Source organism: Nocardia carnea, from assembly GCF_029868325.1.
Lineage (GTDB): Bacteria > Actinomycetota > Actinomycetes > Mycobacteriales > Mycobacteriaceae > Nocardia > Nocardia carnea_C.
The window spans coordinates 1-40,573 of the sequence record NZ_JARWNW010000051.1; the positions used below are offsets into that span (position 1 = coordinate 1).

Genomic DNA, 40,573 nt, shown 5'->3' on the forward strand with positions numbered 1-40,573 from the left:
GCCGGGATCGGGTGGCCGTCGGTCCCGGTACGGACAAGATGATCAGCCGGGATCGGGTGGCCGTCGGTCCCGGTACGGACAAGATGATCAGCCGGGATCGGGTGGCCGTCGGTCCCGGTACGGACAAGATGATCAGCCGGGGTCGGGTGGCCGTCGGTTCCGGTGCGAACAGGCGTCACCCGGAGATCGGGCCGCGGACCCGTGGGGATGCCCCGGATCCGGGCGCAGGCGCGACACCGCTCACCGGCCGGCTCCCGGAACCGCGCGACATCGGCACCTGCGGTCCCGGGCGGGCAGGCGGTGCGTCCGCTGCCGCCTGCTCTCTACGGTGACTGCTGACCAACCGGCGTCCAGTCCTGGGCACCGGACTCGGCGGGTAGTCGGACCCCCACAGCCTCCTGCGGTGCTATCCGTCGGCACTGGTACTTCCGCAACGAAACAACGGCCCGGTCGAATCGACCGGGCCGTTGCTGTCGTCCAAGGCGGCACCTACTCCGCGAAGACCGCTTTGCGTTTGCCGAGCATGGCGGCGGCGCCTTCGAAGAAATCGGGCGATTGCAGCAGTTCCACCTGTCCGGCCTTCTCGTCGGCCAGTGCGGTGTCCAACGCGGCCAGTGTGGCGCGATTGAGGGCCTTCTTGGTGAGTTCCAGCGCCCGGCGCGGGCCGTGGCCGATCTTCTCGGCGGCGGCCTCGACGGCGGCGTCGAGTTCCTCGGTGGTGGCCAGGACATCGGTGAACAGTCCCTCGGCCCGGGCGGCGGGAGCGGGGAGGCGTTCGCCGAGCAGTGCCAGGCGCGCCGCCAGTGGACGGCCTGCGGCCGCGGCGACCAGGGCCGCGGCGCCGCCGTCGGGCATCAGGCCGATATTGATGAAGGCCAGCAGCAGGTAGGAGTCGGCTTCGGCGTAGACCAGGTCGGCGGCCAGTGCGATACCGACACCGACACCGGCGGCCGCGCCGCGGATCCGGGAGATCACGGGGACCGGCATATCCACAATGGCGCGGACGAGGCGGTTCGCCGCATCCATCACCATTTCCGGGGTGACTCCGCGGGCACCTTCTTCGGCGCTGGCGGCCAGATCGGCGCCGGTGCAGAAATCGCTACCCTCGCCGGTGAGCACCACGACCCGGACGGATGTGTCCTGGGCCGCGGCGAGGAAGGTATCGCCGAGGGCGACCAGGCTGTCGTAGTCGAGGGCGTTCTTGCGTTTGGGTTTGGTGAGCGTCACCCGCAGCACCCGGCCGTCGTGCACCGCGGAGAAACCCGCCGGCTGTGTGGTGGGGGAATCTGTGTTGACCATCTGTGCTCCATCGGGTGCTGTCCGGTGCCGACCGGCTGGCGAATACCGGTTAACATTGCGAATTGTGGTTAACTTAGGTTGACTTGTCGGGCGCTGTCAACACCGGCGGCGCCGCCGAGGCGAACGGAGAATGCATGGTCGCGGAGAGCAGCCGGGTGGACCCGGTGCGCATTCGTCCGGCCGACCGTGGCAACGGCCAGGGCGGGCGGCGGCGCCCCAAGGACCGCAAGGTGCAGATCATGCGCGCGGCAGCCCGCGCGTTCAGCGAGCGCGGCTATTACCCGGTCGGCGTGGACGAGATCGCGGCCGAGGTGGGGATCTCCGGTCCGGCGCTGTACCGCCATTTCGCCAATAAATACGCGCTGCTGGTGGCCGCGGCCGAAGAAGGTGCCCGGCAACTTCTGGACGCCGCGCGTGGGGCGGGCGAACCCGGCGCGACCCCGGAACAGCATCTGGACGCCCTGATCCGCGCGGTGGCCGAACACACCATCGAGATCCGCCGCGAGGCCGGCCTGTACCGCTGGGAAGGCCGCTACCTGGAGCAGCCCGACCGCGCCCGGATCCGTACCCTCTACAACGAGATCAACCGGACCTTCGCCGGGCCGATCGAGAAGTTGCGACCGGATGCGCCACCGGAGGACGTCGCATTGCTGGCGGCCGCGGTGCTCAGTGTGATCGGCAGTATCTCGGCGCATCGCACCGCCCTGTCCAGCGCCAAACTGCTGCCGCTGCTGTGTGATATGGCGTGGGCGATCGTGCGTACCGAACTCCCACCCGCACCCGGTCCCGGTGAAGCGGATCCGCAGCCGCGCGGTCTACCGGTGACCTCCAAACGGGAACAGTTGCTCACCGAGGCGATCCGGATCTTCGGCCGCCGCGGCTATCACGAGGCCAGTATCGAGGAGATCGGCGCCGCCGTCGGTATCAATGCCTCCAGTGTCTACCGGTACTTCAGCAGTAAATCCGATCTGCTGGCCGCGGCGTTCCACCGCACCGGCGACCGGCTGGCGTTCGCGATCACCGAAGCGCTGGCGGAGGCCAGTGGTCGCGCGGACGCGGTGAACAAGATCGCCGACCGGTATGTGCGGCTCAGTTTCGCCATGCCGGAGATCATGCCGGTGTACTACGCGGAATTTCCGAACCTGCCGCAGGCCGAACAGCACAAACTGCGCGCGATCCAGCGGCAGAACGTGCACGAATGGGCGAACCTGCTCGACGACGACCCGACCGAGGCGCGCTTCCGGGTGCATTCCGCGATCGGTCAGGTGATCGATGTGGGCCGGTTGATCCGCTTCGATTCCCGCCCGCAGCAGATGGCCAGGTTGCACGCTCTGATGATGGCTACGCTGCTCGGTTCGCAATCACGCTGAACCGTACCGGCGTCCGGCCCCGGAGGGCGGGCGCTCATCCGTGCCGGAACCGGAAAACGGCGCGTGCGAAGCGCAGTCGCCGGGCGTTCCGGTAGAAGCTGGACAGTCCCAGCGCTTCTCCGTAGCGGTTCCGGGCGATGGACAGGGTCCGGCTGAATTCGCGCAGGCCCAGATCGCCGTGGCTGTGGCCCTGCCCGTACTCGCCCACACCGCCGAACGGTAGCGCCGGGATACTCGCGTAGGTGGTGGCGGTATTGACCGTGACCACGCCCGCCCGCAATCGTTCGGCATAGATTTCGACCCCGGCGATATCGCGGGTGAACACCGAGACCGCGATACCGCGACCGGCATCGTTGATCCGGCTCACGGCATCGTCGAGATCGCGCACCTTGTTCACGATGAGGACCGGGCCGATGCCCTCCTCGGTGATGGCGATGCTCTCCTCCGGGACATCGGCCAGGACGATGGGTTCGACGTAGGGCTCCCGAATCGAATCCAGGCCGCCGACGACCGCTCGGCCGCCCCGGGCGAGGGCGTCGCGGACCTGTTTACGCACCACCTCGGTCTGCGATTCCAGAATCATCGGGCCGTAGGACGACCGGCGGTCGGCGCCGGGACGCAGCGCCCGCGCCCGGTCCACGACCAGATCGAGGAACTGGTCGTATATCGACGCCGCGACATAGGCGCGCTGGACCCCGGTCGCGTTCTGGCCCGCATTGGCCATGGCGCCGAACACCGCCGCCTCGGCGGCATCCTCGATTTTCGCGTCGACGTGCACGATCATGGCGCCTTTGCCGGAGTTCTCCACCACGACCGGGGTCATGGTCTGTGCGCACAGTGAGATCACCTCCCGGCCCGGCGCCTCGGGACCTGCGTAGGCGATCTTGTCGACACCGGCGCGGCACAGCGCGGCAGCGGTGGAATCGTCGCCGGTGACCGCCGTCAGCACCGGTTTGTCCGGCGCGACCTCCCGCCAGGTCGAAGCCAGCCACAAACCGGTACCGCTGGTGAGTTCATGGGGTTTGAAAACCACAGCGTTACCGGCGGCCATGGCATACGCGATGGACCCCATCGGCGTGAAAACCGGGTTCTGCCAGGGGCCCAGCACGCCCACCACGCCCAGCGGCAGATAGCCGACCGACGCGTGCTGGTTGCGGGTGAGCCAATTCGACGCCAGTGTGCGCCGGCCCAGTACCCGGCCCGCGTTGCGCGCGGCCCAGTCGAGGTTCTCCACCGCGAGCATCACCTCGATCGCGGCATCGGCCTCGGGTTTACCGGTTTCCTCGCGCAGAATCTCCACCAATTGTGCTGCGCGGCGAGCGATAACGCGTTTCCACTCCAGAAGCAGTCGTTTGCGTGGGCCGAAACCCGCTGTCGACCACCAGCTCTCGGCCGCGCGGGCGTCGGATACGGCACGTTGGAGTTCGCCCGGCCCGGCGATGTTGTAGTTGCCGACGATCTCTCCGGTGCGGGGATCGTAGGAGGTGAGCACGCTCGGTCGGCCGGATCCTCCCGAACGCGCCGCCACCTCGGGCTGCGCGGTATCGGCCATGCACGTCAGATTATGGTGGTGGCGGCCACGCCGACAAGGCACGTGCACTGCCCGTGCGCTGTCAATGCACCGCCGACCAGGCGTGATAGTCAGCCCAAACGCTGCTGTGACCAAACGCACAGTTGGTCCGGATGTGGTTTCGGGGTACCGGCGGCGACCGGGCTGCCGAAACGGCGATCGGTAACATCGCGACCGGCGCCGGGGATCATCCAGCGGGATACCGATGCGCCGGTCCGCCCCACCGCCCCATCCGGCCGATAGTGGAGAGTTGATGCCGAGTTCGAATGATGCCGGGACAGCCGCCCGCAACGTTGTCTCTCCGGCCGCGCCGGATGGTGCGTCCGCCGAGCCGGCCGAGAGCGCCGTGGCCCGGCCGGACAATCCGCCCACGGAGGCAAACGGGACGGCCCCCCGGATGCCCGGCCCCGGCGCGACCGCTGGTGCGGCGACGGTCGAAGTCGACGGAATCACCAAATCGTTCGGTGAGGTCCACGCGCTGCGGGGGGTGAGCTTCACCGCCGAGCGGGGCACCGTACTCGGCATCCTCGGCCCCAACGGTGCCGGTAAGACCACCACCGTCAAAATCCTCTCGACCCTGCTGCGGCCGGACGCCGGACAAGCGATCGTAGCCGGTCACGATGTCCGGCGGGATCCGGCGGCGGTGCGCCGTTCGATCATGATGACCGGCCAGTACGCGGCCCTGGACCTGAACCTGTCGGGCCGGGAGAACCTCGAACTGTTCGGCCGGTTGATGGGCCTGAGCAAATCGGCGGCGCGCAAACGCGCGGATACCCTGCTCGCCGAATTCGATCTCGTCGCCGCCGGCCGCCGCCCGGTGCACCAGTATTCCGGTGGGATGCGACGCCGGGTGGATATCGCCTGCGGGCTGGTGGTCCGGCCGGAAGTGGTATTCCTCGACGAACCGACCACCGGTCTCGACCCGCGCAGCCGGCAGGGCGTCTGGGAGCTGGTGAACGCGCTGAAGGAACAGGGCATCACCGTTCTGCTGACCACCCAGTACCTGGAAGAAGCCGATGTGCTGTCGGACAACATCATCGTGATCGACAAAGGCACGGTGATCGCCGAAGGCACTGCCGACGAGCTCAAGGAGAAGACGGGCGGCAGCTACTGCGAAATCGTGCCGCTGGATCCCGCCGAGGTACGTCGCGCCGCCGCCGCCCTGGGGGATCTCGTCCCGTCCGCGGTCGCCGCCGATCTCGACGGTTCCGAACGGCTGTCCATTCCTGCGCCGGAGGGCGCCGCAACACTCGCCGAAGCATTGCGCCGACTGGATGCCGCCGAGATCAGGCTCGCCGATATCGGGCTGCGGCGCCCCTCCCTCGACGATGTCTTCCTGTCCATCACCGGCCACACCGGCACCGAGCGGCCGGGTGAGCCCATATGAGCGCGCCCGCCCTCGACCGCACCGGGCTCTTCGCCGCCGAACTACCGCGCACGCACGTCTCGTACTTCGCGCAGTGGCGGGCACTCACCGGCCGGATCGTCTGGACCATGATCAGCAAAGGTGAGTTGATCGGCGCGATCCTCACGCCGCTCGTCTTCACCGTCGGCTTCTATCTACCGCTGCGCCTGGTGATGCAGTTCCAGGGCATCGACTACGCGCAGTTCGTCATGCCCATCGTCGTCCTGCAGACCATGGCGTTCACCATGATGTCGAACGCGCAATTGGCGGCCTTCGAGGCGCGCACCGGATTCACCACCCGGTTGCAGACCATGCCGATCGGCCTGCTGGTGCCGTTGACCTCGCGGATCGCGGCCGGACTCGTCCGATCCGTCGTTTCGCTGACCGCCGCGCTGATCTACGGGCACATCATCGGATTCGAATTCACCGCCGGGTGGGGCCAAACCATCGGATTCTGTGCCTTCGCGCTCGCTGTCGGCACCATGCTGGCCGTCGGCGCCGACGGTCTGGGCAGCCTGACCAAGAGCCCGCAGGCGCTGAGCCAGGCGCTGACCCTGCCGACCTTGATCTTCGGCATGATGTCCTGCGGTTTCGTCCCGGAAACCCAGTTCCCCGAATGGGTCCAGCCGTTCGTCCGTAATCAACCCATCACCCAGTTCGCCTATGCCCTGCGCGATATGGCGGGCGACGGCGTGAGCTGGGAGGTGCTGCGGGTCGGGTTGATCTGGCTGATCGCCGGGGCGGTGCTGTTCGTCCCGTTCGCGGTCTGGGCGAGTGTGAGGCGAGCATGAGCATTGTCGATACCCCCGCGGGCCGCGAACGTTTCGCGCCGACGGCCGCCGCGATCGACCTGCCGAAGGTCGCCACCCGCGCCGAGAACTCGCCGGCGGCGTGGGCCGTCCACAGCTGGCTCGAATGCAAACGGCTGCTGACCGCCTGGCTGCGCGATCCGTCGACCACCATTCAGACCATCGTGTACCCGGCGCTGACCCTGCTGATGTTCTGGATCGTCCTCGACGAATCCATTTCGAGTTTCTCCGGGAAACCCGCCGTCTACGGCACCGTCCCGATGATCACCCTGATCGCGGCGATGATCGGGGCCGTGGTGAGTGCCCTCGGCTTCAAGAACGAGAAGGCCACCGGGCTCCTCGGCCGGTTCTGGACCATGCCGATCCATCGTGCGGCCGGGCTCACCGGCCGGTTGCTGGCCGAGGCGATCCGGGTGCTGGTCACCACGCTGATCGTGATCGCGGTGGGTTTCTGTATCGGTTTCCGGTTCGAACAAGGGCCGTTGGCCGCGCTCGGGCTCATCGGGATCCCGATCCTGTTCGGTATCGGATTCGCGGTGTTCATCACCGCGATCGCCACCGTCACCGAAGGACCTCTGCTGGTGCAGCTGGTCGGGCTGCTCACCAACCTGCTGCTGTTCTTCAACTCCGGTTTCGTGCTGATCGAGGCCTACCCGACCTGGCTGCAGTCCACCGTGGAGAACCAGCCGATGAGTTGCGCCATCGAAGCGATGAAGGGGCTGTCCTACGGCGGCCCGGTCGCCGAACCGCTCATCGACACCCTGCTGTGGGTGGGCGGGGTCATCCTGATCTTCGGCTACCCGGCGGTCCGTGGTTACCGGAAGGCTTCGGAAACCAGCGGCTGAGTACTTCGCCGCCGCGGCGAGTACTGCGGGCCGCCATCGGAGCGGACAAAGCATCGGACCAGCCCGTGGGCACACTTCTGGCAGCCGCGTCGGCGACCGCTTCCGGCGTCGGCAGGGTGGTTCGGGGCTGCTGCTGTGCGCACGGTTGACGTTGATTCCGGCAGGTCGGCCGGATGGCTCCGCGGACCGCCGACTCTGCCGGGACTACCGCCGCGGCCGGCGCCGGCGTTACTCCCAGTAGTTGGTCGGTCCCGCTGGGGTTACTCCGGCTGTCGGCGGTTCTGCTCGGGATTACTTGCGGCTGTCGGCCGGCACCGCGGGGGCGAAGGGGTAGTCGACCCACCGGTTGCGGTTGGTCCAGCCGACGAGGTCGTAGCGCCAGCGGAACGGCCAGGTGTGGGCGACGGTATTGAACAGCACCGCCCCCAGGACGGCGTAGTCGTCGTGCGCCGACAGCAGGGCCCGCTGGCCGCGCGGGGAAGCGGAGAAGAAGGAATCGAACATGGCGACGGACTGCTCGGTGGTCAACCTGCCCAGCCCCCACAGTCCGCGCATCCGCATCCAATAGGTGAGGCGCGCCTGCCACGGCCACAACGCGGCGATCGGATCCTCGCCGCGCCCGATCGCGGCGACCGCGGTATCGGCCAGCGCGAACGAATCGGCCACGCTGTAGCCGGTGCACGGATGCATCATCCCGCCGCGGGAACCGAAGGGCACCACCCGCCCGACACCCTTGGCCGGCGGCGGCGTGTCCAGCGGATAGTGCGCGGCCTCGCTCGGCTCCTCCCCGGTCAGTTCGATACCGTGCGCGGCCAGCCGGTTGAGGGTGCGTTTACGCAGTTCGTGCTGCGGCATCCCGCCCCGCAACCCGAGGCTGGTCTCCTCGAAGATCACAGTGCCGTCGCCGAGCGGCACCGAGTACAGGAACGACGGCGGCTCGTCGGGTCCGGCGCCGTTCTCCGGCCGCCAGTCCAGCAGCAGCCCTTCGCCCTCGCGGACCATCGGCTCGGCGGTTTCGGCGGCGACGAAGATCCCGTGCGCGCTGGCCGTACGGCGGTCACCGGGCCCCGGCATACCGCGGGAGTCGACCACCACCGCCGCGCGGAGCACCGTGCCGTCGGCGAGTTCCACCTCGTGCGCATCCACCCGGGTCGCGCGCTGTGCGAACACCCGGGCGTCGTCCAGCGACAGCGCGTCCCGCAGCAGCGGTTTCGACAGCACGCAGTAGGGGCGTTCGATCCGGAGCTCGGAAGTGGTCCAGACGACCGGTGCCGGGATCCGGCTCGCGATCACGCTGTGCGGCAACCACTCCGGTAGTTCGTCGATCCAGCAGGAGAACGTCGGCGGCCACAGCCGGTCGGGGCGCGGATCCACGGCCGCCACCCGCAGCCCGGCGACGGTGGCGCGGTGGGCGAGAGCCCGGCCGGACGGGCCCAGCCCGACGACGCAGAGATCGAATTTGTCGGTACTGGCTGACATGTAACGCATTCAACGGCGTCCGGCGGGGGAGAGCAACTGCCTTGTCAGTTCTTGGGGGTCACCCACGTGGTGATGTCGGCGTGCACGACCTCGCGGCCGGTTTTGTCGTAGATGGATACGGGGACGGTCAGGTCGCGACCTTCGGTGATGTCGGCGAAGTCGGGGATCTCGGTGAGCTCGGCCACCGCGCGGAGGCCGGTGGTCGCTTTGGTCAGGTACTGGACCTGCATCGCCTTGGGGATCCAGCGGTGGGTGGTGGGGACCGTCGCCTCGCTCAGCATGCCCATGGCGATCTCCGCCAGGTTGCAGGCGGCGATGGCGTGGAAGGTGCCGAGGTGGTTGTGGACGCCGAACCATTTCGGGGCCTTGACCTCGCACCGGCCGGGTTCCAGCCGGATCACCCGGGGCAGGACCGTGGCGAAATACGGCACGCGGGCCACCATCGACAGGGAGAACAGGCCGTGGCCGACGGCATTGTCCGGCAGTTTGCGCCAGCCGCGGTAGGTACCGGTGAGGTTCGACATGCCGCTATCTTACTCATCGGTAAGATTGCGGTTCGGCGGTATGGCTGTCGCAGTGCCGGACCTCGGCCGACCCCGATTTGAAACGCCTCGGGGGCCTCATGCATACTGTTCGGGTTGCCTTGCCCCGGGTCGCCGTCGTTTCCATGAAATGGCACGGCTGGGCGGGGTGAGTAAAACCAGCGAGTACCTCACCGTATGCGGTGCGGGTACGTCCGGGACGAAGTTCCGCAGGCCACGATCGAAGTTTTCTTCCGGGGCCGAGGAATGAGCGGGAAGGCGACACGCCCGACCGCGTGGACCGGAGAACCATGACAGATGAACAGCGGCACGGACTGGGTTTTCCCTGGTCGTGGTCTCCGCCGTGTTGGTCTGGTGCCCAATCGGGGCCCTGCGTGATAACGCAGGCTGCCTCCTCCGGGCCCTGACCGATCGGGCACGGGACGTCATCGTGTGTTCGGGCTGTGCAAATGAAGGTGGTACGGACGCCCTAGCCGGTATCCGGATCACGGACGAAAGCGGAGAAAAGGACACTTAGCGTGGCGGGACAGAAGATCCGCATCAGGCTCAAGGCCTATGACCACGAGGCGATCGATGCGTCTGCGCGCAAGATCGTCGAAACGGTGACCCGCACCGGGGCCCGGGTCGTCGGGCCGGTGCCGTTGCCGACCGAGAAGAACGTGTACTGCGTCATCCGTTCGCCGCACAAGTACAAGGACTCGCGCGAGCACTTCGAGATGCGTACGCACAAGCGGCTGATCGACATCCTCGACCCGACGCCGAAGACGGTCGATGCCCTCATGCGCATCGACCTGCCGGCCAGCGTCGACGTCAATATCCAGTGACGGGGACTCTCGATATGACTGACAACAAGAGCAGGCCCGCGGCCGGCATCCTGGGCACCAAACTGGGCATGACCCAGGTGTTCGACGACAAGAACCGGGTCGTCCCGGTCACCGTCGTCAAGGCCGGACCGAACGTGGTCACCCAGATCCGCACCGTCGAGCGCGACGGCTACAGCGCCGTGCAGGTCGCCTTCGGCGCCATCGACCCCCGCAAGGTGAACAAGCCGGAATCCGGCCAGTTCGCCAAGGCCGGTGTCACGCCGCGCCGGCACGTCGCGGAGATCCGCGTCGCGGACGCGTCCACCTTCGAGGTCGGCCAGGAGATCTCGGCCGACGCGTTCGAAGAGGGCACCTACGTCGACGTCACCGGCACCAGCAAGGGCAAGGGCTTCGCCGGCACCATGAAGCGTCACGGCTTCCGCGGCCAGGGCGCCTCCCACGGTGCACAGGCCGTGCACCGCCGCCCGGGTTCCATCGGTGGCTGCGCCACCCCCGGCCGCGTGTTCAAGGGCATGCGCATGTCGGGTCGTATGGGTAACGACCGCGTCACCACGCAGAACCTGTCGGTTCACAAGGTGGACGCCGAGAACGGCCTGCTGCTGATCAAGGGAGCGATCCCGGGTCGCAAGGGCGGCGTCGTGATCGTCAAGAGCGCCGTGAAGGGTGGTGCGCACGCATGACCAGCCTCGAGAAGAAGGCCAACCTGACGCTGCCGGTCAAGGAACTCGGTGGCAAAACCAACGGCACCGTCGATCTCCCCGCCGAGATCTTCGATGTGACCGCGAATATCGCGCTGATGCACCAGGTGGTCGTGGCCCAGCAGGCCGCCGCCCGCCAGGGCACGCATTCCACCAAGACCCGCGGCGAGGTCCGCGGTGGTGGTAAGAAGCCGTACCGCCAGAAGGGCACCGGCCGCGCCCGCCAGGGTTCGACCCGCGCCCCGCAGTTCGCCGGCGGTGGCACCGTGCACGGCCCCAAGCCGCGCGACTACAGCCAGCGCACCCCCAAGAAGATGATCCAGGCCGCCCTGCGTGGTGCGCTGTCGGATCGGGCGCGCAGCGAGCGGATCCACGTGATCAGCGAGCTCGTCGCAGGCCAGGACCCCTCCACCAAGACCGCGAAGACCTTCCTGTCCGAGCTTTCGGACCGTAAGAAGTTCCTCCTGGTCGTCGGCCGCGAGGACGTCACCGCCTGGAAGAGTGCCCGCAACCTGGAATACGTGCACACCATCGCACCGGACCAGCTGAACACCTACGACGTGCTGGACAGCGACGAAGTCGTGTTCTCCGTCGAGGCGCTCAACGCCTTCGTGCACGGCCCGGCTGAGGCTGCACAGGAGGAGAGCAAGTGAGCACCATCGCCGATCCGCGCGACATCCTGCTGGCGCCGGTCATCTCGGAGAAGTCCTACGGCCTGATCGAGGAAGGCACCTACACCTTCCTGGTCCACCCGGACTCCAACAAGACCCAGATCAAGATCGCGGTCGAGAAGGTCTTCGGGGTGAAGGTCACCAGCGTCAACACCGCCAACCGTCAGGGCAAGCGCAAGCGGACCCGCTTCGGTTACGGCAAGCGCAAGGACACCAAGCGCGCGCTCGTGACCATCTCGGCCGACAGCAAGCCCATCGAGATCTTCGGAGGCCCGGTCGCGTAAGCGCCTGGGAGTCCAGAAAGCAGAGAAGAACTCATGGCAATCCGTAAGTACAAGCCGACTACCCCGGGCCGCCGCGGGTCGTCCGTCTCGGACTTCGCCGAGATCACCCGGTCGACCCCCGAGAAGTCGCTGGTCCGCCCGCTGACCAAGAGCGGTGGCCGTAACGGCCACGGCCGCATCACCACCCGCCATCGCGGTGGCGGTCACAAGCGTGCCTACCGGCTGATCGACTTCCGCCGGCACGACAAGGACGGTGTACCGGCCAAGGTCGCTCATATCGAGTACGACCCCAACCGCACCGCCAATATCGCGCTGCTGCACTACCTGGACGGCGAGAAGCGCTACATCATCGCCCCCCGGGGCGTGGTGCAGGGCACCAAGATCGAGTCCGGCCCGACCGCGGATATCAAGCCCGGCAACAACCTGCCGCTGCGCAATATCCCCACCGGTACCACCATCCACGCGGTGGAGCTGCGTCCCGGCGGCGGCGCCAAGATGGCCCGCTCGGCCGGTGCCAGCATCCAGCTGCTGGGTAAGGAAGGCCCCTACGCCACGCTGCGTATGCCCTCCGGTGAAATCCGCCGCGTCGACGTGCGCTGCCGCGCCACCGTCGGCGAGGTCGGCAACGCCGAACAGTCGAACATCAACTGGGGCAAGGCCGGCCGTATGCGCTGGAAGGGACGCCGTCCCACGGTCCGTGGTGTCGTCATGAACCCGGTCGACCACCCGCACGGCGGTGGTGAAGGCAAGACCTCCGGTGGTCGCCACCCGGTCTCGCCGTGGGGTCAGCCGGAAGGCCGCACCCGTAAGCCGAACCGTCCGAGCGACAAGCTCATCGTCCGTCGCCGTCGCACCGGCAAGAAGCGCTAAGGAGGAGGTAAGAAATGCCACGCAGCCTCAAGAAGGGCCCGTTCGTCGACGACCACCTCCAGGCGAAGGTGGACGTGCAGAACGACAAGGGCACCAAACAGGTCATCAAGACCTGGTCGCGTCGTTCGACCATCACCCCCGATTTCATCGGTCACACCTTCGCCGTCCACGACGGCCGTAAGCACGTGCCGGTGTTCGTCTCGGAGAACATGGTCGGGCACAAGCTCGGTGAGTTCGCGCCGACGAGGACGTTCCGTAGCCACGTGAAAGAAGATCGGAAGAGCAAGCGGCGATGAGCACAGAAACGCAGAATCCGACTGCGCGCGCGACCGCCAAGCACGTGCGCGTGACCCCGATGAAGGCTCGCCGGGTCGTGGACCTGGTCCGCGGCAAGCGCGTCTCCGATGCGCTCGACCTGCTGCGGTTCGCCCCGCAGGCCGCCAGCACCCCGGTTGCGAAAGTCGTGGCCAGCGCCGCGGCCAACGCCGAGAACAACCTCGGCCTCAACCCGGACACCCTGGTCATCTCGACGGCCTACGTCGACGAGGGCGCGACCATGAAACGGTTCCAGCCGCGGGCCCAGGGCCGGGCGTTCCGGATCCGCAAGCGCACCAGCCACATCACCATCGAGGTCGAGAGCGTCCCCACTGCCGGTGGCACTCGTGGCCGCCGGAAGGGAGGGGCAAAGTAAATGGGACAGAAGATCAACCCCCACGGCTTCCGCCTCGGTATCACCACCGACTGGAAGTCCCGTTGGTACGCCGATAAGCAGTACTCGGACTACGTCAAGGAAGACGTCGCCATCCGCAAGCTGCTGAGCACCGGCATGGAGCGGGCCGGCATCTCCAAGGTGGAGATCGAGCGCACCCGGGACCGGGTTCGCGTCGATATCCACACCGCGCGCCCCGGTATCGTCATCGGTCGCCGTGGCGCCGAGGCCGACCGGATCCGCGCCGCGCTGGAGAAGCTCACCAAGAAGCAGGTCCAGCTGAACATCCTCGAGGTCAAGAACCCCGAATCGGATGCGCAGCTGGTTGCTCAGGGTGTCGCCGAACAGCTGTCGAACCGTGTGGCGTTCCGTCGCGCGATGCGTAAGGCCATCCAGTCGGCCATGCGTTCGCCGAACGTCAAGGGCATCCGCGTGCAGTGCTCGGGCCGCCTCGGTGGCGCCGAAATGTCGCGCTCGGAGTTCTATCGCGAAGGCCGCGTCCCGCTGCACACCCTGCGTGCCGATATCGATTACGGCCTGTACGAGGCCAAGACCACCTTCGGTCGGATCGGTGTCAAGGTCTGGATCTACAAGGGCGATATCGTCGGCGGCAAGCGTGAGCTGCCCGCCACCAGCGCCCCGGCCGGCGATCGTCCGCGCCGGGAGCGGCCGAGCCGCCCGCGTCGTTCCGGTTCCTCCGGCACCACTGCGACCAGCACCGAGGCCGGGCGCGCCGCTACCGCGGTGGCCGAGCCCCCGGCAGAAAAGCAGGAGGGCTGACCCATGCTGATGCCCCGCAAGGTCAAGTTCCGTAAGCAGCATCACCCGAGCCGCAGCGGTCTCTCCAAGGGCGGCACCTCGGTGGCGTTCGGTGAGTTCGGCATCCAGGCTCTGGAGCCGGCGTACGTGACCAACCGGCAGATCGAGTCCGCGCGTATCGCGATGACCCGCCACATCAAGCGTGGCGGCAAGATCTGGATCAACATCTACCCGGATCGCCCGCTCACCAAGAAGCCGGCCGAAACCCGTATGGGTTCCGGTAAGGGTTCGCCGGAGTGGTGGGTCGCGAACGTCAAGCCCGGTCGCGTGATGTTCGAGATGAGTTACCCCAACGAGGAGATCGCTCGTGAGGCCCTGCGCCGCGCGATGCACAAGCTCCCGATGAAGTGCAGGATCGTGACGAGGGAGGAGCAGTTCTGATGGCTACCGGTACTCCGGCCGCAGAGCTCCGCGAGCTGACCGAGGACGAGCTCGTTCAGCGCCTGCGTGACTCGAAGGAAGAGCTGTTCAACCTGCGCTTCCAGATGGCGACGGGTCAGTTGACCAATAATCGCCGGCTGCGTGTGGTGCGTCACGAGATCGCGCGTATCTACACGGTCATGCGTGAGCGTGAGCTCGGTTTGGCCACCGGACCCGCTGACAAGGGAGATGCGGCATGAGCGAGAAAGAGCAGGAGCAGCGCGGCCGCCGCAAGGTTCGGGTCGGTTACGTTGTCTCCGACAAGATGAACAAGACGATCGTCGTGGAGCTGGAAGACCGTAACCGGCATGCTCTCTACGGCAAGATCATCCGCACCACCTCCAAGGTGAAGGCGCACGACGAGAACGAGGTCGCCGGTGTCGGCGACCGCGTGCAGCTGATGGAGACCCGGCCCACGTCGGCCACCAAGCGGTGGCGGCTGGTCGAGGTCCTGGAGAAGGCCAAGTAAGGTCCTCTTCTCGGCTGTCGAGTCGATAAACGTAAGGCCCGCTTCCCATTCCGGGAGGCGGGCCTTCGTCGTGCTCGGTGTTCGATTGATTCCGGTCCCAGCCTTCACCGGTCGTCGGGATGAGTCACCGGGACCACTGTGACGAGGCCGTCGAGCGCGCTGAAGTCTTTCGGGTTCACCGTGTAGAGCGGGATGCGGTGGGCCGAGGCGATCGCGGCGATCATCAGGTCGATTCGGCGCGGCCTAGGATTGCGCCCTGCTTGTAGGCTGGCGGCCACCAGGTGTCCGTAGCGGCGGCCGGCTGCCGTGTCGAAGGGGAGCGGATCGAAGTGCGCTTCGGCATTCTGGAGTCTTTCGATGCGTTCGGCGCGTTCGAACGGGTCGTCGGTGTAGTGCGGTCCCGCCGCGAGTTCGGCCATGGTGATCGTGCTGACCGAAATCTCGTCGGGAAGTTCTTCGGGGATCAAGCGACTGACATCTGAGACCAGCCCAACTGCTACGTGCTTGCTACACAAATGCTACAGGTGCCTCTTGGTGGTATACCGCCACCTCATCGTTGCTATCGGGCGGTTGGAGCGGTGCTTCGCCGATACTGCTCACCCCAGGATTCGAGTAGTCCGGCCACCGGTCGCAGGTTCTCGCCGATCTCGGTGAGGTCGTATTCCACCTTCGGTGGCACCTCGGCGTAGACGGTGCGGCGGATCACCCCGTCGGCTTCGAGTTCGCGGAGTTGGCGGGTGAGCATGCGCTGGGTGATGGTGGGCATGGCGCGGCGTAGTTCGCCGAAGCGCATGGTGCCGTCGAAGAGGTGGTTGACGATGGCCATCTTCCATTTGCCGCCGACCACTTCCATTGCGGCTTCGATGGTGCAGTAATCCGGTGTGTTCTCGATCATGTGGGTTCGCTCGGCATGCATATGACCTCCATTGGTATACCGAATGTGCCTACGACACATAAAAGACCGTACTTGTAGGGATTGCCGGTAGCGCGGAATCTGGTCCCGAACCAGTTGCCCAGTGTGTACGAGGAGATTCCCGTGACTGTCCATCCCGTCCTTTCCCCTGCACGAGTCGGCGATCTGCGGCTTCGCAACCGAGCCGCGGTGGCCCCGATGTCGCGGGTCAGTACCGCGGGCGACGGGGTGCCCACGGCGGCCATGGCCGAGTACTACGCGCGGTTCGCCGCGGGTGGATTCGGGCTGGTCATCACCGAGGGCACTTACACCGATGAGCGATTCAGTCAGGCATATCCCGATCAGCCCGGGATCGTGACCGCAGAACAAGTCGAGGGCTGGCGCCGGGTGGTCGAGGCCGTGCACGCAGCGGGCGGAAGTATCGCGCTGCAGTTGATGCACGCCGGAGCGCTTGTTCAGGGCAACCGGCACAGCGAACGGACGATCGCGCCGTCCGCAGTGCCGCCGAAGGGGGCCAAGATGTCGGCCTACGGTGGCGAAGGTCCGTTCGCGTTGCCCGATGCGGCCTCCCGGGCGGAGATCGGTGATCTCGTCCAGGGGTTCGCGTTCGCGGCCGGGCAGGCTCGGGCGGCCGGATTCGATGCGGTGGAGATCCACGGTGCCAACGGGTACCTGATCGATCAGTTCCTGACCGAATACACCAATCTGCGTGACGACGAATACGGCGGTGACGCTGCCGGGCGTGTGCGGTTCGCAGTAGAGGTGGTCGAGGCTGTACGGGCGGCGGTGGGAGCCGGGTTCCCCATCGGGTTGCGGCTCTCGCAGACCAAGGTGAACGATTTCGGTTACCGCTGGTCCGGGGCGGCGGAAGCCGAGACGATTTTCCGGGCGGTCGCTGCCGCGGGAATCGATTACCTGCACCTCGCCAGCGAGGGGCGGGACTGGTATGAGACCGCCACCTTGGATACCGGCGAAACGATCACGCGACTGGCCAGGAACGTCACCGGCCTTCCGATTCTGGCGAACGGTGGTATGCACGCGCCGGAACTGGCGCGGACGGTGCTCGACGAGGGCCATGCGGACGTGGTGACGCTCGGCCGGGGCGCACTGGCGAATCCGGATTGGCCGCAGGTGATCGCCGCGGGTGAGCGTCCCGCGGACTTCGATCGTGCGTTGCTGACTCCCGATGTGACGCTGGCAAGCCAGAAATCCTGGAACGCTCGCGTCATGGCGACCGCTGTGTGATCCGATAGCCGGGTGGCGACCATCGACGAAGCGGCGGGTCCCGCACGAGCGCGGCTGGCGGCCGGTGCGCTGTTCGTCCGGGATGACGACATACTCCTGGTGCACAAGACCTACGGGAACGGCTGGGATATCCCCGGGGGTTATCTGGAGCCGGGCGAGGCGCCGAGTATGGCGTGTCGTCGTGAGGTTCGGGAGGAACTCGGGATCGACCGGGCGCCCGGGAGGCTGTTGGTGCACGATTGGGCACCGAGTTCCGGTGAAGGCGACAAGATCCTCTATGTGTTCGACGGTGGCGAACTCGGCGCGGTCGCGGATTCGATCGTTCTCCAGGCAGCCGAGCTGGACCGGTGGGAATGGGTCGATATCGGCGTAGTCGGTGATTTCGTGGTGCCGAGGTTGGTTCGCCGGCTCCGCCGAGCACATGCCGCCAGGTCGAGCAGGGTGCCGGTTTATCTGGAACACGGTGAGCCGGTGCGGGTTTCGGACGGATTGCCTCGAACGTGAGGTGGAGTCGCGCGAGGCGAAGCGAAGGCTGTCGACCTGCTTCCGGACGATATCGGCGAGGACAGAGCGGCGGGCCGGCCGCACTGGCACCGGCTGTCCAGGACAGGACGGTCATGCGTGCGATGGCCGTTGCCGTGGCGGTCGAGGAATGTGAAATGTGATATAGGGGAGGGCGGTTGATCGAGTGGGGAGGGGTGGCGCTACGGTGTACGGGCTATGAGGGACGCTGCGACAACGATTTCGGGGGCCTGGCGGAGCGAGGACGGAACGGCGGTCGCCTTCCGTGATGCCGCAGTGGCCTGGGCTATGGCCGCTCATGAAGTGCTGGCGGAGACCGCGACGGAGTACGGGTACTTCGTCACGGTGCAGGAGCTGGCAGAGCGGGTACAGGAGATGTCGGGGGTGCGTACCGACGCACCGACCCGCACCTGGATGGACGCGATTCTGCGGAAGGTGGCCCGGCGCTGCCACAACGCGGGGGAGCCGCCGCTGACGGCGCTGTGCGTGAAGCGGAATCTGAAGGTGAGCGACAGCTACAAGTATGTGCTGGAGTTGGCCGCGCTGCCGGTGCCGGCCGATATCGAAACCCACGCCGCGTATGCCCGCTGGGCCTGCTATGCCGCGCACGGTGCCGATGTTCCCGCCGACGGTGGCACTCCGCCGCTGATTTCGCGGGGCGGGCCGGCCAAGCGTTCCAGTGGAGCTGTCGCGACCCGGCCGGCCCCGCCGAAAACCGAATCGCGGACGGTCGTGTGCAAGAGCTGTTTCATCCAGCTGCCCGCCACCGGTATCTGCGAGCACTGCTGACACCCATCGACCTGTCCGGCGGCGATCGGACGCCTGCGGTATCGAGCGTCGCTTTCGACGGCCAGGTGCGGACGTAGCCGCCCTGCCGTGGGAGCGAGTACTGGGCTTCCCGGCCCGCTGCGCGGATTCCCGATGCATTCGACGCAGTTGCCGACCGTGCAGGAGCAGGTATCGGAAGCCCGCCGCGGGTCCCGACCGGCGTCCGGCCCGGCGCGACCGAAGTACCGCACGCGGTCCCGCCGTCATCGACGGTCAGCTGCGGTCCGGAGTTGCGCAGTTCAGGCCAAGGTCGTATGCCAGAGGAAGGCGGCGGTGAGTGCACCGGCGCCGTTCACTGCCCAGTGCAACGCGATGGGGGCCAGTAGGCTGCCGCTGCGGTGGCGGAGCCAGGTGAATACGACTGCGGCGGCCGCGGTGGCGGCTACGGCCAGCAGGATTCCGGCGAGCTGGCCGAGCAGGCCGCCGCCGAGCACACCGGACAGGCCGCGGTTACCGGTGGTGAGGCCGAAGGACGAGGCGATATGCCAGAGGCCGAACAGTAGTGAACCGGCGGCGAAGACACCGCGGGCGCCCCATAGCCGGTCGAGTGTGCCGTGCAGTACTCCGCGGAAGGCGAGTTCTTCCGGGATCACGGTTTGCAGGGGGATGACGATCATCGAGGCGATGAGCGCGCCGGAGATCGTGGCGTAACGGTCGGCGAGGAAGAACGGCCGGGTCAGGGGGAGGGCGGCGCCGATGGCGACCGCGGCCAGCACCACCCCGACCGCGGCGAGAGCGTATTTGGTTCCGGTGCGCCAATGCCGTGGGGACAGGCCGAGCTCCGACCAGTGCATGCCCCGGCGCCGCATCAGCGCCAGCAGCACGAGGGCGGCGACCGGGACGCTGACGATATTGGCCCACGCCGTGGTGAAGTGGGCGATCAGGTTGGTGCAGACGAGTACCACCACCACGACCGCGACATCGATGTAAGCGTGGATTTTGTGCCGCGGAGCAGCCGTTTTCTCGGGAACCGGGTGGAGCATTCGGCCCAGTGTACGGATCGGCCGGAGGCACTCGCAGGGACGTGCCGGGCGACCGCGTTCACCCGGCGGGACCCCGGGAGCTCGATTAGCATATGCGGCGCGGCAAGGCCGCGAACTCGATCTGCCCAGTGGTACAACCAGCTGTTTCCGGGGAAAGTGGGTTGTGATGTCGAGCGGCGATACCGACGCCGAGCGGCGTTCCGGCCGTGCCCGGTGGCGGGTGGTGGGGTGGCTGCTCGCGGTGATCGTGCTGGTGGCCGTGGCGCCGGTATTGGCCGGTGATGGGATGCGGTTTCCGTATTACAGCCAGGAGCTGGAGTGGGAGTTGTGCGATACGCCGTCGGTCGATACTCCCGGTGTCGAATGCGCGGATGTGGTGGTCCCGCTCGACTACTCCGACCCCGACGGCCGCACCCTGACCGTGGTGATCTCCCGGGTGCCGGCCACCGACCCGGATCGGCGGCGCGGAATCCTGATGTCGAACCCGGGCGGCCCGGGTGCGGCGGGGTTGGACAGCCCGGCGCTGCTGGGGGATGTGCTGAGCCCTGATGTGCTCGCACAGTACGACCTGATCGGCATGGACCCGCGCGGTATCGGTGCTTCCGATCCCGCGCCGCCCTGCGGCTGGCCGGTCTCGGAAGCGGTTCGGTCGGCCGGGCCGACGCCTGCCGGTTTCGACGAAGAAGTGTTGTTCGCCGGTGAGCTGGCCGCGGCCTGCCTGGACGGCGATACCGAGAAGCTGCGTCATCTCACGACTCGTAATACGGCGCGCGATATGGATCTGATTCGCGCCGTGCTGGGGGAGGAGAAGATCAACTACTTCGGATTGTCTTACGGGACGTATCTGGGTGCGGTGTTCACCGAGATGTTCCCGCAGCGCAGCGACCGGATGGTGCTCGACAGCGCGATCGACCCGGACCGCTACTGGACCGGCCTCGTCCAGGATTGGGGCCCGGCCGACGAGCTCGCCTTCGATGATTGGGCCCGCTGGGCCGCGGCCCGCAACACCACCTACCGTCTCGGGGCGACCGCGCCGGAGGTCCGCGCGACGGTGGACGGGCTGTATCAGCGGACGGCCCGGGAGCCGATCATGGTCGACGGCTACGCGATCGACGACCATATCTTCCCCTTCATCCTGCACAACCTGCTGCGCAGCTATCAGGTGAACGAAACACTGGCCGCGACGGTGCGCGATATCGCCGCCGCCACCGCGGGGGATACGCAGAGTTCGGCCGAATCCGGGCTCGCAGACCTGCTCGAGGCGCTGTTCACCGGCGAGAACTCGGAACTGATGTTCGTCGCCTGCGGGGACGCCGACGCCCCGGACGACCCGCAGTGGTACCGGCGCAATATCGAAGCCACCCGCGCCACCCAGCCGCTGTTCGGGGCGCTGGCGAACAATATTCAGCCGTGCGCGTTCTGGCCGCCGCCCGTGGAGCCGGCGACCGTGGTGCGCAACGATGTGCCGGTACTGATCGTCCAGGCGACCGGTGATCCACGTACTCCCTATGGGGAGGCGGTTCAGCTGCACCGGCACCTCAGTGAGTCACGGCTGGTGACGCTGCGCGATGTCCGCATCCACCTCACCTTCCGGCCCGGGCTCAGCAGCTGCGTGAACAATGCGATCAACGGCTATCTCGGCACCGGGCAGCTACCTGCCACAGATATCACCTGCACCCCGAATCAGCCGGTTCGATGACCTGAGACCGGCTCACCGGGGCGGCCTGAGTCGACCTGCGGAGTGGGCCCGAACCCGGAGTGCCACAGGATCGGCCCACGCCGCGATGTAGACGCCCATGGCGCGAGCGGGCGAGCCTCCGAAGTGACAGGCAGCCTTTGGAAAGGTACGGGCCCGCAGCGATCGCGGACTCCCCCGCCGGACAGCGCGACGGCGGAGACAACCCGGCAGTGGCCGGTCGCCGCGGCTATCCGGGAGGATGCCCGCTTTTCCTCGGACCGCGGGCGATACGCCTGCCGTTCACTCTGCCGCCGGCGGTCCGGCTGCCCAGCCGTCGGGGTCGGTCCAGGCCTGTAGTGACCGTGTGGTTTCGAATCGACGGGGCTTGCCGGTGCGGGGATCGGTGAACTCCAGGGTCGCGGCCAGTAGCTGGAGCGGGCGGCGATAGTCGTCGAGCTGTTTATCGGTGATCACCGGGTAGAAATCGTCGCCGAGAATGGGGATACCCAGCGAATTCATATGCAGGCGCAGCTGATGGGTGCGCCCGGTCGCCGGATACAGCCGGTAGCGGCCGAGCTCACCGCGCTGTTCGACGAGTTCGATGCGGGTGCGTGCGTTCGGCGGGCCCGGCACCTCCTGGGCCGCGAGGATATGTTTCTCCTTGATGATTCGGCTTACCAATTCGACCGGGAAATCCAGGTCGGGCCGCAATCCGGCCACAGCCTCGTATTCCTTGCGGACGTGTTGCCGCTGAAACATCGTCTGGTAGGCGCCGCGGGCTGCCGGATCGATCACGAACAGCACCAGCCCGGCGGTCGCGCGGTCGAGCCGGTGCGCGGGAATCAGGTCGGGCAGGTCGAGTTCGCGGCGCAGCTTGACCAGGGCGGTCTGCAGGATATGGCTGCCGCGGGGGATGGTGGCCAGGAAATGGGGTTTATCGGCGACCAGGATGGTGTCGTCGCGGTAGACGATCGGGATATCGAACGGGACCGGGTGTTCGGCAGGGAGGTCGCGATGGAACCAGACCGCACCGCCGGGGACATACGGGGAGTCGAGGCCGAGCGGGCCGTCCAGGTCGACGATTTCGCCGGCCCGCAACATTTCGTCGATCCGTGCCGGTTCGACGCGGGGCAGCCGGTGGATCAGATGTGCGCGCAGGCTCGGCCAGTCACCGTCTTCGGGGAGCCGTAGCCGGGCCGGGTCCAGTCCGTACCGCTTCGGCAGCGGGGGCTGCTGCCTTCGTCGCATCGTCGCAGCATAGTCGGCGCGACCTGGGCGGCTGCGATGCGGACCGGCCGGTTACTTCCAGTAGCCCTGGGCTTTGATCCGGTTCTTCGGCAGCGTGGCGCGCAAGGTTTTCACTACGGCGCGGGTGGTGGCGGTATCGCAGGCGACCCAGGCGAACGCATCCTGGGCGACGGTGAGTCCTTCGGCCGCCTCGCGGATGGCGCGGCCGTCGTCGATGCGCTGGAGCCAGGTCACCGTGTGGTGCGGTTTGTTGCGCACGGGCAGGGTGGGGTCCGATTCGTACTGCCATTCCAGCCACACCCGCGCCGGGGTGTCGCCGATGGCTTCGAGCAGGGTGTTCACCGCGGGTAATGAGGCGCTGTCGCCGAAGATCAGGTATTCGCCCGGGGTGACGGCGGGTAGCTCGAAGTGGGAGCCGAGCACGGAGGTTTCGATGACCTCGCCGATTTGTGCCCGCTCGGCCCAGGCACCGGCCGGGCCGGTGTGGACGGCGAATTCGATGTAGAAGTGGTCGTTCTCGGGATCCTGGTCGATCAGGGTGTAGCCGCGGTGGTGGAGTTTGTCGGTTTCGGCGTCCGGGATCCACAGCCGGATGAACTGGGTGGGGTGGACCGGATGGTCGTTCAGCAGACCCCCGGCAGTGAAGCCGATGCGGATGTATTTGTCGGTGATCCGCTCGGTGGAGGTGACCGTCAGCCGGTAGTCGTCGGCCCGCCACACCTTCATGATTACGCCATTACTGCCTCTGCCCATATAGGTTAGCTTAACCTAACTTCGCGGGCGTGTCGGGGTTTGTCGAGACTCCTTGGCGGCTGGTGGATTCGTCCACTTGCGTGAATCCGGTGGGATCCTGTTCGCACGACACCGGCAGGGCTGTTAGCTTAGCCTAAGCGAATTGTGAGTTGAAAATGCGGAATGCCGATATGGAGAATACCGCTCTCGCAATGTAAGGTAAGCCTAAGCGCAATATGGTGTCAGGGTTCGGTGGTGACCGTGCCGAGCAGTGAAGCGGGAGCGGTGGTGAACGATCCGGTGGTGATCGGTACCCGGGCGCTGCCCGCGCCAGGAGGTGACTGATGACCGTCGTCGACGATATCCGGGGAATCGATTCGCTCGTTGCCGCGAGCCCGACAGCCGGTGAACGGGAACGCATCCTCGGTGAATGGGCCACCGGTGTCGAACCGTATGACCTGTCGCCGCTGGTCACCGTGATCCGGCACGGACATATGGTGCCCGGTACGCGGGTTGCGGCCCGCTGCGGCGGCGAGGTGGTGACCTACGGCGAACTGTTCGGCCGGCTCGACGGGATCGACGCAGTACGCGGTTCGTCCGCGCTGCCCACTCCCGCCGGACTCGCTGCGCTGCTCGCCGAATTCGTCACCGCCTCCCGGGTCGGTACCGGCCGTTTCGGTTGCGCCGGACTGCTGCTCGGCGCCGATGCGCTCGCGGTGGCCGTTGCCGACCGTCGCGGTGTCGCCGCCGACCGCCGGCTGCGCCGAGTGGATCCCGCGATGCGGCCTGCCGATGTCCGGCTGCTGGCACTGCCGTGGGGCGATCCGCAGAACACTGCCGACCTGCTGGCGGCCTGGTCCTCGGGTGCGACTGTCGTGGTGCCGACCGAAACCCAGCGCCGCGACCCCGCCGCGCTGGCCGCGCTGGTCGAGACCCACGCGGTATCGCAGATAGTTGCCGAGGCCGAACTCCCGATCCGTCTCGCCGAGTCCGGCGTGGACCGGTTGCCGGCCGTGGCGCGGTGGGATCTGGTGGGCACCGAGGGTGGTTCGGCGCTGCCGGAAGCCGTGCGCCGGTTATCGCCGGATGCGGTGGCAACTGTCGCGTACCACGCCTCGGCCTACCTGGGTGCGGTCGCACGCGGACCGCTGGCGGCGACCGCCTGGACCCGTCCGGTACCCGGCGCGAAAGTGCTGCTGCTGGACGAAGGACGGTTGGTTCCGCCGGGTGTTGTCGGTGATGTTCATATCGGCGGCCGCGCGCTGGGCGCCGAATTCGCCGGCGGTGTCGAACGCGAGCGGTTCGTCAGCGATCCTTACGAACCCGGTGCGCGCCTGTTCCGGACGGGAGACCGGGGCTGGTGGACCTCCGAGGGCCGGTTGATCATCGAATCCTGAGCCCCGGACCACGGGCGGGGTTCGAATGTGGTTGTCCGCACCGTGTGGACAGTATTGCTGGTGCCGTCGGGTGTCGGCCGACCGTGAGTGAGACACGCCGGCCGCATGGTGGCCGCTGTCGGGGGCCGAAGACCGGGCGCCCCGCGGTGTTCCCTACGCAAGCTCCACCGCTGGCCTCGAATTGCGGCTGTTGGGACAGGTATTCGCGCTGTTCACGGGCTGTTCGGCCGTGCTGACGGCCAATTTCCGATCGGAGCCGAGGGTTTCGCGACCTCTCCTCATGTAAGGTAAGCCTATGCGAACTCGGGTGGTTCGGACTGTCCCGTGCGACAGGCACCACCGCGTACAACGAGGCGCGACGCCATCGGGCTGTCGGGAAAGTGGGAGAACCAGTGGACAGACTTCTGGTGGTCGGTGCGGGTCCCAAGGCCATGGCGGTCGCCGCCAAGGCGTATGTGCTGCGCGAACTGGGCCTGCCGGCGCCGCAGGTCACCGTGGTGGAACCCAATGCGGTGGGCGGGAATTGGCTGGCAACCGGCGGGTGGACCGACGGCCGGCACCGGTTGGGGACAAGCCCGGAAAAAGATATCGGCTTCCCGTATCACTCCACCTGGGCGCGCGGCCATAATCACGCCGTCAACCAGGCCATGATGGCTTTCGGATGGACGGCCTTCCTGGTCGATCGCGGCACCTACGCGGAATGGGTGGATCGCGGGCGGCCGAGTCCGGAACACGCTCTGTGGGCGAAATACCTGCAGTGGGTGGCACGTAAGTCCGGCGTGGAAGTCGTGCGCGGCCGGGTGTGCACCATTCGAGCCGAGGGAGCCGGCTGGCGGGTCACCGTCGAAGGAGCGGACGGGGAAACCGCCGAGATCGACGCGCAGCGGTTGATGGTCACCGGTCCGGGTGACAGCGGGCGAGCGCTGGCCGAGCATCCGAAGCTGTTGAGCATCGCCGACTTCTGGGATCTGGCCGGTCGGCGGAAACTGCCGCCGTCCTCCCGGGCCGCGGTGATCGGCGGCGGCGAGACGGCAGGCTCGGCCATGGACGAACTGGTCCGCCATGATGTGCTGACGGTGTCGGTGATCTCGCCCGCGGCCACCATCTACACCCGGGGTGAAAGTTATTTCGAGAACTCGCTGTTCAGCGATCCCGCCAAATGGCGGGCACTGAGTGTCGCCGAACGCCGGGATGTGGTGCGGCGGACCGACCGGGGGGTGTTCTCGGTGCGGGTGCAGGAAACGCTGCTCGCGGACAACCGAGTGCATCATCTGCAGGGCCGGGTGGTCCGGGTGGCCGATCAGGGCGACGGTGTGGCGCTGACCTTGCGTAACGAATCCCGGCCCGATCAGACGCATGCCTTCGATCTGGTGGTCGACGCGATCGGCGGCCAGCCGCTGTGGTTCCTGGACCTGTTCGACGACGAGGTCGCGGATCTGTTCGAACTGGCGGTGGGCGGCCCGGTCACGCAGGCCCGGATCGAGGCCGTGATGGGGTTCGATCTGGCGGTCGAGGGTTTACCGGCGAAGTTGTACCTGCCGAATATGGCCGGTCTCGCACAGGGGCCGGGGTTCCCGAATCTCAGTTGCCTGGGCGAACTTTCCGACCGGATTTTGGCGAGTGCGCCGGTATCCGCGGGCGCGGCGGTGCGCTCGGAGCTGCCGGAACACGTCCCGGCACACTGACGGCCCAGCCCTAGGCTAGGCTTGCCTTACTTTTGCCCAGCAACATATAGATGAGGTTCGTTGATGCGTATCGTGTCGTTCGGGTTCCAGACCTGGGGCCGAAAGACTCTGCAGGCGCTGATCGATTCCGAGCACGAGGTGGTGCTCGCGGTCACCCACCCCGCCAGCGAGGATTCCTACAAGGGGATCTGGTCGGATTCGGTGGAGGAACTGGCCCGCGAACACGGTATCCAGGTCCATCTCACCGAACGGGCCGATACCGAGACGATCGACCTGGTCAAACGCGCCGAACCCGATGTGATCGTGGTGAACAGCTGGTACACCTGGATGCCGCCGGAGCTGTACACCATGCCCACCCACGGCACCCTCAACCTGCACGATTCGCTGCTGCCGAAATTCACCGGTTTCTCCCCGGTGCTGTGGGCCCTGATCAGCGGAGCCGACGAATTCGGCCTGACCGTGCACCGGATGGACGAACAGCTCGACACCGGCGATATCCTCGTGCAGCATTCGCTACCGATCGGTCCGGATGCCACCGGCACCGAGCTGGTCCTCGCCGGAATGGAACTCATCCCCGGCGCGGTGCACGAAGCACTGGAAGCCCTCGCTTCCGGTACGGCGCAGTGGCGTCCGCAGGACAAAGCTGCCCGCACCTATTTCCACAAGCGTTCCGACCGGGACAGCCGGATGGACTGGAATTGGCAGGCCGCGGACCTGGAACGTTTCGTGCGGGCACTGTCGGCGCCCTACCCCCGCGCATTCAGCCACTATCGCGGCGAGCGGATCGAGATCCTGGAATCCAGTGTGTCGGCGGCCCGCTACGGCGGCACCCCCGGCCGGGTCATCGTGCAGGAGGGTGGCGGAGTCGTGGTGTGTGGCCCGGATGCCTACCGCGGTGACAGCCAGGGCCTGCTGATCACTCGAGTCCGTACGGGCGACGGAACCGAGTACAGCGGTGCCGAATTCTTCCGGCGCGGCGGGTATCTGACCGATACGCCGGAATAGTGCTCGCCCGGCCGGTGCCTGCGTACCGGCCGGAGCAGCCGTTCGAACGAGTACAGGGCCGGAGAGAATCATGTCGATCATCGCCAACGACGCGGACCGTGCGGCCCGGCCGGACGAAGGCGACCGGACCCCGCCGAACCGGTACCCGCTCTCGTCCGGCCAGCGGCGCGCCTGGTTCCTGCAGGTCCGCGACCCCGGCGACACCGCCCTCAACCTGCCTGTCGTCTACAGGTTGCACGGCGCGCTGGACAGCGAACGCCTTCGCGCCGCCGTCCGGACCGTCACCGACCGGCACGAGATCCTGCGCACCACCTACGGGCTGGACTCCGACGGCGAACCGTATCAACAGGTACGCACCGACCTGTCCGTGCAATGGCAGGAACACGATCTCTGCGATCTGGCAGCCGAACCGGCCCGCCGCCGGGCCGAGGTGTTCACCCGGCGGGCGCTGGCCCGGCCCTTCGACCCGGCCGCGGAGACACCACTGCGGGTGACACTGATCCGGCTCGCCGCGAGCGAGTATCTGCTGTTGCTCGTGGTGCATACGATCGCGTGGGACGACGAATCGGCCGCCGTATTCGCCGCCGACCTGTCTGCCGCGTACAACGGCACAGCCCCTGCGACACAACCGGTGCGATTCGTCGAGGCGGCCGGAGGCGCGGCAGCAGATCTGCCGGTCCCTGCGCCGACCGCGGAACGCACCGCCGGCGATACCGCGCCGCCCGGCGGTCCGCAGTACTGGCGGCAGGCCCTGACTCCGCTGCCCGAGGCGCTGGAACTACCCGGTCGGCCGGTGTCGCGCGAGGACGGGCCGGTGGCGGTGGAAACCACGTCGCGGCCGCTGCCGGCTCACCTGCTCGACTCGGCCCGAAAGGCCGCCACCGAATCCGGCACCGGCGAAAACACCGTGCTGCTCGCTGCTTTCGCCGCTCTCGTCCACCGCTATACCGGCGCCGGTGATTTCCTGGTGGCCATACCGGCCGATACCCGCGGACCGCAGGCGGCCGGGGTGATCGGCTATTTCGGCAACACCGTACTGATCCGCGCGACCCCCGGGCCCGAACAGAGCTTCGCCGAATTCCACACCGGCCTCGCCGCCACGGTGGCCGATGGCCACGCGCACAGCCATATCGGTATCGACGAGGTGGTCCACGCGATCAACCCGGATCGCACAGGCGCGCGGGACGGGCTGGAACAGCTGGCGAGGATCGGCTTCGGTGTACGCGAGCCGATTGCCGTACCGGAACTGGCGGGGGTGCGTGCGACCCTGGAGAAGTCCGGTTCACCGGATGCGCGGGTGCCGCTGCGGATCACCGTGGTACTCGGCCGGGACCGGCCGCGGCTGGTTGCCGAACATCGGTCCGGGCAACTGGACAGGGCATTCGTCGCGCAACTACTCGGTCACTATGTTCAGCTGCTGGACAGCGCGCTGCACGATCCGGCAGCCCGGCTCGGTGAACTCGACCTGTTCGGTGACCGCGACCGGGCCGCGCTGCTCGCGCGATCGCACGGTGTGCTGGTGCCCGAGGCTCCGGCGACCCTCGTCGCGCTGGTGGAAGAGCGCGTTGCCGCTGCGGGGGAGGCCATCGCCGTCGTGGCACCCGCGGCGGCGGGCGGTGCCGATCTGGAACTGAGCTACCGCGACCTCAACAGCCGGGCGAACCGGCTGGCCCGCGGACTTGTCGCACAGGGCGTCGGCCCCGACGATCTCGTCGCCCTGCGGATCGCGAATTCCGCCGAGTTCGTGGTCGCGGTACTAGGGGTGCTGAAGTCGGGCGCTGCGTACCTGCCGATCGATCCGTCCTACCCGGATCAGCGGATCGACTTCCTGGACCGGGATGCGCGGCCCCGGCTGGTACTCGGCCGCGCCGAACTGGCGGCCGCCGAGGAGAGCGCTGCCGGTCTGCCCGGACACGACCTCTCCGATACCGAACGGGTGCGGCCACTACGGCCCGGCAACCTCGCCTACGTCATCTACACCTCCGGTTCCACGGGGACACCGAAGGGTGTCGGTGTCGCACACGCGGCGATCGCCGGCCACCTGCGTGGTTTCGGCGCCGAATGGGATATGACGGCACAGGATCGGCTGCTGCAATCGTCGTCGGTCAGTTTCGACGCCTCCCTGCTCGATATCTTCCTCACGCTCTCGCTCGGCGCCTGCCTGGTGATACCGAAACCCGATGCACTGCGCGATATTCCGTATATCTCGGAAATCATCGGCCGTTACGGGGTGACTGTGCTGCATATGGTGCCCTCGCTGCTCAGTACCTTCCTGATGCTGCCGGAGGTGACCGAATGGCGTGCGCTGCGCCGGGTCCCGGTGGGTGGCGAGGCGCTGCTCGGTGAGGTGGCCGATCGCTTCGCCGGAGTATTCGACGCGGAACTGCGCAATCACTACGGCCCGACCGAGGCCGTCGTCTCGGCCACCCATCTGACCGTGCGCGGGCCGCAGGGGACCGGGATGGTTCCCGTCGGCGTGCCCAACCGGAATGTGTACGTCTACTTGCTGGACAGCCGGTTACAGCTGGTTCCCGACGGGGTGCTCGGCGAAATCTACCTCGGTGGTGCCCAGCTGGCCCGCGGTTATCTGCACCGCCCCGGCCTGACCGCCGAACGGTTCGTCGCCGACCCTTTCCTGCCCGGGCAGCGGCTGTACCGGACCGGTGATCTGGCGCGGCGCAACAGTCGTGGCGAGATCGAATTCGCCGGCCGCGCCGACGAACAGGTGAAGGTTCGCGGGCATCGGATCGAATCCGGTGAGGTGCAGGCGGCGCTGTCCGCGCATCCCGGGGTCGGGGCCTGTGCGGTGGTCGCGTTCCAGGAGCCGGTCACCGGAACGGCGCTGGCGGCCTACCTGGTGCCCGCCGCGGGAACCCTGGATGTTGCCGAAGTCCGTGCGTTCGCGGCGAAATCGCTACCGGACTATATGGTGCCCACCGCATGGGCGGTGATCGAGCGGATCCCACTCACCGAACACGGCAAACTCGACAAACGCGCACTGCCCGGACCGCGCCGGTTCGGTAGCGGTGAGCGACGCCCACCGAGTACCCCCACCGAGGTCCGGCTGGCCGGTTTGTTCGGCGCGCTCTTCGGTTGCGCGGCGATCGGCGCCGACGATTCCTTCTTCGAGCTCGGTGGGCATTCGCTGCTGGCGAATCGGTTGATACTGCTGATCCGGGAGGAATTCGGGGTCGAGATCGATGTGCGTGCGCCATTCGATACCCCGACGGTCGCGGGGCTGGCGGCAGTCGTCGACGTGACACCGGTGACCGCGACGGGCCGGCCCCAGCTGGATCGCCGGCCGCGGCCGGACCGGATCCCGCTGTCCTACAACCAGCGAGCGGTTCTGGCCGGTGGCCAGAGCGGCGCAGCCCGGCTGGTCGCCCACTTGGACGGCCCGCTGGACCGGGATGCGCTCACGGCGGCCGTTCACGATGTGATCGAGCGCTACGAGATCCTGCGGACGGTTCCCACCGCCGTGGGTGACCAGTGGTATCAAACGGTCCGCCCGGGGCCGCTGCCCGATATGACGGTGATCGAAGCCACCGAGGAAGACCGGCCCGGATCGGCGCCGGCGGTCCGGTTCGATCGCGCGACAGGACCATTGCTGCATCCCAGGCTCTACGTTCTCGGCGGGGACCGGTATGTGCTGGAACTGACCGCAGACCGGTTCGTGGCCGACGAGTGGTCGCTGCGGATCGTGCTCACCGATCTGGCCACGGCCTACCGGAGCCGCGCCGGTACCGGTTCGGCACCCCGATGGCCGGGGCCTGCCGTCGATTACGCCGACTACACACTGTGGCAGGCGACTGTCGTCGAATCGGCGGGCCCGCAGCTGCAACAATTGCGCGAGGGGCTGCGTGGCCTGCCCGAACCTCCGGCGGCCCAGGTGACCGCACCGGCCGCCGAGCCCGCGCGGTCGGCAGAATTCACGGTGCCCAGCGCGCTGCGCCGCCGGTTGCGTGCCCACGCCGAGACGGTCGGGGCCTCCGAATACATGCTCTACCAGGCAGTGGTCGCTACTCTGCTGCACGCGCTCGGGGCGGGCGTCGATATCGCGCTCGGGGCACCGCTGTCCGGGCGGGCCGACAGCGCCGTATCCGAAGTGGCCGGGCCGCTGTCCGCTGCCGTGGTGCTGCGCCACGACCTGTCGGGCGACCCGGCCCTGCGCACCGTCCTGGACCGGGCACGCGGTACCGCGTTCGGGGTGTACGGCGGACACGACATGCTGATCGAGGCCATCGCGCCCGCCGTATGCCCGGGGCGCTCACCGTACGACCTGTGCCGGGCCGTCGTGGAATTCGGCGAACTCTGCCCGCCACAGCGGATCTGGCTGGGCGACGAAGTAGCAGCGCGGATCACCGGCCCCGCGTCCGGTATCGCGCACCGGCTCGTCTTCGCGTTCGGCTCGGCAGGCGACGGGGGACTGCACGTCACGCTCCGCGCCTCGCAGCACGACCGGCAGACCACCGAACTACTCGCGCGGCATCTCGAAGACCTGCTCACGGCCTTTGTCGAAGCGCCCGATATTCCGGTATCAGAGGCAGTCTCGCTCGACGGGACGCGTGCCGTGTGGACGGCGGACGGCGGCCTGACCCTGGAGCCTTCCGGATCCTGACAGGGCACCGCCACGCGGCGTGATCCCGGTGCCCGGAACCCGCGTAGAGCTCACAGCTCGACGCGCTGATCCTCGGGCAGGAACAAGGCGTCGGTTTCGACTACACCGAACGTCCGGTAGAACTCGGCGATATTGCGCACCACCTGATTCACCCGGAATTCGTCGGGGGCATGCGTATCCCCGTGAAGCAACCGCTCGGTGTACTCCGGGGTCGACTTCGAACGCCAGATCCGGGCATAGGACAGGAACATGGTGTGGTAGTCGGGCGGCGATATCCCCGCCCGCTCCTCGGCCAGCCGGAAGGCGGTCAGCGCGATCTGCAGACCGCGCAGATCGGCGAGGTTCTCACCTACGGTCAGTTCGCCGTTGACATGCTGATCCGGCGCGAGACCCTCCGGCACCAGCGCGTTGTACTGGTCGACGAGTTGTTTCGACTTGGCGTCGAAGGCGGTGCGATCAACCGGGGTCCACCAATCCCGCTGGTTACCGTCCCCGTCGAACTTCGAACCCTGATCGTCGAAACCGTGGCCGATCTCGTGCCCGATCACCGCGCCCACTCCGCCGTAGTTGACTGCGGGCACAGCATCCTTGTCGAAGAACGGCGGCTGCAGGAATGCGGCGGGGAAGACGATTTCGTTCGCGGTGGGGGAATAGTAGGCGTTCACCGTCTGCGGTGAGGCACTCCATTCGGATTTGTCCACCGGTTCCCCGAGCCGATCGAACGCCCGCTTCACCTCGAAATCATTGATGGCGCGCAGGGATTCGATCAACTTACCCCGGGTGACCGTCAACTTCGAATAGTCCACCCATTTGTCCGGGTACCCGAGCTTGAGGCCGATCTTCTCCAGTTTCTCGATCGACGCCTGCCGGGTCTCCGGCGACATCCAGGTCGATTTCGTGAAGTTGTCCCGGTAGGCGGCCATCAGGTCATCGACCATGACCTGCACCCGCTCCTTGGCCTCCGGCGGGAAGTACTTCTCCACATACAGCTTGCCGAGCTGTTCGCCGAGGTTGCCGTCCACCGTGCCGATCGCGGACTTCCACAACTCGGGCCGCTGCTGCAGACCGGACATGAGCCGGCCGTTGAAATCGAAATTGGCGTCCGACAGTTCCTTGGGCAGGAACCGCGCATAGGTCTGCAGGACCGACAGTTTGAGATATTCGCGCCACACCCCGATGTCGGTGGCGGCCCAGATCTTGCCGGCCTCGGTGACGAACGACGGCTGATTCACCACCAGCTTCGCGAACAGGTCGCGGGGGCGGTCGGTGATCCCGGCCAGCCAGGGCTCCCAGTCGTACTCGGGCGCCAGCCCGGTGGCTTCCGCCCAGGTCATCAGGTTGTAGGTGGCCTCGGTATCGCGATTGCGCACATTGTCCCAGTGGGCGGCGGCGATCCGGGTCTCCAGGTCGATCTGCCGGGCGGCGATCGCCCCGGGATCGGGGAGTCCCGCGCCCTTGGCGAGACGTTCCAAGTAGGTGCGGTAACCGGCGAGTTCCTCGGCGAACTGCGGATCGCGATAGTACTGCTCGTCCAGGCCGATCCCGGACTGGCCGATCGAGGCGATATAGGCCGAGGAGTTCTTCCGGTCGATACTCACCCCGATACCGATCAGCCCGCCGATCGGCAGCCGCCCCATCACCTCCGCGAGAGCGGGTTTGTCCTTCGCGGCATCGATCTCGGCGAACATCGAATCCAGCGGCGTCAACCCGAGCTGTTCGATTTCGTCGAGGTTCATCCGGGCGTCGTACAGATCGCGGATCTGCTGGGCTTCGCTGCCCGGCTCCGGATCGCTGATGCCTTCGACGATCTCCCGCAGCTGCGCCTGCGTGCGCTCCGCGGCCTCGCTGAACGCGCCGTAGGAGGTCTTGTCCGGCGGCAGCTGATACTCACGCAGCCATTTACCGTTGACGTGCCGGTACAGATCGTCCTGCGGCCGGATCGCCGGATCGGAGCCGTCCATGTCCACACTGACCAGCCGCACCGGCTCGTCCTCGGAACAGGAGGCCAGCCACGCGGCCGCGGGCACCAGCCCCAGGGCCACCAGGAACGAACGGCGATCGAGCGTCACCCGACGATCCGAAGACTTCAACAGAACTCTCTCCCCGATGCGGGACCCGCACCTCACTAGGCGAACCGGCCTCATGAGGCTACCGGCGCACCACCCCGCCGTCGCGCCGGGCAACACCCCCGCTGTCGCGCCGGGCAACACCACCCCGACTGGTTCACCGTCCCGGGTGGGGCCCGCCCGGTTCTGGAGCGACGGAGCGGGGGAGCGAAGCGGAGGAGCGGAGGAGTGAAGAACCGGGCCTCCAAGGGCCCCACCCTCGAGCCGCGGAGCGGCTCCAAAATTACAGCCCCGCCCTCAACGGCCGGTAGACCATGAATCCCGGATTCGGTACTGCACTCGCCCCAGCGCTGCCGGAGCCGGCGCCATACCAACCCCGATTTCCCCCCGAGCTGCGGGTTCGCTATCCTTGACCGGTTGCCTGCGGGCCCCGAGCCCGCGATTCGGCCGCGAACCCCCGGTGGTTGATCGCGTAGATCAGAGGAAACCGCTGGTAGGCGTGTGTTCGGGTGGTAACAGACCATGCCCGTCGGGTCGGCAATCCGGCGTGCTTTACGTCCAGGTCGAGGAGGCTGAAGTGATTCAGCAGGAGTCGCGGCTGCGCGTCGCCGACAACACGGGTGCCAAGGAGATTCTCTGCATCCGCGTTCTCGGTGGTTCGTCGCGCCGCTATGCCGGTATCGGCGATGTCATCGTCGCCACTGTGAAAGACGCGATCCCCGGCGGCAACGTCAAACGGGGTGACGTCGTGAAGGCCGTCGTGGTGCGCACCACCAAGGAACGGCGCCGTCCGGATGGTTCCTACATCCGTTTCGACGAGAACGCCGCCGTGCTCATCAAGCCGGACAACGACCCGCGCGGCACCCGCATCTTCGGCCCGGTCGGCCGCGAGCTGCGCGACAAGAAGTTCATGAAGATCGTTTCGCTGGCCCCGGAGGTGCTCTGACATGAAGGTGCACAAGGGCGATACCGTGCTCGTCGTCTCGGGTAAGGACAAGGGCGCCAAGGGCAAGGTCATCCAGGCCTTCCCGAAGGACAACCGGGTCCTGGTCGAGGGCGTGAACCGGATCAAGAAGCATGTCGCGAACTCCGCGAACCTGCGCGGCGCGTCGTCGGGCGGCATCGTTACCCAGGAGGCGCCCATCCACGTGTCCAACGTGATGGTCGTCGACTCCGACGGTAACCCGACCCGGATCGGCTACCGCACCGACGAAGAAACCGGCAAGCGGGTTCGGATCTCCCGTAAGAACGGGAAGGACATCTGATATGACCACCACTGAGAAGATCCAGCCGCGGCTGAAGGTGCGCTACCGCGAGGAAATCAAGGACGCGCTGAACAACGAGTTCAACTACGCCAACGTCATGCAGATCCCGGGCGTGGTCAAGGTCGTCGTGAACATGGGTGTCGGCGACGCCGCCCGCGACGCGAAGCTGATCAACGGCGCGATCGACGATCTGGCCCTGATCACCGGCCAGAAGCCGCAGATCCGCAAGGCCACCAAGTCCATCGCGCAGTTCAAATTGCGTGAGGGTATGCCGATCGGCGCCAAGGTCACCCTGCGCGGCGACCGGATGTGGGAGTTCCTGGACCGCCTGGTCTCGATCGCCCTGCCCCGTATCCGCGACTTCCGTGGCCTGTCGCCCAAGCAGTTCGACGGCAACGGCAACTACACGTTCGGCCTGAGCGAGCAGTCGATGTTCCACGAGATCGATGTGGACAAGATCGATCGCCCGCGCGGTATGGACATCACCGTCGTTACCACCGCGACCAACAACGAAGAAGGCCGTGCCCTGCTGAAGCACCTCGGCTTCCCGTTCAAGGAGAACTGAGACATGGCCAAGAAAGCACTGGTCAACAAGGCCAACCGCAAGCCGAAGTTCGCCGTTCGCGCCTACACCCGCTGCCAGCGCTGCGGCCGGCCGCACGCGGTGTACCGCAAGTTCGGCCTGTGCCGGGTGTGCCTGCGTGAGATGGCGCACCGCGGCGAGCTGCCGGGCGTGCACAAGAGCTCCTGGTGAGCTGATCCCGGGCGGCACTGTCCGACCGGGATCCGACAATCACTGAAAAGGACCCGAGCTACGGCTCGGGTCCTTTTCGCGCTTGCGGGCCATCAGCCGCTTCGCCCTGAGTGGCGAAGGCTCTGCGGCACATCCCGGGTGCTTCGGCGGGCCGTGGGCAGCGGGTTTTCCTGATCGCTGAGCCGTGCCCGGGGGCGGTCAGGTGTGGAGCAAACCACTGACGAGAAGTAACAGCGATTCCTGGGTCTGGCGGCGGGCGGTGTCCTTGTCGTCGGCGTGGGCGACGATCAGACCGGCCTCGGAGACGGCGCTCAGGATGAGTTGTGCGAGGGTGGGGACGGCGGTGGCGGTGATCAGGCCGGTTTCACGGGCACGTTCCAGTTCGGCGGTGATGAGGCCCAGGCCGTGGCGGGCTTCGAGTTCGCGCCATGCCTGCCAGCCGAGGACCGCGGGGGCGTCGAACAGGGCGATGCGGATCATCTCCGGGCGCTGGCAGATCTCCAGGAAGGTGTTCAGGCCGGCGGCCATGGCGGTGAGGATCTCTTCGGCCGGAGCGGCGCGCAGCGCATTCTCGATTTCGGTGGTGATCTCGGTTTCCAGCTGTTCCAATACCGCCAGGAAGAGGCCGCGTTTATCGCCGTAGTGGTGGTGCAGCGCGCCGCGGGTTACTCCGGCCTCGGTCACCAGTTGCTCCGCGGAGGTGCCCGCGAAACCGCGCTCGGTGAACAGGCGGCGGCCTGCTTGTTCGAGCGCGGCGCGGGTGGTGCGGGAGCGGTCCTCCTGGCTACGGCGTGGCATGCAGCCGAGTGAACTCCAGAATTCGTCCGGCGAGCAACTCGGGCTGGTCCTCGGGGATCAGCGTGTAGGAGTCGCCGATCAGGTCGAGGGTGGCGTCGGGCAGGTCGCGGACGAGGCGTTCGGCGTAGGAGACCGGGAACAACCGGTCCTCGCGGGCCCAGACGACGAGTATCGGCACCGTTACGGAATCGAATCGGGTGGCGGCATCGAGGGTGTAGCGGCGCCGCGCGTGCCGCAGGAAGCGGCGCAGATCGGCGCGGATGGCGGCCGAATCGCGGCTGGGGCGCAGATAGGAATCGACGGTTGCGGGTGGTAGTGGGCGTTTGCTCAACCAGCCCAGGGCGATCGGCAGGCGCTGCAGGAAGCGGAAGCGCAGCAGTTCGGTCATGAGCCGGGCGGATCCCGGTATGCGGGCCAGCTGCGGTAGCAGGGTGAACGGCTGCGGCAGGAAGCTCTCATAGGAATCGACCGCGGCGAGGACGACTCGGCCGATCCGTTCTGGGCGGTGGGTCAGCAATACCTGGGTGATGGCGCCGCCGGTGTCGTTGGCGACGATCGTGACATCACTGAGGTCCAGATACTCCAGGAAGTCGGCGATGAGGCCGGCCACGCCGAGTGGCGTGAGGTCGGCGTCCGGTACCGGGATCGAATGGGCTCCGAGCGGCCAGTCCGGGACGAGGCAGCGGTATCCGGCCGCCGCGACCGGCGGGACGATATGCCGCCACAGGCCGGAGTTGACGAGGAATCCGTGGACGAAAACGATCGGTGGCCCGCTGCCGGTATCGCTGTATCGGATCGCTGCGGTGGGCAGGTGGGCTATATCGGTGCGGCCGAGTTCGTTGGTGTTCGACATATTTCCTCCCGGGTCGGTTCCACATCCGATAGTTACATACATACGGCATGTATGTCTATGGTCGGACCGTGGATTCCCGTGCCGATCCGCCTGACCACGGATCGGCACGCGTTACGTTCAAGGCTGCGGTTGTCGAGTCGCCCCGGCGGGGCGTCCGGGGCCGAGGTCGATCGCCGAGAGGGTTATGCGAAGTGGGATTTGTAGATCTGGCCGTGTACACCGACCGTGCGGTCCACGACCTGGGAGACGGTGAAATCGGCCGCCGCCGAGAGATAGGCGTACGCGGTGGCGCGGTCCATCCCCTTCTCCTGCTCGAGGAAGTAGAGTGCGTTGACCACCGCGCGGCGCATGGCGATATCCAGATCGCCGGACTGGCCGCCCAGTGAACCGTCCGGATCGGAGAGGCCGATCGGGATCCAGGCGTCCTCGGTTTCGCCGAACGGGTAGGTGTAGGCGACCTCCGGCGCGTCCCCGGACCCGGGTTTGCAGACTGTGAGCCGGAAGGTGCCCCGCAATGAGCCCTCCATTGCGGTGAGCGCGGCTTCGCCGTCCCCCATGGCCATATGTGGATCGCCGACATAGAACAACGCGCCTTCGGCGAAAACCGGCAGATAGAAAGCGGATCCGGCGCCCAGCAGGCGGATATCGATATTGCCGCCGCCGCGGGTCGGGGGAATCGAATTGGCCGAGGCAGCTTTCGGGTCGGCATCGGAGGAGAAGGCCACGCCCATCATGCCCATGAAGGGTCGCAGCGGGAAGCGGACCTTCGCATCGCCGTAGGGCATAACGCCCAGGCCTTCCTCGATGGCGGTGAAGGTGGAGATATTGCCGTAGTCGCGCGGATCGCCGGCGGGCCGGCCGTCGGTCGAGACGGGCGGCATCACCTCCGCCAGTGAAATACCGGCGGGAGCCTCGCCTTCAGCCGTCCGCGCCAATGCGCCCTTGCCGTGCCGGCTCGACACCACACCGTACGGCACGCGCGGGACTGCCTCGAGCGTCTCGATCTTCAGTACATCGCCCGGTTGCGCGCCCTCGACGAAAACAGGGCCGGTGACTATATGCGGGCCGTCGGCATCGAAATCCCGCGGCGTGCGGTCGTAACCCTCGGCGATGGCGACGGCGTCGGCCAGTACATCGCCTTTCGCGACGCCCTTCGCGCCGAAGTACGCCACCGGGTCCCGGCCCTGGTCCTCCAGGATGCCTTCGTGCGATACGGCGTCGATGGTGACCGTCTCACCGGATTTCATCCGGAGCACTTCTGTGCTGTGGATATTGGGGACGTAACCCCACAGCACCTGTTCTACTTCCGAGCGCAGGTAGTGGTCGCCGGGGATATCGCCCTGGCCGGGTTGCAGGATCGGCACGCCGTCACGAAACGGCAGGGCCGACGCGGAGCGCGAGACGGAGCCGGCCGAGGTATCCGTGGCGCAGGAGGTGGCTGCGGCCGCAGCGCCCACCGCTCCGACGGCGGCGGCCGCGCGGAGAAACCCTCGCCGGCCCAGTCCGCGCGTGAGGGTTTCAGCCGCGGCACGGGCGTAGGAGTCGGTCATGGGGCACCTCCGGATCGGGCTGGTCGAGCGTCCGAAAGGTATCGAGCGAAGATTTCGTGGCCGTTTCTGTTCTGTGTCGGTGGCGATTACGGCCTTCGCGCGCTGCCGGTTCCGGGCGGGAGGATCTGGATGCGGTCGCCGCCCGATAGCTGTCATGGAGGGGCAGGCTGGTTCCCAGTGCCGGAAATGTCCCGGTTGTCCCGGTATGGAAACGGCCCCCTAGTATCGGCGGTTGTGAGGCATATCGAGCGGCCACCGAACCTGGTGCCGGTTGCCGTTCTGATCTTCGCCTTCGTCTTCGCGGCGCTCGGACTCCACGACGGCCGAAACCCGGAAAACAAGCCCTCCGAAACGGTTTCGTTCGTTCATTCGGTGATCGCCACCGAGGAGCAGGCCGGTCCCGCCCTCTCGGAGTCCGCGGACTCGGGCGGACAGAGCGTGCACTGTCCCTATCACTGTCTGCGTGCCCCGCTGGTTCGCCCGCGGGCGGGCTATCTCTGGTACGCGGCCCTGTCGATCGCCGGCTTGCTGCTCTGTGGTGTCTGCTGCCGTGTGTGTTTCGCCCGGCCCCGCCCCGCTCGCCGAACTTTCGCCGGGACGGCGGGTGCGGAGTTGTTGCTACGTCTCTGCGTCTGCCGGCGCTGACTCGCTGAGGTGGGCGCGGCCGCCTGCCACGCAGCCGGAGGTAATCGCCGAAGAGAAGGGGCGGCCATTGCTTCCGGTCATCCGGAGCGATCCCGGGCGCCTCATTCGGGTGGGCGGTGATGCCATCGACCCGAATCCGTCAGTGCAGCATCGTTTTGCACTATCAATCAGGAGATATTTTTCGTGAGAACCCGCACACCTCTGCTCGCTCTCGCCGTCCCGATCGGCTGTCTGGTCTTCGGGACCGGTACCGCTTCGGCGGCGACGACGGAACAGACGCCGAATACGGTCACGGTGAACTTCACCGACGCGGAGGCGCGCATGATCGAGGCGCTGAATCTGGGCCCGGCCCTGGGCGCGCTGCCGCCCAACTTCACGCCGGAGGCGAAACAGCGTCTCGGGGAGAATTTGGCCGAATACGCCGGTCGCGCCGCCCGGACCCCGGGGTCGACGTTATCGGTGATCATCGATCAACCGGTGGGCGCGCCGCCCGGTGTGGGCGTCACCGTGATCCCGTGATACGGTGAGTAGGGGTACCCCGCGGCCCCCCTGGGGCGAGCCGGACCCGCCGGCCCGCCCGCACCGTCCTGGCAGCGGGGCTGCTGGCGGCGGCGCTCTACGGTGGTGGCCCCGCCGGCGCCGATCCGGTCCCCGCGCCCGCGCCGGCCTCGGCCACCGAGGCGGTCCAGCAGATGATCGATCTGT

Annotated in this window: 43 protein-coding genes; 30 read left to right on the forward strand and 13 right to left on the reverse strand. The window is 67.2% G+C overall.

Annotated elements, in window-relative coordinates; genetic code table 11:
* A partial coding sequence (locus QH196_RS02545; protein ID WP_280414122.1) for a hypothetical protein occupies positions 1 to 332 on the forward strand: 332 nt, incomplete at its 5' end.
* Between the two features lie 157 nt (positions 333 to 489).
* Here QH196_RS02545 and QH196_RS02550 read toward each other — a convergent pair.
* Positions 490 to 1,299: an enoyl-CoA hydratase-related protein gene (locus tag QH196_RS02550; RefSeq protein WP_280414123.1), complete on the reverse strand. Its 810-nt coding sequence runs from the start codon at positions 1,297 to 1,299 to the stop codon at positions 490 to 492.
* A 134-nt stretch (positions 1,300 to 1,433) separates the two neighbouring features.
* Here QH196_RS02550 and QH196_RS02555 point away from each other — a divergent pair, with 134 nt between their 5' ends.
* Positions 1,434 to 2,669, forward strand: a complete 1,236-nt coding sequence (locus tag QH196_RS02555; protein WP_280414124.1) for a TetR/AcrR family transcriptional regulator — start codon at positions 1,434 to 1,436, stop codon at positions 2,667 to 2,669.
* Positions 2,670 to 2,703: 34 nt separating this feature from the next.
* On the opposite strand, the gene QH196_RS02560 is transcribed toward QH196_RS02555, so the two are convergent.
* Entirely contained in the window at positions 2,704 to 4,221 is a 1,518-nt protein-coding gene (locus QH196_RS02560) for an aldehyde dehydrogenase family protein (RefSeq protein ID WP_280414125.1), read from the reverse strand.
* Positions 4,222 to 4,636: 415 nt separating this feature from the next.
* Between QH196_RS02560 and QH196_RS02565 the strand changes: the two genes are divergently transcribed.
* Genes QH196_RS02565 through QH196_RS02575 form a run of 3 tightly spaced genes read left to right on the forward strand, consistent with a single transcriptional unit; the run spans position 4,637 to position 7,298 of the window.
* The gene (locus tag QH196_RS02565) at positions 4,637 to 5,626 is read left to right on the forward strand and encodes an ATP-binding cassette domain-containing protein (protein WP_280414154.1); all 990 of its coding nucleotides are present in this window, start codon (positions 4,637 to 4,639) and stop codon (positions 5,624 to 5,626) included.
* Positions 5,623 to 6,435, forward strand: coding sequence for an ABC transporter permease (locus QH196_RS02570; protein WP_280414126.1), 813 nt, complete (start codon positions 5,623 to 5,625; stop codon positions 6,433 to 6,435). The genes QH196_RS02565 and QH196_RS02570 overlap by 4 nt, the downstream gene beginning before the upstream one ends.
* Positions 6,432 to 7,298 (forward strand): ABC transporter permease, encoded by an 867-nt coding sequence (locus tag QH196_RS02575; RefSeq protein WP_280414127.1) that lies wholly within the window; start codon positions 6,432 to 6,434, stop codon positions 7,296 to 7,298. Before QH196_RS02570 ends, QH196_RS02575 begins: the two co-directional genes overlap by 4 nt.
* Positions 7,299 to 7,589: 291 nt before the next feature.
* On the opposite strand, the gene QH196_RS02580 is transcribed toward QH196_RS02575, so the two are convergent.
* Positions 7,590 to 8,777: a lycopene cyclase family protein gene (locus QH196_RS02580; RefSeq protein ID WP_432279421.1), complete on the reverse strand. Its 1,188-nt coding sequence runs from the start codon at positions 8,775 to 8,777 to the stop codon at positions 7,590 to 7,592.
* Between the two features lie 44 nt (positions 8,778 to 8,821).
* The gene (locus QH196_RS02585; RefSeq protein WP_280414129.1) at positions 8,822 to 9,301 is read right to left on the reverse strand and encodes a hotdog fold domain-containing protein; all 480 of its coding nucleotides are present in this window, start codon (positions 9,299 to 9,301) and stop codon (positions 8,822 to 8,824) included.
* Positions 9,302 to 9,837: 536 nt separating this feature from the next.
* On the opposite strand from QH196_RS02585, the gene rpsJ reads away from it, so the two are divergent.
* Genes rpsJ through rpsQ form a run of 11 tightly spaced genes read left to right on the forward strand, consistent with a single transcriptional unit; the run spans position 9,838 to position 15,083 of the window.
* The gene (gene rpsJ, locus QH196_RS02590) at positions 9,838 to 10,143 is read left to right on the forward strand and encodes a 30S ribosomal protein S10 (RefSeq protein WP_003938093.1); all 306 of its coding nucleotides are present in this window, start codon (positions 9,838 to 9,840) and stop codon (positions 10,141 to 10,143) included.
* Positions 10,144 to 10,157: 14 nt separating this feature from the next.
* Positions 10,158 to 10,823 carry a 50S ribosomal protein L3 gene (rplC, locus tag QH196_RS02595; RefSeq protein WP_280397798.1) on the forward strand — a complete coding sequence of 222 codons (666 nt, stop codon included), beginning with the start codon at positions 10,158 to 10,160 and terminating at the stop codon, positions 10,821 to 10,823.
* Positions 10,820 to 11,494, forward strand: a complete 675-nt coding sequence (gene rplD, locus QH196_RS02600; protein ID WP_280414130.1) for a 50S ribosomal protein L4 — start codon at positions 10,820 to 10,822, stop codon at positions 11,492 to 11,494. Before rplC ends, rplD begins: the two co-directional genes overlap by 4 nt.
* On the forward strand, positions 11,491 to 11,796 hold the full coding sequence (rplW, locus tag QH196_RS02605; RefSeq protein WP_019045018.1) for a 50S ribosomal protein L23: 306 nt from the start codon (positions 11,491 to 11,493) through the stop codon (positions 11,794 to 11,796). Before rplD ends, rplW begins: the two co-directional genes overlap by 4 nt.
* Before the next feature lie 33 nt (positions 11,797 to 11,829).
* On the forward strand, positions 11,830 to 12,666 hold the full coding sequence (gene rplB, locus QH196_RS02610; protein ID WP_033244236.1) for a 50S ribosomal protein L2: 837 nt from the start codon (positions 11,830 to 11,832) through the stop codon (positions 12,664 to 12,666).
* A 14-nt stretch (positions 12,667 to 12,680) separates the two neighbouring features.
* Positions 12,681 to 12,962, forward strand: a complete 282-nt coding sequence (gene rpsS / locus QH196_RS02615) for a 30S ribosomal protein S19 (RefSeq protein WP_030522695.1) — start codon at positions 12,681 to 12,683, stop codon at positions 12,960 to 12,962.
* Entirely contained in the window at positions 12,959 to 13,357 is a 399-nt protein-coding gene (gene rplV, locus QH196_RS02620) for a 50S ribosomal protein L22 (RefSeq protein WP_033244237.1), read from the forward strand. Before rpsS ends, rplV begins: the two co-directional genes overlap by 4 nt.
* Positions 13,358 to 14,155, forward strand: a complete 798-nt coding sequence (gene rpsC, locus QH196_RS02625; RefSeq protein ID WP_280414131.1) for a 30S ribosomal protein S3 — start codon at positions 13,358 to 13,360, stop codon at positions 14,153 to 14,155.
* A gap of 3 nt (positions 14,156 to 14,158) precedes the next feature.
* Positions 14,159 to 14,575: a 50S ribosomal protein L16 gene (gene rplP, locus QH196_RS02630; RefSeq protein ID WP_280414132.1), complete on the forward strand. Its 417-nt coding sequence runs from the start codon at positions 14,159 to 14,161 to the stop codon at positions 14,573 to 14,575.
* Complete coding sequence (gene rpmC / locus QH196_RS02635; RefSeq protein WP_033244240.1) at positions 14,575 to 14,814, forward strand: 50S ribosomal protein L29; 240 nt, start codon at positions 14,575 to 14,577, stop codon at positions 14,812 to 14,814. Before rplP ends, rpmC begins: the two co-directional genes overlap by 1 nt.
* Positions 14,811 to 15,083 (forward strand): 30S ribosomal protein S17, encoded by a 273-nt coding sequence (rpsQ, locus tag QH196_RS02640; protein ID WP_195055382.1) that lies wholly within the window; start codon positions 14,811 to 14,813, stop codon positions 15,081 to 15,083. Before rpmC ends, rpsQ begins: the two co-directional genes overlap by 4 nt.
* Before the next feature lie 104 nt (positions 15,084 to 15,187).
* Here rpsQ and QH196_RS02645 read toward each other — a convergent pair whose 3' ends face one another.
* Both QH196_RS02645 and QH196_RS02650 read right to left on the reverse strand, forming a co-directional pair.
* Positions 15,188 to 15,598, reverse strand: coding sequence for a type II toxin-antitoxin system VapC family toxin (locus tag QH196_RS02645; RefSeq protein ID WP_348538040.1), 411 nt, complete (start codon positions 15,596 to 15,598; stop codon positions 15,188 to 15,190).
* A 44-nt stretch (positions 15,599 to 15,642) separates the two neighbouring features.
* On the reverse strand, positions 15,643 to 15,999 hold the full coding sequence (locus QH196_RS02650) for a winged helix-turn-helix transcriptional regulator (protein ID WP_280414134.1): 357 nt from the start codon (positions 15,997 to 15,999) through the stop codon (positions 15,643 to 15,645).
* Between the two features lie 120 nt (positions 16,000 to 16,119).
* Here QH196_RS02650 and QH196_RS02655 point away from each other — a divergent pair, with 120 nt between their 5' ends.
* From QH196_RS02655 to QH196_RS02665, 3 genes are all read left to right on the forward strand, one after another.
* Positions 16,120 to 17,241: an NADH:flavin oxidoreductase gene (locus QH196_RS02655; protein ID WP_280414135.1), complete on the forward strand. Its 1,122-nt coding sequence runs from the start codon at positions 16,120 to 16,122 to the stop codon at positions 17,239 to 17,241.
* A 12-nt stretch (positions 17,242 to 17,253) separates the two neighbouring features.
* The gene (locus QH196_RS02660) at positions 17,254 to 17,745 is read left to right on the forward strand and encodes an NUDIX hydrolase (protein WP_280414136.1); all 492 of its coding nucleotides are present in this window, start codon (positions 17,254 to 17,256) and stop codon (positions 17,743 to 17,745) included.
* Positions 17,746 to 17,961: 216 nt separating this feature from the next.
* Positions 17,962 to 18,552 (forward strand): hypothetical protein, encoded by a 591-nt coding sequence (locus QH196_RS02665; protein WP_280414137.1) that lies wholly within the window; start codon positions 17,962 to 17,964, stop codon positions 18,550 to 18,552.
* A gap of 278 nt (positions 18,553 to 18,830) precedes the next feature.
* Here the strand turns inward: QH196_RS02665 and QH196_RS02670 are convergent, their stop codons facing one another.
* Positions 18,831 to 19,574, reverse strand: coding sequence for a CPBP family intramembrane glutamic endopeptidase (locus QH196_RS02670; protein WP_280414138.1), 744 nt, complete (start codon positions 19,572 to 19,574; stop codon positions 18,831 to 18,833).
* A 166-nt stretch (positions 19,575 to 19,740) separates the two neighbouring features.
* Here QH196_RS02670 and QH196_RS02675 point away from each other — a divergent pair, with 166 nt between their 5' ends.
* Complete coding sequence (locus QH196_RS02675; RefSeq protein WP_280414139.1) at positions 19,741 to 21,273, forward strand: alpha/beta hydrolase; 1,533 nt, start codon at positions 19,741 to 19,743, stop codon at positions 21,271 to 21,273.
* 279 nt (positions 21,274 to 21,552) lie between these two features.
* Here the strand turns inward: QH196_RS02675 and QH196_RS02680 are convergent, their stop codons facing one another.
* Together QH196_RS02680 and QH196_RS02685 are read right to left on the reverse strand one after the other, a co-directional pair.
* Positions 21,553 to 22,500, reverse strand: a complete 948-nt coding sequence (locus tag QH196_RS02680; RefSeq protein ID WP_280414140.1) for an RluA family pseudouridine synthase — start codon at positions 22,498 to 22,500, stop codon at positions 21,553 to 21,555.
* Between the two features lie 51 nt (positions 22,501 to 22,551).
* The gene (locus QH196_RS02685) at positions 22,552 to 23,253 is read right to left on the reverse strand and encodes a siderophore-interacting protein (RefSeq protein ID WP_280414141.1); all 702 of its coding nucleotides are present in this window, start codon (positions 23,251 to 23,253) and stop codon (positions 22,552 to 22,554) included.
* Between the two features lie 323 nt (positions 23,254 to 23,576).
* Here QH196_RS02685 and QH196_RS02690 point away from each other — a divergent pair, with 323 nt between their 5' ends.
* The 4 genes from QH196_RS02690 to QH196_RS02705 all read left to right on the forward strand — a co-directional run bounded on the left by QH196_RS02690 (position 23,577) and on the right by QH196_RS02705 (position 31,937).
* Positions 23,577 to 24,629 (forward strand): AMP-binding protein, encoded by a 1,053-nt coding sequence (locus QH196_RS02690; protein WP_280414142.1) that lies wholly within the window; start codon positions 23,577 to 23,579, stop codon positions 24,627 to 24,629.
* 392 nt (positions 24,630 to 25,021) lie between these two features.
* Positions 25,022 to 26,314 (forward strand): SidA/IucD/PvdA family monooxygenase, encoded by a 1,293-nt coding sequence (locus QH196_RS02695; protein ID WP_280414143.1) that lies wholly within the window; start codon positions 25,022 to 25,024, stop codon positions 26,312 to 26,314.
* A gap of 63 nt (positions 26,315 to 26,377) precedes the next feature.
* Positions 26,378 to 27,319: a methionyl-tRNA formyltransferase gene (locus tag QH196_RS02700; protein ID WP_280414144.1), complete on the forward strand. Its 942-nt coding sequence runs from the start codon at positions 26,378 to 26,380 to the stop codon at positions 27,317 to 27,319.
* A gap of 70 nt (positions 27,320 to 27,389) precedes the next feature.
* On the forward strand, positions 27,390 to 31,937 hold the full coding sequence (locus QH196_RS02705) for a non-ribosomal peptide synthetase (protein WP_280414145.1): 4,548 nt from the start codon (positions 27,390 to 27,392) through the stop codon (positions 31,935 to 31,937).
* Between the two features lie 50 nt (positions 31,938 to 31,987).
* On the opposite strand, the gene QH196_RS02710 is transcribed toward QH196_RS02705, so the two are convergent.
* Positions 31,988 to 34,006 carry a M13 family metallopeptidase gene (locus tag QH196_RS02710; RefSeq protein WP_280414146.1) on the reverse strand — a complete coding sequence of 673 codons (2,019 nt, stop codon included), beginning with the start codon at positions 34,004 to 34,006 and terminating at the stop codon, positions 31,988 to 31,990.
* Between the two features lie 574 nt (positions 34,007 to 34,580).
* Here QH196_RS02710 and rplN point away from each other — a divergent pair.
* From rplN to QH196_RS02730, 4 genes are read left to right on the forward strand one after another with little or no spacing between them, the layout of a single operon-like run.
* Positions 34,581 to 34,949: a 50S ribosomal protein L14 gene (gene rplN / locus QH196_RS02715; protein ID WP_033244618.1), complete on the forward strand. Its 369-nt coding sequence runs from the start codon at positions 34,581 to 34,583 to the stop codon at positions 34,947 to 34,949.
* A gap of 1 nt (position 34,950) precedes the next feature.
* On the forward strand, positions 34,951 to 35,268 hold the full coding sequence (gene rplX / locus QH196_RS02720) for a 50S ribosomal protein L24 (protein ID WP_280414147.1): 318 nt from the start codon (positions 34,951 to 34,953) through the stop codon (positions 35,266 to 35,268).
* A gap of 1 nt (position 35,269) precedes the next feature.
* Positions 35,270 to 35,833 (forward strand): 50S ribosomal protein L5, encoded by a 564-nt coding sequence (gene rplE / locus QH196_RS02725; RefSeq protein WP_280414148.1) that lies wholly within the window; start codon positions 35,270 to 35,272, stop codon positions 35,831 to 35,833.
* Between the two features lie 3 nt (positions 35,834 to 35,836).
* The gene (locus QH196_RS02730) at positions 35,837 to 36,022 is read left to right on the forward strand and encodes a type Z 30S ribosomal protein S14 (protein ID WP_014349101.1); all 186 of its coding nucleotides are present in this window, start codon (positions 35,837 to 35,839) and stop codon (positions 36,020 to 36,022) included.
* A gap of 198 nt (positions 36,023 to 36,220) precedes the next feature.
* Here QH196_RS02730 and QH196_RS02735 read toward each other — a convergent pair whose 3' ends face one another.
* The 3 genes from QH196_RS02735 to QH196_RS02745 all read right to left on the reverse strand — a co-directional run bounded on the left by QH196_RS02735 (position 36,221) and on the right by QH196_RS02745 (position 39,223).
* Positions 36,221 to 36,820 (reverse strand): TetR/AcrR family transcriptional regulator, encoded by a 600-nt coding sequence (locus tag QH196_RS02735; RefSeq protein WP_280414149.1) that lies wholly within the window; start codon positions 36,818 to 36,820, stop codon positions 36,221 to 36,223.
* On the reverse strand, positions 36,807 to 37,673 hold the full coding sequence (locus tag QH196_RS02740; RefSeq protein ID WP_280414150.1) for an alpha/beta fold hydrolase: 867 nt from the start codon (positions 37,671 to 37,673) through the stop codon (positions 36,807 to 36,809). The genes QH196_RS02735 and QH196_RS02740 overlap by 14 nt, the downstream gene beginning before the upstream one ends.
* A gap of 182 nt (positions 37,674 to 37,855) precedes the next feature.
* Positions 37,856 to 39,223 (reverse strand): acetamidase/formamidase family protein, encoded by a 1,368-nt coding sequence (locus QH196_RS02745; RefSeq protein WP_280414151.1) that lies wholly within the window; start codon positions 39,221 to 39,223, stop codon positions 37,856 to 37,858.
* Positions 39,224 to 39,457: 234 nt separating this feature from the next.
* Between QH196_RS02745 and QH196_RS02750 the strand changes: the two genes are divergently transcribed.
* Positions 39,458 to 39,868: a hypothetical protein gene (locus QH196_RS02750; RefSeq protein WP_280414152.1), complete on the forward strand. Its 411-nt coding sequence runs from the start codon at positions 39,458 to 39,460 to the stop codon at positions 39,866 to 39,868.
* A gap of 183 nt (positions 39,869 to 40,051) precedes the next feature.
* Entirely contained in the window at positions 40,052 to 40,387 is a 336-nt protein-coding gene (locus tag QH196_RS02755) for a hypothetical protein (protein ID WP_280414153.1), read from the forward strand.
* Positions 40,388 to 40,573 lie beyond the last annotated feature (186 nt).

What these genes read in the sequence shown, in the direction of transcription:
- QH196_RS02550 (WP_280414123.1), bottom strand. Translation starts at nt 1,299, where the DNA reads ATGGTCAACACAGATTCCCCCACCACACAGCCGGCGGGTTTCTCCGCG.
- QH196_RS02555 (WP_280414124.1), top strand. Translation starts at nt 1,434, where the DNA reads ATGGTCGCGGAGAGCAGCCGGGTGGACCCGGTGCGCATTCGTCCGGCC.
- QH196_RS02560 (WP_280414125.1), bottom strand. Translation starts at nt 4,221, where the DNA reads ATGGCCGATACCGCGCAGCCCGAGGTGGCGGCGCGTTCGGGAGGATCC.
- QH196_RS02565 (WP_280414154.1), top strand. Translation starts at nt 4,637, where the DNA reads ATGCCCGGCCCCGGCGCGACCGCTGGTGCGGCGACGGTCGAAGTCGAC.
- QH196_RS02570 (WP_280414126.1), top strand. Translation starts at nt 5,623, where the DNA reads ATGAGCGCGCCCGCCCTCGACCGCACCGGGCTCTTCGCCGCCGAACTA.
- QH196_RS02575 (WP_280414127.1), top strand. Translation starts at nt 6,432, where the DNA reads ATGAGCATTGTCGATACCCCCGCGGGCCGCGAACGTTTCGCGCCGACG.
- QH196_RS02580 (WP_432279421.1), bottom strand. Translation starts at nt 8,777, where the DNA reads ATGTCAGCCAGTACCGACAAATTCGATCTCTGCGTCGTCGGGCTGGGC.
- QH196_RS02585 (WP_280414129.1), bottom strand. Translation starts at nt 9,301, where the DNA reads ATGTCGAACCTCACCGGTACCTACCGCGGCTGGCGCAAACTGCCGGAC.
- rplC (WP_280397798.1), top strand. Translation starts at nt 10,158, where the DNA reads ATGACTGACAACAAGAGCAGGCCCGCGGCCGGCATCCTGGGCACCAAA.
- rplD (WP_280414130.1), top strand. Translation starts at nt 10,820, where the DNA reads ATGACCAGCCTCGAGAAGAAGGCCAACCTGACGCTGCCGGTCAAGGAA.
- rplB (WP_033244236.1), top strand. Translation starts at nt 11,830, where the DNA reads ATGGCAATCCGTAAGTACAAGCCGACTACCCCGGGCCGCCGCGGGTCG.
- rpsS (WP_030522695.1), top strand. Translation starts at nt 12,681, where the DNA reads ATGCCACGCAGCCTCAAGAAGGGCCCGTTCGTCGACGACCACCTCCAG.
- rplV (WP_033244237.1), top strand. Translation starts at nt 12,959, where the DNA reads ATGAGCACAGAAACGCAGAATCCGACTGCGCGCGCGACCGCCAAGCAC.
- rpsC (WP_280414131.1), top strand. Translation starts at nt 13,358, where the DNA reads ATGGGACAGAAGATCAACCCCCACGGCTTCCGCCTCGGTATCACCACC.
- rplP (WP_280414132.1), top strand. Translation starts at nt 14,159, where the DNA reads ATGCTGATGCCCCGCAAGGTCAAGTTCCGTAAGCAGCATCACCCGAGC.
- rpmC (WP_033244240.1), top strand. Translation starts at nt 14,575, where the DNA reads ATGGCTACCGGTACTCCGGCCGCAGAGCTCCGCGAGCTGACCGAGGAC.
- rpsQ (WP_195055382.1), top strand. Translation starts at nt 14,811, where the DNA reads ATGAGCGAGAAAGAGCAGGAGCAGCGCGGCCGCCGCAAGGTTCGGGTC.
- QH196_RS02650 (WP_280414134.1), bottom strand. Translation starts at nt 15,999, where the DNA reads ATGCATGCCGAGCGAACCCACATGATCGAGAACACACCGGATTACTGC.
- QH196_RS02665 (WP_280414137.1), top strand. Translation starts at nt 17,962, where the DNA reads ATGAGGGACGCTGCGACAACGATTTCGGGGGCCTGGCGGAGCGAGGAC.
- QH196_RS02670 (WP_280414138.1), bottom strand. Translation starts at nt 19,574, where the DNA reads ATGCTCCACCCGGTTCCCGAGAAAACGGCTGCTCCGCGGCACAAAATC.
- QH196_RS02675 (WP_280414139.1), top strand. Translation starts at nt 19,741, where the DNA reads ATGTCGAGCGGCGATACCGACGCCGAGCGGCGTTCCGGCCGTGCCCGG.
- QH196_RS02680 (WP_280414140.1), bottom strand. Translation starts at nt 22,500, where the DNA reads ATGCGACGAAGGCAGCAGCCCCCGCTGCCGAAGCGGTACGGACTGGAC.
- QH196_RS02685 (WP_280414141.1), bottom strand. Translation starts at nt 23,253, where the DNA reads ATGGGCAGAGGCAGTAATGGCGTAATCATGAAGGTGTGGCGGGCCGAC.
- QH196_RS02690 (WP_280414142.1), top strand. Translation starts at nt 23,577, where the DNA reads ATGACCGTCGTCGACGATATCCGGGGAATCGATTCGCTCGTTGCCGCG.
- QH196_RS02700 (WP_280414144.1), top strand. Translation starts at nt 26,378, where the DNA reads ATGCGTATCGTGTCGTTCGGGTTCCAGACCTGGGGCCGAAAGACTCTG.
- QH196_RS02705 (WP_280414145.1), top strand. Translation starts at nt 27,390, where the DNA reads ATGTCGATCATCGCCAACGACGCGGACCGTGCGGCCCGGCCGGACGAA.
- rplX (WP_280414147.1), top strand. Translation starts at nt 34,951, where the DNA reads ATGAAGGTGCACAAGGGCGATACCGTGCTCGTCGTCTCGGGTAAGGAC.
- rplE (WP_280414148.1), top strand. Translation starts at nt 35,270, where the DNA reads ATGACCACCACTGAGAAGATCCAGCCGCGGCTGAAGGTGCGCTACCGC.
- QH196_RS02730 (WP_014349101.1), top strand. Translation starts at nt 35,837, where the DNA reads ATGGCCAAGAAAGCACTGGTCAACAAGGCCAACCGCAAGCCGAAGTTC.
- QH196_RS02735 (WP_280414149.1), bottom strand. Translation starts at nt 36,820, where the DNA reads ATGCCACGCCGTAGCCAGGAGGACCGCTCCCGCACCACCCGCGCCGCG.
- QH196_RS02740 (WP_280414150.1), bottom strand. Translation starts at nt 37,673, where the DNA reads ATGTCGAACACCAACGAACTCGGCCGCACCGATATAGCCCACCTGCCC.
- QH196_RS02745 (WP_280414151.1), bottom strand. Translation starts at nt 39,223, where the DNA reads ATGACCGACTCCTACGCCCGTGCCGCGGCTGAAACCCTCACGCGCGGA.